The sequence below is a fragment of the Corallococcus exercitus genome (assembly GCF_042231735.1).
Classification (GTDB): Bacteria; Myxococcota; Myxococcia; order Myxococcales; family Myxococcaceae; genus Corallococcus; species Corallococcus exercitus_B.
In genome coordinates, this window is sequence record NZ_CP102577.1 from 8620403 (window position 1) to 8677247 (window position 56845).

47 protein-coding genes (2 of these 47 cut by a window edge) are annotated in these 56845 nt (G+C 70.4%); 24 read left to right on the plus strand and 23 right to left on the minus strand.

What is annotated here, in order from left to right:
* From NR792_RS34715 to NR792_RS34730, 4 genes are all read right to left on the minus strand, one after another.
* A protein-coding gene (locus NR792_RS34715) for a carboxypeptidase regulatory-like domain-containing protein (protein ID WP_375756996.1) crosses the window boundary here: on the minus strand, nucleotides 1–2062 show its 5' portion. The gene continues 770 nt to the left of window position 1, outside the view; 2062 of the gene's 2832 nt are visible here — the first part of the coding sequence; the start codon lies at nucleotides 2060–2062; the stop codon falls past the left edge of the window.
* Nucleotides 2063–2239: 177 nt separating this feature from the next.
* Nucleotides 2240–5500, minus strand: coding sequence for a carboxypeptidase regulatory-like domain-containing protein (locus tag NR792_RS34720; RefSeq protein ID WP_375756997.1), 3261 nt, complete (start codon nucleotides 5498–5500; stop codon nucleotides 2240–2242).
* 197 nt (nucleotides 5501–5697) lie between these two features.
* A complete protein-coding gene (locus NR792_RS34725; protein ID WP_375756998.1) occupies nucleotides 5698–6084 on the minus strand; it encodes a hypothetical protein in 387 nt (128 codons plus the stop codon).
* On the minus strand, nucleotides 6081–6953 hold the full coding sequence (locus tag NR792_RS34730) for a TIGR02587 family membrane protein (protein WP_375756999.1): 873 nt from the start codon (nucleotides 6951–6953) through the stop codon (nucleotides 6081–6083). The genes NR792_RS34725 and NR792_RS34730 overlap by 4 nt, the downstream gene beginning before the upstream one ends.
* Nucleotides 6954–7146: 193 nt before the next feature.
* Here NR792_RS34730 and purU point away from each other — a divergent pair, with 193 nt between their 5' ends.
* The gene (gene purU / locus NR792_RS34735) at nucleotides 7147–8010 is read left to right on the plus strand and encodes a formyltetrahydrofolate deformylase (RefSeq protein ID WP_375757000.1); all 864 of its coding nucleotides are present in this window, start codon (nucleotides 7147–7149) and stop codon (nucleotides 8008–8010) included.
* A 292-nt stretch (nucleotides 8011–8302) separates the two neighbouring features.
* Nucleotides 8303–9520, plus strand: a complete 1218-nt coding sequence (locus NR792_RS34740; protein ID WP_375761744.1) for a FadR/GntR family transcriptional regulator — start codon at nucleotides 8303–8305, stop codon at nucleotides 9518–9520.
* A 146-nt stretch (nucleotides 9521–9666) separates the two neighbouring features.
* Here NR792_RS34740 and NR792_RS34745 read toward each other — a convergent pair whose 3' ends face one another.
* From NR792_RS34745 to NR792_RS34760, 4 genes are all read right to left on the minus strand, one after another.
* Nucleotides 9667–10854 (minus strand): hypothetical protein, encoded by a 1188-nt coding sequence (locus NR792_RS34745; protein WP_375757001.1) that lies wholly within the window; start codon nucleotides 10852–10854, stop codon nucleotides 9667–9669.
* Between the two features lie 387 nt (nucleotides 10855–11241).
* Nucleotides 11242–12045, minus strand: coding sequence for a tol-pal system YbgF family protein (locus NR792_RS34750; protein ID WP_375757002.1), 804 nt, complete (start codon nucleotides 12043–12045; stop codon nucleotides 11242–11244).
* Entirely contained in the window at nucleotides 12042–12575 is a 534-nt protein-coding gene (locus NR792_RS34755) for an RNA polymerase sigma factor (RefSeq protein WP_375757003.1), read from the minus strand. The genes NR792_RS34750 and NR792_RS34755 overlap by 4 nt, the downstream gene beginning before the upstream one ends.
* A 101-nt stretch (nucleotides 12576–12676) precedes the next feature.
* On the minus strand, nucleotides 12677–14014 hold the full coding sequence (locus tag NR792_RS34760; protein ID WP_375757004.1) for a hypothetical protein: 1338 nt from the start codon (nucleotides 14012–14014) through the stop codon (nucleotides 12677–12679).
* A 182-nt stretch (nucleotides 14015–14196) separates the two neighbouring features.
* Between NR792_RS34760 and NR792_RS34765 the strand changes: the two genes are divergently transcribed.
* Complete coding sequence (locus NR792_RS34765; protein WP_375757005.1) at nucleotides 14197–15465, plus strand: MFS transporter; 1269 nt, start codon at nucleotides 14197–14199, stop codon at nucleotides 15463–15465.
* A 4-nt stretch (nucleotides 15466–15469) separates the two neighbouring features.
* On the opposite strand, the gene NR792_RS34770 is transcribed toward NR792_RS34765, so the two are convergent.
* Nucleotides 15470–16534 (minus strand): PQQ-binding-like beta-propeller repeat protein, encoded by a 1065-nt coding sequence (locus tag NR792_RS34770; protein ID WP_375757006.1) that lies wholly within the window; start codon nucleotides 16532–16534, stop codon nucleotides 15470–15472.
* 101 nt (nucleotides 16535–16635) lie between these two features.
* Here NR792_RS34770 and add point away from each other — a divergent pair, with 101 nt between their 5' ends.
* Together add and NR792_RS34780 are read left to right on the plus strand one after the other, a co-directional pair.
* The gene (gene add, locus NR792_RS34775; protein WP_338266630.1) at nucleotides 16636–17799 is read left to right on the plus strand and encodes an adenosine deaminase; all 1164 of its coding nucleotides are present in this window, start codon (nucleotides 16636–16638) and stop codon (nucleotides 17797–17799) included.
* 9 nt (nucleotides 17800–17808) lie between these two features.
* Nucleotides 17809–18291, plus strand: a complete 483-nt coding sequence (locus tag NR792_RS34780) for a hypothetical protein (protein ID WP_375757007.1) — start codon at nucleotides 17809–17811, stop codon at nucleotides 18289–18291.
* A 57-nt stretch (nucleotides 18292–18348) separates the two neighbouring features.
* On the opposite strand, the gene glgC is transcribed toward NR792_RS34780, so the two are convergent.
* Nucleotides 18349–19578 (minus strand): glucose-1-phosphate adenylyltransferase, encoded by a 1230-nt coding sequence (gene glgC, locus NR792_RS34785; protein ID WP_375757008.1) that lies wholly within the window; start codon nucleotides 19576–19578, stop codon nucleotides 18349–18351.
* Between the two features lie 208 nt (nucleotides 19579–19786).
* Here glgC and NR792_RS34790 point away from each other — a divergent pair, with 208 nt between their 5' ends.
* Complete coding sequence (locus NR792_RS34790) at nucleotides 19787–20668, plus strand: GGDEF domain-containing protein (protein WP_171438227.1); 882 nt, start codon at nucleotides 19787–19789, stop codon at nucleotides 20666–20668.
* A gap of 5 nt (nucleotides 20669–20673) precedes the next feature.
* Entirely contained in the window at nucleotides 20674–20850 is a 177-nt protein-coding gene (locus NR792_RS34795; protein WP_375757009.1) for a hypothetical protein, read from the plus strand.
* A 28-nt stretch (nucleotides 20851–20878) separates the two neighbouring features.
* On the opposite strand, the gene NR792_RS34800 is transcribed toward NR792_RS34795, so the two are convergent.
* The 5 genes from NR792_RS34800 to NR792_RS34820 form a co-directional block, all read right to left on the minus strand.
* Nucleotides 20879–21907 (minus strand): NAD-dependent epimerase/dehydratase family protein, encoded by a 1029-nt coding sequence (locus NR792_RS34800; protein WP_375757010.1) that lies wholly within the window; start codon nucleotides 21905–21907, stop codon nucleotides 20879–20881.
* The gene (locus tag NR792_RS34805) at nucleotides 21904–26313 is read right to left on the minus strand and encodes an AMP-binding protein (protein ID WP_375757011.1); all 4410 of its coding nucleotides are present in this window, start codon (nucleotides 26311–26313) and stop codon (nucleotides 21904–21906) included. Before NR792_RS34805 ends, NR792_RS34800 begins: the two co-directional genes overlap by 4 nt.
* Before the next feature lie 17 nt (nucleotides 26314–26330).
* Nucleotides 26331–27941 (minus strand): lactate racemase domain-containing protein, encoded by a 1611-nt coding sequence (locus tag NR792_RS34810; RefSeq protein ID WP_120527700.1) that lies wholly within the window; start codon nucleotides 27939–27941, stop codon nucleotides 26331–26333.
* Nucleotides 27942–27971: 30 nt separating this feature from the next.
* A complete protein-coding gene (locus NR792_RS34815; RefSeq protein ID WP_223646549.1) occupies nucleotides 27972–28637 on the minus strand; it encodes an HAD family phosphatase in 666 nt (221 codons plus the stop codon).
* 103 nt (nucleotides 28638–28740) lie between these two features.
* On the minus strand, nucleotides 28741–29733 hold the full coding sequence (locus tag NR792_RS34820; RefSeq protein WP_375757012.1) for an NAD-dependent epimerase/dehydratase family protein: 993 nt from the start codon (nucleotides 29731–29733) through the stop codon (nucleotides 28741–28743).
* Nucleotides 29734–30113: 380 nt separating this feature from the next.
* On the opposite strand from NR792_RS34820, the gene NR792_RS34825 reads away from it, so the two are divergent.
* From NR792_RS34825 to hemH, 6 genes are all read left to right on the plus strand, one after another.
* Complete coding sequence (locus NR792_RS34825; RefSeq protein WP_375757013.1) at nucleotides 30114–30443, plus strand: SWIB/MDM2 domain-containing protein; 330 nt, start codon at nucleotides 30114–30116, stop codon at nucleotides 30441–30443.
* Between the two features lie 187 nt (nucleotides 30444–30630).
* Nucleotides 30631–33750 (plus strand): malto-oligosyltrehalose synthase, encoded by a 3120-nt coding sequence (treY, locus tag NR792_RS34830; RefSeq protein ID WP_375757014.1) that lies wholly within the window; start codon nucleotides 30631–30633, stop codon nucleotides 33748–33750.
* On the plus strand, nucleotides 33747–35891 hold the full coding sequence (gene glgX / locus NR792_RS34835) for a glycogen debranching protein GlgX (protein WP_375757015.1): 2145 nt from the start codon (nucleotides 33747–33749) through the stop codon (nucleotides 35889–35891). The genes treY and glgX overlap by 4 nt, the downstream gene beginning before the upstream one ends.
* 35 nt (nucleotides 35892–35926) lie before the next feature.
* Nucleotides 35927–36919, plus strand: a complete 993-nt coding sequence (locus tag NR792_RS34840) for a TerC family protein (protein WP_375757016.1) — start codon at nucleotides 35927–35929, stop codon at nucleotides 36917–36919.
* Between the two features lie 51 nt (nucleotides 36920–36970).
* Nucleotides 36971–37354 (plus strand): Co2+/Mg2+ efflux protein ApaG, encoded by a 384-nt coding sequence (apaG, locus tag NR792_RS34845; RefSeq protein ID WP_375757017.1) that lies wholly within the window; start codon nucleotides 36971–36973, stop codon nucleotides 37352–37354.
* Nucleotides 37355–37373: 19 nt separating this feature from the next.
* Complete coding sequence (hemH, locus tag NR792_RS34850; protein ID WP_375757018.1) at nucleotides 37374–38441, plus strand: ferrochelatase; 1068 nt, start codon at nucleotides 37374–37376, stop codon at nucleotides 38439–38441.
* On the opposite strand, the gene NR792_RS34855 is transcribed toward hemH, so the two are convergent.
* On the minus strand, nucleotides 38416–39501 hold the full coding sequence (locus NR792_RS34855) for a hypothetical protein (protein ID WP_375757019.1): 1086 nt from the start codon (nucleotides 39499–39501) through the stop codon (nucleotides 38416–38418). The two genes, hemH and NR792_RS34855, sit on opposite strands and share 26 nt — an antisense overlap.
* 303 nt (nucleotides 39502–39804) lie before the next feature.
* Here NR792_RS34855 and NR792_RS34860 point away from each other — a divergent pair, with 303 nt between their 5' ends.
* On the plus strand, nucleotides 39805–40512 hold the full coding sequence (locus tag NR792_RS34860; RefSeq protein WP_375757020.1) for a hypothetical protein: 708 nt from the start codon (nucleotides 39805–39807) through the stop codon (nucleotides 40510–40512).
* A 120-nt stretch (nucleotides 40513–40632) separates the two neighbouring features.
* Here the strand turns inward: NR792_RS34860 and NR792_RS34865 are convergent, their stop codons facing one another.
* On the minus strand, nucleotides 40633–41592 hold the full coding sequence (locus tag NR792_RS34865) for an L-threonylcarbamoyladenylate synthase (protein WP_375757021.1): 960 nt from the start codon (nucleotides 41590–41592) through the stop codon (nucleotides 40633–40635).
* Between the two features lie 32 nt (nucleotides 41593–41624).
* Here NR792_RS34865 and NR792_RS34870 point away from each other — a divergent pair, with 32 nt between their 5' ends.
* The 5 genes from NR792_RS34870 (at nucleotide 41625) to NR792_RS34890 (ending at nucleotide 47786) form a co-directional block, all read left to right on the plus strand.
* Nucleotides 41625–43040, plus strand: coding sequence for a TIGR01777 family oxidoreductase (locus NR792_RS34870; RefSeq protein ID WP_375757022.1), 1416 nt, complete (start codon nucleotides 41625–41627; stop codon nucleotides 43038–43040).
* 72 nt (nucleotides 43041–43112) lie between these two features.
* A complete protein-coding gene (locus NR792_RS34875; RefSeq protein WP_375757023.1) occupies nucleotides 43113–44039 on the plus strand; it encodes an ABC transporter ATP-binding protein in 927 nt (308 codons plus the stop codon).
* A complete protein-coding gene (locus NR792_RS34880) occupies nucleotides 44036–44758 on the plus strand; it encodes an ABC transporter permease (RefSeq protein ID WP_171414595.1) in 723 nt (240 codons plus the stop codon). Before NR792_RS34875 ends, NR792_RS34880 begins: the two co-directional genes overlap by 4 nt.
* Nucleotides 44755–46626, plus strand: coding sequence for a Gldg family protein (locus NR792_RS34885; RefSeq protein WP_375757024.1), 1872 nt, complete (start codon nucleotides 44755–44757; stop codon nucleotides 46624–46626). Before NR792_RS34880 ends, NR792_RS34885 begins: the two co-directional genes overlap by 4 nt.
* Nucleotides 46623–47786 (plus strand): hypothetical protein, encoded by a 1164-nt coding sequence (locus NR792_RS34890; RefSeq protein ID WP_375757025.1) that lies wholly within the window; start codon nucleotides 46623–46625, stop codon nucleotides 47784–47786. Before NR792_RS34885 ends, NR792_RS34890 begins: the two co-directional genes overlap by 4 nt.
* 3 nt (nucleotides 47787–47789) lie before the next feature.
* Here the strand turns inward: NR792_RS34890 and NR792_RS34895 are convergent, their stop codons facing one another.
* Genes NR792_RS34895 through NR792_RS34910 form a run of 4 tightly spaced genes read right to left on the minus strand, consistent with a single transcriptional unit; the run spans nucleotide 47790 to nucleotide 51336 of the window.
* On the minus strand, nucleotides 47790–48548 hold the full coding sequence (locus tag NR792_RS34895; RefSeq protein WP_375757026.1) for a GvpL/GvpF family gas vesicle protein: 759 nt from the start codon (nucleotides 48546–48548) through the stop codon (nucleotides 47790–47792).
* Between the two features lie 28 nt (nucleotides 48549–48576).
* Nucleotides 48577–48987, minus strand: coding sequence for a response regulator (locus NR792_RS34900; protein WP_375757027.1), 411 nt, complete (start codon nucleotides 48985–48987; stop codon nucleotides 48577–48579).
* Complete coding sequence (locus NR792_RS34905) at nucleotides 48984–51113, minus strand: ATP-binding protein (RefSeq protein WP_375757028.1); 2130 nt, start codon at nucleotides 51111–51113, stop codon at nucleotides 48984–48986. Before NR792_RS34905 ends, NR792_RS34900 begins: the two co-directional genes overlap by 4 nt.
* Nucleotides 51114–51117: 4 nt before the next feature.
* A complete protein-coding gene (locus tag NR792_RS34910) occupies nucleotides 51118–51336 on the minus strand; it encodes a hypothetical protein (protein ID WP_375757029.1) in 219 nt (72 codons plus the stop codon).
* A gap of 225 nt (nucleotides 51337–51561) precedes the next feature.
* On the opposite strand from NR792_RS34910, the gene NR792_RS34915 reads away from it, so the two are divergent.
* The 5 genes from NR792_RS34915 (at nucleotide 51562) to NR792_RS34935 (ending at nucleotide 56134) form a co-directional block, all read left to right on the plus strand.
* Nucleotides 51562–53076 carry an FAD-dependent oxidoreductase gene (locus NR792_RS34915; protein WP_375757030.1) on the plus strand — a complete coding sequence of 505 codons (1515 nt, stop codon included), beginning with the start codon at nucleotides 51562–51564 and terminating at the stop codon, nucleotides 53074–53076.
* Between the two features lie 82 nt (nucleotides 53077–53158).
* Nucleotides 53159–53647 carry a hemerythrin domain-containing protein gene (locus NR792_RS34920; protein WP_375757031.1) on the plus strand — a complete coding sequence of 163 codons (489 nt, stop codon included), beginning with the start codon at nucleotides 53159–53161 and terminating at the stop codon, nucleotides 53645–53647.
* Nucleotides 53648–53710: 63 nt separating this feature from the next.
* On the plus strand, nucleotides 53711–54397 hold the full coding sequence (locus tag NR792_RS34925; protein ID WP_375757032.1) for a DNA-3-methyladenine glycosylase family protein: 687 nt from the start codon (nucleotides 53711–53713) through the stop codon (nucleotides 54395–54397).
* An 82-nt stretch (nucleotides 54398–54479) separates the two neighbouring features.
* On the plus strand, nucleotides 54480–55631 hold the full coding sequence (locus NR792_RS34930; RefSeq protein WP_375757033.1) for a zinc-dependent alcohol dehydrogenase: 1152 nt from the start codon (nucleotides 54480–54482) through the stop codon (nucleotides 55629–55631).
* Nucleotides 55632–55669: 38 nt separating this feature from the next.
* Entirely contained in the window at nucleotides 55670–56134 is a 465-nt protein-coding gene (locus NR792_RS34935) for a hypothetical protein (RefSeq protein ID WP_375757034.1), read from the plus strand.
* Between the two features lie 7 nt (nucleotides 56135–56141).
* On the opposite strand, the gene NR792_RS34940 is transcribed toward NR792_RS34935, so the two are convergent.
* Together NR792_RS34940 and NR792_RS34945 are read right to left on the minus strand one after the other, a co-directional pair.
* Nucleotides 56142–56501, minus strand: coding sequence for a GFA family protein (locus tag NR792_RS34940; RefSeq protein WP_375757035.1), 360 nt, complete (start codon nucleotides 56499–56501; stop codon nucleotides 56142–56144).
* Between the two features lie 146 nt (nucleotides 56502–56647).
* Nucleotides 56648–56845 carry the 3' end of a hypothetical protein gene (locus NR792_RS34945; protein WP_375757036.1) on the minus strand. It continues 555 nt past the right edge of the window, so 198 of the gene's 753 nt are visible here — the last part of the coding sequence; its start codon lies beyond the right edge, outside the window — the gene reads right to left on this strand; its stop codon occupies nucleotides 56648–56650.

A 56845-nucleotide genomic window follows, 5' to 3' on the forward strand; every position in this document is an offset into this window, starting at 1 on the left:
CGCGGCCCCGGATGCGTCCGTCACGCTCCAGCACCAGCCGGAGCGGCTCCGGGCCGGCGCCCACCCACAGGCCGCGTGGCTCCGCGATGGACTCGCCTCCCTGCGAGCGCTCGGGGCGGAAGGAATGGCCCGGTAGGTGGGCCCACAGCGCGTACTGGGGGGCCACGAGCTTGCGCAAGGTGAAGCGCCCGTCCGGTCCCGTGCGGATGCCGGAAGGGCCGTCCTCGTTCGAGCCCGCGCGCCACGGTGATTCCGTCCTGTCGGGAACCTCCGCGGTGATCACGACGTCCGCGAGTGGCTGGCCCGCGCCATCCACCGCGATGCCGGAGCGCTCGCCGCCTGCTTCCATGCGCAGGGACACGTCCCGGTGTTCGCGCGCCTGGAACGCGATGGACTGGGACACCGAGGTGTCCACCAGGTCCCCCGTGACGGTGGCCTCCAGGAGGTACGGGCCCGGGGCAATGCCTTGCAGGTGGAAGCGGCCCTGTTCATCCGTCGTGCAGTGCCGTGGCTCCTCGTCAGGCGCGTCCTCCGCGTCCTCCGTGTCCTTCGACAACGTCACGGTCGCGTCCCGCAGCGGCAGCCCCTGGGGATCGGTGACGGTGCCGGAGACGGAGGCGCCCCGGTCCAGCACCACCACGACGTCCCGCGAGGGGACGCGCACCTCGATGGAGAGACTCTGGAAGGAGGGGTCCTCCACGAGCAGCCGAGCCGTCCCCGCGCGCTGGACATCCAGGATGAAGCGCCCCGTGGCATCCGAGCGCTGGGAGCCGCTGGAGAGGAGGTCGTCCCCGGCTCCCAGGCTGCCGGAGAGCGCTAGGTGGATGCCCTCGAGCGGAGCGCCCGACGTGTCGACGACGCGGCCCTCCACGCTCTTCGCGCGAGGGAGCGTGAAGTCCAGCGGCGCCATGCCCTGCTGGAGCTTCTGGGCCGTGACCTCCAGGTCGAGGTGATGGGGCGCGAGGATCCGGAAGGTATGCGGCCCGGGACGCGTGGGCCCCATCCGGTAGCGGCCCGCGGTGTCCGTCACGGTGTCCGCTTCGGCGGCGAGCGGACCGCCGTCCTCCCGGTAGGTCTCCACGCGCGCGTTCGGGATGGGCTGCCCTGTGTCGTCGCGCACCGTGCCTTCCAGGAACACGCCCCGCTGGAGCCGCAGCTCCACGTGCTCCAGGGGCGGCGTCACGTCCAGCGTGGCGAACGCGCCCGCAGACTCCGCGGTGAGCTGGTGGGAGACGGCGGGCGCGGTGAACCGGAAGCGCCCCGCGTCATCCGTCGTGGTGCGCTGGGCGGAGGCCGTGGCGGTGTTCCCCTCGAGGAGGACCTGGACGCCCGGCGCCGGCGTGCCTTCCGCTGAGATGAGCTGACCCGTGATGGGGAGCGTGCGCGCGAGCACCACGGACGCGAGGTCGTCAGGTGAGTCCAGTTGCGGCTGGAACCACGAGGACCAGCCGTCCGCGGTGACGAAGGCGGCGTAGCGGCCCTGCGGCAGGGGCCCCGCGACGAAGTGACCGTCGGCATCGGTGGTCGCGTCGAAGAAGCGCGTGTGCCAGCGGGAGACGAGCGTCACCCGCGCATCAGGGATGGGTGTCTGGTCCGTGGCCGTGACGCACCCCTCGAAGAGGACGCCCTGCTCCAGCGTCAGCTCCACGTCGTCCGAGCCCACCGGCACGCCGCCCTGTGACACCGCGCCCGTGTCGCCCAGGGCCCAGAGCGTGACACTGCCCTCGGGCAGGCCGTCCAGCACGAAGCGGCCCTCCGCGTCCGTGGTCGCCTCCGCGAACACCGGCGCTTCGCCGTCGCGAGCCTCCACGGCCTCGCCCTGCATGCGTTCGGATTCGAAGCCGCAGGCGTCGCTCTTGAGCGCCAGCGCCCGCGCGTCGTCCTGGCCGGAGAGGGAGGGGCAGGGCCGCTCTGACAGCGTGAGCCCGGGCTCCACGCGGGAGGCGGAGACGCGCACGCCCACGGCCGCACCGTGGGTCCCCAGCACGCGGCCCGCGATGCGCGCGGTGCCCATGGGACGCGGTGGCGTCGTGAGCCGGGAGACGCGGGGTTTCGGTTTCACGGTGGCAGCTTGGGGGGACGACGGCGCGTCCTCCGCGGACGACGCGGGCCGGGTGTTCCACACGAGGAACGCGAGGAGCGCGAAGACGGCGAGCGCGCCTCCCCCCAGCCAGGGCTTCAGTCCCCCACGTCTCGCGTTCCCCATGCACGGCAGGATAGCGGGCCCCTGTGTCGTGCGTCAGCGCGCGAGGGGAATCCAGACAGGCCGCACGTCGCGGGACAGCGTGCCTTCGGCGGGCACGTCCAGCTCCTCGCGGTGGATCCGGTCCTTGTCGCGGTTGCTCGCGATGACGGTGTAGTGGCCCGCGGGAACGCGGCGGAACGTGACGGACGTGCCGGTCCATTCCTCCAGCGGGTGTTGCTGGAGGCCCAGGTGTACGAAGTCCCTGGCGCTGCCGGGCGCGAGCGCCTGGCCGGGCAGCAGGAACGCGCTGTCGACGTCCTCCGGCAGCCGGAGCGTGACGGTGGCGCCGGTGCCCAGCGCGTCGAAGTCGAGGGTGACGTCGCCACCAGGCGGAATCCGCACGCTGCGGGCAGGGAAGCGGGTTTCGTGCACCGCGTCCTCCACCCAGACATTCACCGTGTAGCGCCCGGGGGGCAGGCCGTTGAACGTGAAGTCTCCCGGGCCGAGATTGAGGTGCTGCGTCAGACCGTCCGAGCGCGTGAAGGTGAGCCGGGCCTTGAGCGGCTGGCCCTGCGCGTCGCGGATGTGGCCCGTCACCCGGGCGCCCGTGTCGAGCGAGAGGGTGATGCTCTCCTCCTCCGCGCCCACCCTCGCGCGCGACGGCAGGTGGAACTGGGTGTTCACCTCGAGCGTGAACGCCGTGAGGGGCATGTGCTCCAGCAGCAGCGAGCCATCCTTGAGAGGGCCCGTCCGGGTCGGAGGCAGGAAGGGCGGTCCGTCCGAGACGCCTTCGCCGTGGACCTGATAGCTGAGGGCCGCCGTCATCTCCCGCCCCGTGGTGTCGCGCATGCGTCCGTTGTACGGCGCGCCCGTCGAGGCTTCGCGCAGCAGCACCCGCACCGTCCTCCCTCGCGTCAGCGTGACGGTGCCCAGGTCCAGGTCGTTCTCCCCGTCCGGCGTGACCGTGCGATCCACCTGCGCGAAGCCCTTGGCGCGCACCAGGAACCGCTGGGCGCCGGTGGCTTCGAACATGCGCTGGTCGAAGCGCCCGTCCGGGTGGGTGTACCTCTGGCCGTTCACCTCGAAGAACTCCAGCGCCTCGCCGCCTTCCGCCACCACCCGGCCCCGCACGTGCGGGATGCGCCGCAACACCAGCCGGACCTCCGCCGTGTCGCGGCCCACCACGACGGAGTCGTCATCGCCGCCGGCAAGGACGCCCTGCGAGGCCGAGGCGACGACGACGTGCCCCGGCAGCTTCGCGGTGAGCACGTGGCGGGCCGCGCTGAGTGAGCGCAGGGTGAAGTGGCCTTCGGCATCCGTGCGGACGCCCTCGGGCTCCAATCCTGGCCGGGACAGCGCGCCCCGGTAGCGGGGCCGGTCCGCTTCCAGGACCTCCGCGCGGAGGGCGACACCGGGCAGGGGCCGCCCCTGGGGACTCACGACGGCGCCCCGCAGGGTCCGGCCTTCCTCCAGCCGCAGCGTGACGGACGGCGCCTCTCCCGCCCGGACCTCCACGGGTTGGGAGGCGTGCACGGCCACGGCCCGTCCAGGCACCATCGCCTCCGCCACGTAGCTGCCCGGGGGCACGCCCTGGAGGGTGGCCTGCCCGTGAGCATCCGTGACTTCCACCCGGTCGGCTTCGCCGCGCGCGTCGCGCTTCCAGAGCGTCACCTGGGCGCTGCGCACCGGCGCTTCCACCGCGCTCAGGACGGTGAGGGACACCTGGGTGCCCCGGCGCAGCACCATCCGCACGTTCTCCGACGGAAGCTCCACGGCGAGGCGCTGAAGGACGAAGGTCGCGTCGTCGACGTCCAGCCACGCGGGACCTGCCTCCGCCGCGTCCAGGACGAAGCGTCCGGCTTCGTCCGTCACGGCGTGGTCCGTGATGACGTCCAGTTCGGAGGGCGACACCGGGCCCGGATGGAGCTGGACCGTGCGGCCCGAGAGCGGCTGGCCCGCTTCGTCGACGAGGACGCCCGCCACGGAAGCGGCGTGCGGCAGGGTGAAGTCGAACGCCTCCTCCATCTCTCCAAGTTCCTGGTACTCCGGCTCCACGTCGACGTGGCGCGCGGCGCGGGCCGCCATGAAGTGCGGCAGCCGGAACAGGGGGCCCAGCCGGTAGTGCCCCTGCGCATCCGTGACGGCCTGTCCGCGCTGGGACGGCGTGCCCTCGTCATGGCGATGTGCCTGGACCCGGGCGCCTGGAATCGGGCTGCCGCTCTCGTCGCTGACGGTGCCCTGGATGATCATTCCGGGCCCGAGCGTGAGGACCACGTCCTCGCGGGGCTCCGTCTCGACGTACGCGAAGCCGTCATGCGCCGCCGTCTCCGCGAAGAGCTGGCCGGGTGGGCCTTCGACGGACCGGAAGGAGAAGTGTCCCCGAGCATCCGTGAGTGCCGTGCGCCACTCGGGCGTGATGCCAGGCGTGTACAGCCGGACGGAGACGCCGGGCGCGGGTGCTCCCTTCGCCGTCACCACCGTGCCCGCGTACTTCGCGGGGCGGTCCAGGATGAAGGTGGCCTCCTCCAGCGGATCCGCCCGCATGCGCAGCAGGGGGCCGCGGTCCCGGACCGTGACGAGGATGCCGTAGTCGGCCGGTGGCACGGGCCCGATGCGGAAGCGTCCGTCCGCGCCGCTGGTCGCGGGGAAGAAGCGCGTGTGTTCGTGGGAGAAGACGGTGATGCGCGCACCCACGACGGGCTCTCGTCCTGGAGGTTCGTTCGTGACGATGCCTTCGAAGAAGAGGCCCTCGTCGAGCTGCAAGACCACGCCCTCACGGCCCGTCGTCACGTCAGGGCGCATCGCGACGCTCTGGCCATGGGTGGCCTGGAGCGTGAGCTTTCCCTCGGGGAGTCCGTCCAGGATGAAGCTGCCATCCTCCGCGCTGAGGGTCTCCGCGACGGTGGGGGCTTCTCCTTCGCGCTGATCCACCTGCTCCACCAGCTCGTCGAAGGCTTCGTCCCAGCACCGCATCAACCGGGGCGGAGGCTCACCGGGAGCCAGAGACGCGCTGTCGGAAGGAGGGCAGGAGCGCTCCGACAGCGTGACCTCCGGCTCCACGCGCGAAGCGGACACGCGCACGCCCGCGACGGGGCCCTGCGCATCACGCACGACGCCGGTGATGCGCGGGCCTCCGGTGGAGTTGGACGAAGCCAGCCCCGTGCTGAAGCGGGAGAAGAATCCGGAGGCGGTGGTGGAACCCCGGGACGCAGGACCCGAAGTGCCTCCAGGCCCGCGCAGGACGAAGAAGGCCAGGAGCAGCAGTCCGACGACGGCCGCGACCGCGAAGCCGGCTGCCCGATATCCCCTGCGCATGCGCCGCGTCTCCTGGAGTGCGAAGGCGCAGGATAGCCGCTAGCGGGTCGGGTCGGGCAGCAGCACCGTGACGGTGTCCTGGTTCGCTTCGACGGTCACGTCCTGGACGATGGTGCTCCGCATCCTCCGGACGGAGTAATGGCCGCCCACCACCCCAGCCTCCTCGCGCGCATGCGCGGTCAGGATCGCAGCGTGCGTCAGGGCGCGGCGAAGCCCACCGCGTGAGCCTCCACGCCCGCGGGGGAGGGATCCTCGCGGAACGCGACCCAGGCCTCCCGCTGGGAGTGGCGCGGCACGTACGCCAGCACGAACTCCGCCTCCTCCCTGGGCTCGCGGCCGCCCCGCAGCGACACGCGCACGTGGACCTCTTCCGCCGCCGTGTCGCCGTGGTTCGTCACCGTGACGGGCACCCGCCACTCCCGCGCGTTCGCGGCCGCCACCGGCGTGCCCACCTGCACGGTCAGGTCCGGCGGGCCGCTACCCGTGGTCCACGCATCCACCGCCAGGTAGCCCAGCACCAGCGCCACGAGCACGCAGCTCGACACGAAGACGACGCCCTCCAGCCAGTTCCAGTTCGTCCTCATGATTGGATGAGCAGTCTCCCCGCTGAAGCCCCCAGCGTCGACGCCAGGCTCAGCACCACCACCTGGGCCATGCAGACGCTCAGGCCATTGCCGTTGAACCGGCCGAAGAACCACAACACGAGCGCGCTCGACAGCAGCGCGATGGCATACGTGACGAACGTGCCCGCCAGCACGTCCCGGCGCAGCCTGCGGCGCGTGAAGCGGTGCGCGCGAGTGAAGTCACTCTGGAAGAGGATGAGCCCGCCCAGCAGCAGCGACAGCACGGCGAGCCCCAGCAGGCACCAGGGCTGCGTCTCCACGGCGATCATCACGATCTCCTCCGTGGGGGCCACGTTGGCCGCGAACAGCACCGCGCCGCAGAACGAGATGACCAGCTGCCCGGGGATGTGATCCGCGGACTCCAGCCGCTTCTTGTCCTCCTCCTCGTCCTCCTCGCGGTGCTGGCCGCCCAGCTGCGCGGTGCCCACCGACACGCCGATGGCCACCGTGCCGGCCTCCACCACCACCATGCCCACCGCTTCCTGCAGTGACGTGCCCTGGCCGATGCGGCCAATGAGCACGAGCACGGCCACGGACACGAGCAGCCCCAGCCCCAGCTCCTCCAGGGAGTCCGTGAAGACGTCGAACCAGTTCACGTCCCGGCGGAAGCCGCCGTAGCGGTTGTACCCGAGCAGCAGCACGTACGTGGCCACCAGGTAGCCCAGCACGCTGCCCGGATGGGACGTGAAGCCCGCCCACCACACCTCCATCGTGTAGAGCAGCGGCAGGCTGAAGAGCAGGCCGCCCGCGATGCCCCGGCCGTATTCGCGCAGGGAGTCCGCCACCGGTCGTCGGCGGCTGGGCGCGTCGGATGGGAGGGCGTCGGCCATGACAGACCAGAGTCTAGGTTCGCTTCGCCGCGAAGGAAGTCTCCCGCGCACGGAATGCCACCCGGGAGGACGGTCCTGCCCACTCCAGCCCGCGGGGGCGTGGAAGGCAGATGGGCGCCCGCCAGACACCGGACACTCCTCGCCGTGCTCCGGGACGGGCGCTCACCCGGCGCGGCTATAGTCGCGGACGCCCATGACCGAGCGTCCCGCCCAGTACATCCTCACGCTGTCGTGCCCGGATCAGCGCGGCATCGTCCATGCCGTCTCCGGCTGGCTCGCCGAGCACGGCTGCAACATCCTCGACAGCGCCCAGTACGGAGACCCGCAGACGCGGCTGTTCTTCATGCGCGTGCACTTCGCGGATGAAGAGGGGAAGGTCGAGTCCGCGGCGTTGCGCGACGCCTTCGGGATGCTCGCGCAGCGCTTCTCCATGGACTGGCACCTGCACGACGCGGCGGAGAAGCCTCGGGTGCTGCTGATGGTCTCGAAGATCGGCCACTGCCTGAACGACCTGCTGTATCGCTACCGCAGCGGCATCCTGCCGGTGGAGATCCCGGCCATCGTGTCCAACCACCGGGACTTCTACCAACTGGCCGCGTCCCACGACATTCCGTTCCACCACCTGCCGGTGACGGCGGAGAACAAGGCACGGCAGGAGGCACGACTGCTGGAGCTGGTGCGCGAGCAGCGCGTGGACCTGGTGGTGCTCGCCCGGTACATGCAGATCCTCTCCCCGGAGACGTGCGATGCGCTGCGCGGGCGGCTCATCAACATCCACCACTCGTTCCTGCCCAGCTTCAAGGGCGCGAGGCCGTACCAGCAGGCCTACGACCGGGGCGTGAAGCTGATTGGCGCGACGGCCCACTTCGTCACGGGCGACCTGGACGAGGGACCCATCATCGAACAGGACGTGGAGCGCGTGGACCACACGCTGTCGCCCGAGGCCCTGACCGCGATAGGGCGCGACGTGGAGAGCGTGGTGTTGGGCCGCGCGGTGACGTGGTTCGTGCAGCACCGCATCCTGCTCAACGGTCACAAGACCGTCGTGTTCCGCTGAGCAAAGCAGGTCGCCAGAAGTTCGTGACCCGAAGGGGCCCGTGAAGACAGGAGTTTCGCGGAGCGCGGCATCGGGCCACGGCGGCGTGCATGCGTGGATGCAAAGGTGGGGCTACGGGTAGCGGCGCCCGCCGGGAGCGCTTCCGCCAAACCTGTCCGACAGTCGGACAGGTTCGTGCCGCCTGGGGCCCAGGCCGCCCTGTCCCGGCAACCAACGAGGACGGTGGGCCCACGCGTCCATGTCAGACCCCTCTGGTTGGATGGGCGAAGGTAGGGCGAGGAGGCGGACGGTGATGGTGAGGGTGGGGCTCGTGGCGTACGTGGAGGAGCAACTCGAGCGAGAGATTTCGCTCGGGAGGCTGCCGAGGAATGGCCAGATTGGCTCGGAGCAGGTGCTGGCGCGTCGCTACGGGGTGAGCCGAAGCACCGTGCGGGAGGCGCTGCGGCGGCTGGCGGCGCGAGGCCTGGTGGTGCAGCGTCCCGGCCGTGTGACGCGCGCGGTGGCGTTGGATGAGTCACTGACGCTGGAGAACCTGGGACTGGCGCTGCATGACAAGCGCTCCGAGGAATGCCGGCGGCTCCTGGAGGGCTTCTTCAGCCTCAAGCGGCAGGTGCTGGTGGAGCTGCTGGCCGACTGCTGCACGAGTGCCTCCGAGAGGGATGTTCGCCAACTGGAGAACCTCTGCTACGCCCTCGGGGACGCGGCGCACTGGCATCCTGGGGAGCGCTGCGCGCAGCTGGAATTCGAGTTGCTGAGGCTGGCGGCCCAGGCGGCGGCCCGTCCCGGGCACCTGCTCCTCATTCAGTCACTGCAACGGGCCCTGAGAGGCAACGCGGCCCGGCTGCTGTCCTTCATGGGCGGCGAATCCCTGCGCCAGTGGGCCCTGGGCGCGATGCACGCCCTGAGTGACCGCGACGCGCAGGCACTTCAGCACCAGCTGCCGGCGCTGCTGAAGGCGTGCGATGAGCGCGTGCTGGACGCCTTTGCTCCTGCCCCGCGGGAGCATGCGTCCCCCGAGGCCCACAGCGCTGAGGAGTGCCTTCTCGGAGACCCCGCGTCAGCCACCGCGCACGATGATGCGCTGGAGGCACGCCCCTGCAGTGAGGAGCATGAGCCTGGTTGCCTCGCGTCAGCCTCCGAGGACGCTGCGGCGCTCAACGGTTCCCCCCGCCCCCAGGTGCAGGACCTCCCCGTGGAGCCCGCTGACACGGCGCCGCTGTCCCCATCCGCCCTGGGGCTCGCCCCTTGCGAGCCCGTTGAGGCGCGATCCGAGGGGGACGTGACGGGGGCCGTCCTCGGAAACCTGTCCGACTGTCGGACAGGTTGGGACACTTCGTCTCTGGAAGGTGGACTCCAGCCAGAGGCTCCACCCACCGGCTTCCGCGAACAGACCAGCGTGACGGAGCACAAGGAGGGCGGATCGCTACACGGCACCGAGGGCCCTCTGGGCCGGTGGGCTGTGCGCTTCTGGCACTTCATTGCCCGCTCCCTGGGACTGCCTGTTTCGTGAGCGGCGACAGCCGTTCGCGGCCTTGTCGTCCATGAAGACGCCGCGCGCTTCACGGGTGGCAATGGCTGCGCCGATTGACCTGGCACGCATCCCCGCTTGGGCCGTGCTGCCGCGGCGGATGTATCAGCGGGCTTCTGGCTCACTGCTCAATCCGCGGGGCACGCGGCGCCCGCGTCGAGCACGTCCGCGTCGTGGTGCACCTGCACCGCGCCGGACGCCTCCAGGTGGCGCACGAACAGCGATCCGAAGACCTCCGCGTTGCCACTCAGGTTGAGCTGGGCCTGCGGCGCGTAGAGGTTGCCGGCGAGCGTGCTGCCCGCGGAGATGTCCAAGGGCTGCGTGCCCGCCACGTAGACACGCACCCGGGAGGGCAGGGCGGCGGAGCCCAGCGTGAGCTGGCCGGACACGACGAAGCCTCCCGCGAGGAAGAGGTCCAGTTCGCCCGGGGGCTGCACGTCCACGGTGAGCGCCTCGACCAGGTCCACTCCGCCGGGGATGAACAGCGCGGTGCGGCCCCGGATGCGCAGCGTGGCGTGGCCGGGCCCCGCGATGCGTGTCAGCAGGAAGCGGCCACAGGGCAGCTCCAGCACTCGCTCGCCGGTGACGTCTTCCAGCGTCGCAGGGTCCAGCCCGATGGTCGCGTTGTCGTTGTCCACGGTGTGGTGGGCGATGAGCGCTGCCGGGTCGAAGCGGGAGGTCTCGGCGCAGTCACAGGGCGTGACCGCGGGCACGGGCTCACGGCGCAGGTCCGACGCCTGGGCAGGGCCGGGGGAGAATTCCGGAGGAACCGTGAGAACGCCGCCCACGGTGAGCGCGGCGAGCGTCACGTCTCCATTCACCCTCGCGTCACCGGCCACGGTGGCGGACGTGCCCGGACCGGAAAGGGAGCCGTTGCTGTCCAGGCTTCCGCCCACCGTGAGAGGGCTGCTGAGCTGGACGCCGCCCACCTGGAGCGAGCCGCCCACCGTGACGCGGTCGTTCGCGGACAAGCCGGCATTCACGCCCACGTCGCCGCCCGTGCCACCGGGAGCGTAGGGGCCCACTGAACTCCGGAACGCATCCACGGCGAACGGAGCGCTGAGGGACAGGCCTTCGCAGGAACACGCCGCGCGGCGGAACAGCGTCTCCGCCAGTTGGCCGCTGCACAGCAGGGGCCCCGACGACGGATTGCCCAACAGGAGCGGAGGCCCGCTGTCCGCGCAGTGCTCCGCCCATTCATCCGGAATGTCGCTCCCGCCGTCAGGCGAATGCAGCGTGGCCACCGGGTCGCTCACCGTGCACGCGGCGCCCAACATCGCTGCCCATGGGATGAATCGCGTGATGCGGAGTTTCATGGGGCTGTCACCTTGCCGCGCCATGCGTGGAAGCGCCCGACGGCCAATCCCCACATCGCCGAGGGGATGCACCCCGCGCGTGGGGATAACGGCCCCCGGATGCCCCAAGCCCGGTCCATCCGTACGGTCCACCTCCCGCCCGACGCGGCCCGACCTGTCTGCTTGTCGGACAGGTTTTCGCTGCTCGGAGGAGGTGGAAGCCCCCAGCCATGGCGGGTGATGCGATTCTTCAAACCTGTCCGACTGTCGGACAGGTTCGTGCGGTGCGCCGCTGACGGGCAGTCTCCGCAGGGTTCTCGCTGCTCATCCTTGGGGCTTGCCTTCATGTCCGGCGGCCTGGGAGACAGCCCATGCCTCGACGCGCGGTGCTCCACGGTGGGCCGCGCCTCATGGCGGCGACAGCTCCCGGAGCCGCGCTCGGGACGCCGTGCTCAGTGGCGAGTCCGGATGCATCGTGAGGAACTCACCCAGCGCCCGGGCCTCCGCCGCCGTGTCGCCCAGGGCGCGGTGGGCTTCGGCGACTCCGTGGCGCGCTTCCGGATCCAGCATGCCACCGGGTTGCAGTCGCACCGCGTCCTGGAACTGGCGCAGGGCGCCGCGTGCGTCCCCCAGGTGCTCCAGCCGTAACGAGCCAGACGCCACGCGCGCGACGTACGCGGCCAGCGACGACGGCTCCGCCCGGATGACGCGCAGGTACAACTCTTCCGCTTCCTTCCACTTCCCCGCCGAACGGAACGCGTTGGCCTGCCGCAGCAGGTCCTCCGGCTTCGACGACTCCTTCACCGCGATGCTCGGACGCAGCGGCCGGGGGTGCTCGATGGTGAAGGGCTCGGGTGGTGGTGGGGTGCTGGGGAGGGGCACCGGCTCCAGCGTGGCCACCCGCGTCGGCTCCGGCACGGCCGGCGTCAGCACCACCGGGGGCGGTTGCGCGGGGCGCGAGTAACGCCACGCCGCGGCGGCCGCAGCCCCGGTGAAGACGAGCGCCGCGCCCGCCACCAACCACACGGGAGGCCGCTTGCGCCTTCGCGGAGGCTCCGGCGCCTGTTGGAGCGCCGCGTCCAGCGCCGCCTGGACGAGCGCGCTCGAGCGCTGCCGCGACAGCCGCCGCGCGGGCCCACTGCCGTCATCCAGGGGCCGCAGCAGCCCGTCCAGCGGCTCCGCGTCACCGTCGTCGGGAGGGCGGGAGCTCATGTCGACTCCCCCTCTGGCGTCTCGCCGTCCGAGGCCAGCGCGCGCAGGGCGGTGCGTCCCAGGCGCAGCCGGCTGCGCACGGTCTCGAAGGGGACGCCCAGCTCTGTGGAGATCTCCTGCACGCTCAATTCCAGGACGTGGTGCAGCACCAGCGCGTGCCGCTGCTCCGTCGACAGCCTGTCCAGCAACGCCACCAGGTGACGGCGATGCAGGTATTCGTCCGCCGGCGCTTCGTCGGACGGCACCGCCAACAACTCCACCGGATCCTCACTGTAACGGGCCTCGCGCCCGCGTGAACGCTTGATCCACGCGAAGGTCGTGCGCACCACCACCCGGTCTACCCAGCCGTGGAACCGCCCGTCACCGCGATAGGTGGGCAGGCCCCGCACCAGCGCGATGAGCGCCTCCTGGGCAATGTCCTCCACGTCCGAGTCCCCCCGCACCAGATAGCGCACCAGGTTGCGCACGCGGGGCAGCAGGTCCAGGAGGAGGGACTCGGTCGCGTCGCGCTGTCCGCGCATGGCCGCCATCAGCCGGGTGTCCTCACCCCGGGGCGCGACGGTCGCATGTGAGCCCGAGCTCCTCATGTCCTGTAGGGAGGAGGGACGGCGCGAAATCGGGTCATCGGTGCTCACGGAAAAATCACCATCCCCACTCCCAGTCGGGGACGCACGGACGCGCCGTCCTCCCGGAGCACGAAGCCGCCATCCACCGCGTAGCCCAGCCGGGGGCGTCCCAGGAGCACCTCGCCCGACAGCGCCGCCTCCAGCGCGAGCGCCGGCCCTGCCCGCCACGCCACTCGCACCACCGGCCCCATGACGAAGGCCGCGAGCAGCCGCGACGGTGCCGGTTCCACCTCCGCGGTCAGCGCCTCCGTGCGCCGCCAGAAGCCCGCGACGCCCGCGCCCAGGCCCACCGTGCCCTCCCATGCCCCCGCCTTCACGAAGGGCACGTCCACCCACGCCAGCGCTGAACCCTGCGCCAGGCGGAGGTCCGTGTACGCGTCCCGCAGGTGCACCGGCAGCGCCGCCAGCACCTGCGCGCGAAGCCGCAGCACCCGGCCCGCCCACCCCGCGCCCACGGACAGGCCCTGCTGTCCGGTGGGGTGATAGCCATCCAAAGCCGCGTGAAGGCCCACCTGCACGAAGGCCCCGTCCGCTGGATCCGCCGGGACCACTGGCGTTGCCTTGGCCACCGGGGCCGGCGCAGGCGGATCCGCCGGAACCACCGGCGGCGCCTCGGCCACCGAGGCCGGCGCAGGCGGATCCGCTGGGACCACCGGCGTTGCCTTGGCCACCGGGGCCGGCGCAGACGGATCCGCCGGGACCACTGGCGGTGTCTTGGCCACTGGGGCCGGCGCAGGCGGATCCGCCGGGGCCACCGGCGGTGTCTTGGCCACTGGGGCCGGCGCAGGTGGATCCGCCGGGACCACTGGCGTTGCCTTGGCCACCGGAGCCGGCGCGGGCGACGGAGACGCCACCACGGGAGGAGGGGGCACGACGACTTCGCCCAGCGGTTCGCCCGCCTCCACCGCGCGCAGCGCCGAACGCACCGCCAACGCCAGGGCCTCCGCGCCCACGGACCACGTCAGCGTCCCCGGCGCGCCCTCCACCCGAGCACTCCGCACGAACAGGTGGCCCGTGCGCGGAGCCGCTACCGACACCCGCAGCTCCGCCCCGGCCCGCGTGAACCACAGCACCGCCCGAGCGTCCTGACGCAAGGCCATCCGCTTCGCCTCACGCCACGCTCCGCCGGGACTCGCCTCCATGGACGCGCCCGCTTCCACCTCCAGCACCACCGGCAGGTCGCTGCTCTGCCCCCGCACCCGCTCCAGCAGCGCGCGGTCCTCGGCGGACGCCACGCGCGCGACCGCCCGCCACGGCCCGGCCGCCCACGCGGAGCCGCCGAGCACCAGCCACAAGGCCAGCCCCACCACGCGCTGCCACGCCACGGCCTCCAACACGGACATGCGGTAAAACCTACCTTCCAGGGAATTCTTCTGGAAGCACCACCCCGTGTGGATCGCCTGTCACGCTGGGGAGGGGAGGGCGGAAGGGCGGAGGCCGCCCGTGCCCGTCCTCCCGGGCCCGGAGGATGTCTGTGGTTGAAGAAGGGGCGGGCGCGGGGCAGGAAGCGGTAGTGTCGCGCGCCATGAACCGCCTCCGGGAACTGCGCTCGGTCCTGAACCTCACCGTCCTCGTGGCGGGGCTGGGCTACTTCGTGGACCTCTTCGACATCACGCTGTTCGGCGTGGTGCGTGTCGCGTCGCTGAAGGACCTGGGCCTCACGGACCCTTCCGACATCTTCCAGAAGGGGCTCTTCATCTACAACGCGCAGATGGCGGGGATGATGGTGGGCGGCCTCTTCTGGGGGCTGCTCGGGGACAAGCGCGGACGGCTGTCGGTGATGTTCGGCTCCATCCTGCTGTACTCTGCGGCGAACCTGCTCAACCCCTTCGTCTGGGACGTGAACAGCTACGCCGCCTGCCGGTTTCTCGGAGGACTGGGGCTCGCGGGCGAGCTGGGCGCGGCCATCACGCTGGTCGCGGAGTCGCTGCCCAAGGAGAAGCGCGGTCTGGGCACCACCGTCGTCGCCACGCTGGGCATGCTGGGGATCGTCGTCGCGGCGCTCGTCGCGCAGCACCTGCACTGGAAGGCGGCCTACGTGACGGGCGGCGTGCTGGGCCTCTTGCTCCTCTTCGCGCGCTTCAAGGTGTCCGAGTCCGCCCTCTTCACCCACAATGCCGGCCCCGCGAAGGGCAACCCGCTGCTGCTGCTCACGGGCGGCCGCTTTCCCAAGTACCTGGGCTGCATCCTCGTGGGCGTGCCCATCTACTTCACCACCGGCATCCTCTTCGTCTTCGCCCCGGAGCTGACGGCGGGCATGCACGTGCAGGGCACCGTGACGGCGGGCAACGCCATCCTCTTCGGCAGCGTGGGCCTGACCTTGGGGGACCTGATGTCCGGCTTGTTGAGCCAGTGGCTCAAGAGCCGCAAGCGCGCCGTGGGCTTCAGCCTGTGCGCGTGGTTCGCGTTGGTGCTCGTGTACGGGCTGGTGCCGGGCCTTACCCCCACGCTCATCTACGCGCTGACCTTCCTCATCGGCCTGAGCGTGGGCTACTGGGCGGTGCTCATCACCATGGCGGCCGAGCAGTTCGGCACCAACATCCGCGCCACCGTCGCGACGTCCGTGCCCAACTTCGTGCGCGGCTCCGCGGTGCTCGCCGCCACTGCCTTCGGTCAGCTCAAGGGCTCGCTGGGCGTGGCGCACGCGGCGCTCGCCGTGGGGGCGGTGTGCTTCCTCCTCGCGCTCGTGGCCCTGGCGCGGCTGGCGGAGACCTTCCACCGCGACCTGGACTTCGTGGAGTCCTCCGGCGCCGCGAACGCCAACGCGGACGTGCGCCCCAGCTCCGGCGCTTGAGACGTCAGGCCGGCGGCGGCACCCGCAGCCGCCACGCCAGCACGCGGCCGTCCAGCCCCAGCACGAACACCAGCGGCCCGCGCACCACCGGCCGCGTGCGCAGCGGCGTGTCCGCCCGCACCGTGAACGCGGGCGTCCAGCCCGGCGCCTTGAGCGCGACCAGGCGCCCCTCGCGCCCGGACGTGGGCACCAGCAGCAGGTCCTCCAACCCCACCTGCACCCGGCCCACGAGCGGCGAGGGCAGCGCCACCCGCGCCACCTCCCGGCCCTCCGCGGTGGACAGCCCCACCAGCGACGCCGGCCCCACGCCCACCCACAGCGCGCCCAGGGCGCGCGCGGGCGGCCCCGTCACCCCGTCCGCGAAGCGCTGCTCCCAGCGCGTGCTCCCGTCCTTCGCCGACAGCGCCAGCACCCGGCCCGGGCGCGTGGCCACGAAGACGGTGTCCCGCTCCGAGTCCAGCCCCACCACGTCCATCACCGGCTTCGACCAGCGCGGCTCACCGCTCTCCGCGTCCAGCGCCCACAGCCCGGACTCGAGCGGCACCAGCAGCACGCCCTCCAGCAGCACCGGCGCCGCCCGGAGTGCCGGGGCCACGGACACCTGCGGCTCCAAGGATTTCACCGGAGCGGAGTCCAGCGCCTGTGCCGGAGCCTTGGGGGCCGGCCGCTTCCATCTCGCCTGTCCGGAGTCCGTGGCCAGGGCGCGCACTGCTCCGTCGGGCGCCACCAGGAAGACGGTGCGTCCCGCGTCGTCCACCACGGGCGGTGTCAGCAGGGGGGGCTCGCCGCCCAGGCGCCAGCGCTCCTTGCCGTCCTGAAGCGACAGACAGGCCAGCTCCCCCACCACCGTCCCCACGATGACGCTGTCGCCGGCCAGGGCGGGGGGCACCGCCACCTCGCGGCCCAGTCGGGTGGTCCACACCGGCCTGCCCTCGCGGTCCAGGCGCACCACCGCGCCCGCCTCGTTGCCCAGGAGCACCCCGTCCGCCAGGCCCGTGAGCCCCGTCCGGGAGGACGCATCGCTGGAGTACTGGAAGGCCGGTTCCACCGGCGCCCGCTGGCACGCCATGACGGCCAGCGTCAACGTCAGGCAGGGCACCAGGAGCAGGCGTGGACAGGCGCGGGACGGCATGGTTTGGGGGAGGATGACGCAAGCGAGGAACTTCGACCATGCCCACGATTCGTGACGACGAAACCCCCAACGCCACCGGCATCCCTTCATCCGCCCGGCGTACGGACATCATCCCGCCCCCCACGCTGGCGGTGACGGAGGAGCTGCTCCACGCGCTCCCCAAGACGGACCTGCACTGCCACCTGGACGGGTCCATGCGCCTGAAGACCATCCTGGAGCTGGCCGAGCAGCAGAAGATCAAGCTCATGGCCGACACCGAGGACGGCCTGGCCAAGGCCATCCACATGGGCCAGGTGTGCAAGAGCCTGGAGGAGTACCTCGTCGCGTTCGACGTGACGCTCTCCGTGCTCCAGACCGCGGAGTCCCTCTACCGCGCCGCCTACGAGCTGGCCGTGGACGCCGCCGCGGAGAACGTGCGCTGGCTGGAGGTGCGCTACTCGCCCGCGCTGCACCTGCAGAAGGGCCTGAAGATGACCACGGTCATCGACTCCGTGCTGGAGGGCCTGCGCGCCGCCAAGCGCGAGACGGGCATCAAGTGCGCCGTCATCGTCTGCGGCATCCGCCACATCAACCCGCAGACGTCCATGCGGCTGGCGGAGCTGTCCGTGGCGTACAAGAACCGCGGCGTCGTCGGCTTCGACCTGGCGGGCGCGGAGGCCAGCTTCCCCGCCAAGGACCACCTGGACGCCTTCCGCCTCATCCTCAAGAACAACGTCAACTGCACCGCGCACGCGGGTGAGGCCTACGGCCCGGAGTCCATCTCCCAGGCCATCCACTCGCTGGGCGCGCACCGCATCGGCCACGGCACCCGGCTGCGCGAGGACGGCGACCTGCTCAACTACGTCAACGACCACCGCATCCCCATGGAGGTCTGCCCGTCCTCCAACGTCCAGACGGGCGCGGTGTCCTCGCTGGAGTCCCACCCGCTCAAGTTCTATTTCGACTACGGCCTGCGGGTGACCATCAACACCGACAACCGCCTCATCACGGACACCACCGTGACGAAGGAGCTGTGGCTCGCCCACCGCCAGCTGGGCCTGTCGCTGGAGGACCTCACCACCATCATCGTGTCCGGCTTCAAGAGTGCCTTCCTCCCGTTCCGGGAGAAGCAGGACATGCTGCGGCAGGTGAACCAGGAGATCGCCACCACGCTCGCCGCCTTCGAGAAGCGCCCCGTCGCGGCCATGCGCCAGCCGGCCTGACCCCGCGCCATGGACGAAACCCAGGGCATCCCGCCGGACGTCGACCCCGCGCGCGAGAAGGCGGCCCAGGCCCTCAAGGTTCCCGCCCTCCTGATGATGGGGATGGGCGGCCTGTGGGTCCTGTACACGCTCTTCGGGCTCTACCGGACGCTGTCCCCGGCGGGCATGGAGCAGATGCAGGCGGGCATCGAGAAGGCCCTGGCGGTGTACCCGCCGGAGCTCCGGGTGCAGGCGCGGGCCATCCTGGCCCCCTTCCTGACCCCGACCTTCCTCCTCTTCAGCGCCCTGCCCGGAGTCTGCCTCAACGGGCTGGTCGTCTTCGGGGCCTGGAAGATGAAGAACCTCCAGCTCCACGGGCTGTCCATGACGGTGGCCATCATCTGCTGCATCCCGTGCTGCGGCCCGGCGTGGGGCCTGGGGCTCATCCCGGGCATCTGGTCGCTCGTCGTGCTCAACCGCCCGGAGGTGAAGGCGGCGTTCCGCTCGAAGTGACCAAAAAACGGGCGCCCCGGAGTGCTTCCGGGAGCGCCCGTTCGTGCCCGCGTCCGCTCAGGTGACCTTCATCCCCTTGGGGATGACGACGACGCCGCCGGACGTGACGTGGAAGCGGCGCTTGTCCTCCGCCGGGTCGTAGCCAATGGTCATCCCGGGAGGAATCTCCACGTTCTTGTCGATGATGGCCCGCTTGATGCGGCAGCGGCGGCCGATGGTGACGTTCTCGAAGAGGATGGAGTCCTCCACCTCCGAATACGAGTTCACCCGCACCTTGGGCGACAGCACCGAGCGGTGCACGCTGCCACCTGAGATGATGCAGCCCTCCGCCACCAGCGAGTCCGTCGCCTTGCCCACGCGCCGGTTGTCCTGGTCCGCGAAGACGAACTTCGCGGGCGGGTAGTTGTTGGGCTGCGTGTGGATGGGCCAGCGGTCGTTGTAGAGGTTGAACGTCGGGTCCACCTCCACCAGGTCCATGTTGGACTGGTAGTACACGTCGATGTTGCCCACGTCCCGCCAGTAGCCGCGCTCCTTGTCCTCCTGGCCGGCCACCGTGTTCTGGGCGAAGTCATACACGTACACGGGCTCGTGCTTGTACAGCTCGCTGATGATGGACTTGCCGAAGTCGTGCGCGCTCGTCTCGTCCGCCGCGTCGCGCACCACCTCCTTCACCAGCGTGTCCGTGGTGAAGAGGTAGTTGCCCATGGAGGCCAGGCACATCTTCGGGTTGCCCGGCATGGGCGGCGGGTCCTTGGGCTTCTCCAGGAACTGGAGCATCCGCCCGTCCGGCCCCACGTCGATGATGCCGAACTCGCGCCCCTGCTCGATGGGCACCGGGATCGCGGCCACCGTGCACGCGGCCTTCTGCTGGATGTGGAAGTCCAGCATCTTGCGCACGTCCATCCGGTACACGTGGTCCGCGCCGAAGACGAAGATGTGGTCCGGCTCCTCGTCCGTGATGATGTTGAGGTTCTGGTAGATGGCGTCCGCGCTGCCCTTGTACCAGTCCACGCCGGTGCGCATCTGCGCGGGCACCGCCTCCACGTAGTGACCCAGGAACGCCGTCATGCGCCACGCGCGTGACAGGTGGTTGTTGAGCGAGTCGCTCTTGTACTGGGTCAGCACCTTCATCCGGTACACACCGGAGTTGGCGAAGTTGGAGAGGACGAAGTCGATGATGCGGTAGCGCCCGCCGAACGGAACCGCGGGCTTCGCGCGCTCACGGGTCAGGGGCTCCAGGCGCGTGCCCGCGCCTCCCGCCAGAATCATGGCCAGCAGCTTTGACATAGGTGCCGGCCACGTTAACCGCCGGCCGCCGTCCCACAATGCTCGTGCGGCCCGTGCAGGCCTTACCGTTGAGTGCCCAACCGGGCGGGGTGGATGGGAGAAAAGCGACCTCCCGTTTTCGCGGCATGTAGGAGGAGGGGCGCAACCCCGTGCGTCCTCCCGGCTTGCGTGGCTTCCCCGGACCTTGCGTGCTAGCGTGGCCGGCGCGATGTCTGGCGACCAAACGCGAGTCACCAAGATCTCCAGCCTCACCCCGGGTCCCGAGCGCGGCACCGAGTGCTGTCTCGTGCAGATCCACGGACCTGAGCTGGGCAAGAAGTACGTGCTGGAAGAGACCGAGTTCACCATCGGTCGCGACCAGCACAACCACATCGTGGTGGACCTGGACAACGTGTCCCGCCGCCACGCTCGCATCTGGGGCCGGCAGGGGAAGATGTTCGTGGAGGACCTCCAGTCCACCAACGGCACCTACCTCAACGACCGGGAGGTGCTCCAGGCGCAGCCCCTGCGCAGCGGGGACCTGGTGAAGGTGGGCGGCTCCATCTTCAAGTTCCTCGATGGCGACAACATCGAGACCCAGTACCACGAGACCATCTACACGCTGACCATCGCGGACGGTCTCACCGGCATCAACAACAAGCGCTACTTCCTGGAGTACCTGGAGCGGGAGATGGGCCGCTCGCACCGGTACCAGCGCACGCTGTCGTTGATGATGTTCGACATCGACCACTTCAAGCAGATCAACGACGTCCACGGCCACCTGGCCGGCGACTACGTGCTGCGGGAGATGGCCCAGTCCATCAAGCGGCTGGTGCGCCGCGAGCAGTGCTTCGCGCGCTACGGTGGCGAGGAGTTCGCCATCGTCATGCCGGAGGACGGCCCGGACAAGGCGCGCCTGTTCGCGGAGAAGATCCGCAAGCTGGTGGAGGACAAGCGCTTCGTCTTCGAGGACAAGGACATCCCCGTCACCATCTCCATTGGCGTGGCGGAGGTGGCCTCGGAGATGTCGGAGCCCGCCCAGTTCATCAAGGTGGCGGACGCGAACCTCTACAAGGCCAAGAAGACCGGCCGCAACCGCGTGGTGGGCTGAGGGCCATGGCGGACGCAGGCGGTGGTCCGTCCTTCCTGGCCCGGCTCCTCCTCGTCCTGTTGGGCGTGGCCTTCCTGGGCGCCGCCTGGGTGTGGCACCGCAAGGACAAGGACCCGAACGCCGCCCGGCTCGTGGAGCGCGTGAGCGGCGGCCGGGTGCAGGGCGGCGCGGCGAATCCGTAAGGGCCCGCCGCGCGCTCTTCCTGAAACGTCAGGTGCCTTCGCGCGACTCGGCCAGCCGGCCGCGGGTGCCGGGCAGGTTTCCGGGCGGCATCTTCCCGTAGAGGTACTGGACGGTGTCGAGCAGCGTCTCGTGCACGTCGCGCGCCTTGAAGCCCAGCTCGCGCTCGGCCTTGGCGGGCTCCAGGTAGAAGAAGTGCTCGCCAATCTCGACCTCCTGCGGGTCGAGCTTGGACACGGTGCCGCGCATCTTCGCGAACTGCTCCAGCAGCTTGCCGCCCCAGATGTTCAGCTCGCGCGGCAGCTTCATGCGCGGGGCGGGCACGCCGGTGAGGCGCTGGAGCCGGTCGAAGAAGTCCGACATGGCCATGTTCACGCCCATCAGGTGGCGGCCGTAGACCTCACCCTTGGTGAGCGCCTGCACGAAGGCGTCCGCCGCGTCGCGCGCGTCCACGAAGGAGATGCCGCCGCCGGGCATGGCCGGAATCTCGCGGTTGAGGAACTTCACCACCGTCCAGGTGGACGACAGCCGGTCATCCCCGGGCCCCATCAGCAGGCTGGGGTTGAGCACCACCAGCGGGACGGAGTGCTTGCGGCAGTACTCCAGCGCCAGCTTCTCCTCGTAGATTTTGGACAGGTAGTAGGGCCAGTTGGCGACGGTGGTGATGGGGTAGTCGTCGTCCTCCGTGCCCACGCGGTCCTCCTTCGACACCGCGATGGTGCCGGAGGTTGAGCCCAGGATGACGCGCTGGATTCCCGCTTCGCGCACGTCGCGCAAGAGCTCGCGCGTGCAGTCCACGTGCAGCTCGTACATCCGCCGCGCGTCCTTGTTCTGGAAGGAGACGAGCCCCGCCAGGTGGTAGACGGCGTCCACGCCCTCCAGCGCGCGGCGCACGGCGTCCCGGTCCTTGAGGTCGCCCTGGTGCACTTCCGTCTTCGCGAACGCGGGGCCTGACGGCTTCGAGCGCGCGATGAGGCGCACGTCGTGGCCCGCCTCCACCAGCTTGGGCACCAGGTGCGTGCCCAGGAACCCCGTGCCTCCGGTGACGAGCAGCTTCACGCGTCCTTCCCTTCCGGCAGGGCCCGGGCGGGCGGGGTGAAGTCCCGGTCCGCGCCCACCTGCTCCAGGTCCAGCACCTTGCCCGCCCTCAGCGCGCGCACCGCTTCCTCCGCGATGTGCGTCACGTAGCGGTAGCCCTCCGAGCGCGCCATGCCCTGCGCCCGGGCCTTCAGCGACGCGTACTCCAGCGCCGGGCCCACGTGGACTTCCAGCTCCTTCGTCTTCGGGAACATGGAGCCCTTGGGCAGCGCTTCGTACGCGCCGTGGATGTACAGCGGCAGCACGTCCACCCCGTAGGTGAGCGACAGGTAGCCCAGCGTCGGCTTGAACTCCATCAGCTCGCCCGTCTTGGAGCGCGTGCCCTCCGGGAAGATGAGGACGTTGAAGCCCTGCCGCAGCGCCTCGCCCGCCACGCGCAGCGACTCGCGCAGGGAGCCCTGCCGGTCGATGGGGATGAGGTTCGTGAAGTTCTCGAACCACGCGCGCTTGAGCGGCGTGTCGAAGAAGTAGTCGCGCGCGGCCAGCGACACCATGCGCTCGCCCTGGTCGCCCAGCACCACGCGCACCAGGCCCGCGTCCAGGTGGCTGGCGTGGTTGGCGATGACGAGGAAGTTGCGGTTCTGCGGGATGAACGTCTTGCCCGTCACCTTCACGTCGAAGACGCCGCCGTAGAGCACCTTCTGCCCGAAGGACATCAGCTGCCGGCCCAGCGCGGACACGGACTCCGGCACCGGAATCTCGGCCTCCTCCGCGCGCTCGGCCTGCTTCTTGATGTCGCGCGCCCGCGTCTCCTGCGACGGCCGGCGTCCGGAGGCCACCACCAGCTTGCGCAGGTCCTCCACCGTCTGCACCTGCGTCAGGTCTTCAATGGCGGGCAGCGGCACGCCCGCGCCCTCCAGCGCCACGGACATCTCCGTGAGCATCAGCGAGTCGAAGCCCAGGTCGCCAATGAGCTGCGCGTCCGGCCGCACGTCCGACGCCGGGCGGTGGCAGACCTCCGCGATGAGCGGGTAGAGCCAGTCCGACACGCCGCCCGTGGTGGGGGCCGCCTGCGCCTTCTCCTTCACGCGGCCCGCGCTGGCCGCCACGCGGTCCAGCCGCTGCAGCTCCTCCACCACGCGCTTGCGCTTCACCTTGCGCGTGGAGGTGCGCGGCAGCTCGCCGTCCCAGAAGCGCAGCACCTTCACGCGCCGGTAGAAGGGCATGCCCGCGCTCACCTTGCGGAAGTGCTCCTCCAGCTCGTGGCGGACCTCCTCACGCGGGCGGTCCTTGAAGTCCGGCACGCACAGGCACGCCACCTTCTCGCCGCCCGCGTCCTCCGGCAGGCCGACGATGGACAGCTCCTTGATGTGCTCGTGCTCCTGGTACAGCTCCTCCAGCTCGTCCGGGTAGACGTTCTTGCCGTTGGCGTCGACGATGACGTCCTTGGCGCGGCCCATGAGGTACAGGCGGCCCTCGTCGTCCATGCGGCCCAAATCACCCGTGTGCAGCCAGCCGTCCTTCACCACGGCCTCGGTGGCCTCGCGGTCCCCGAAGTAGCCCGCCATCACGTTGGGGCCCTTGGCCAGCACCTCGCCAATGCCGTCGTTGTCCGGGTTGAGAATCTTGAACTCGATGCCCGGCAGCGCCTTGCCCACCGTGCCCTTCACGCGCTTGTTGGTGGCCTCGGACACCGCCAGCACCGGCGCGGCCTCCGTGAGGCCGTAGCCCTCGCGCATGGTGAAGCCCAGCTCGTGGAAGGCCTGGTGAACTTCTTCCGACAGCGCGGAGCCGCCCGACACCAGCACCTTCACCCGGCCGCCGAACTTGCGGTGCACCGGCCAGAACAACAGCTTGCCCAGGTTGAGCGAGCTGCGGTTGCGCAGCTCCCCGTTGGCCGCCATCAGCGCCTTGAGCGCCTGCTCCACCACCGGCGGACGCGCGGCCATCTCCTGCGTGATTTTCCGGTGCAAGAGCTGCCAGAGCGCGGGCACGCCAATCATCGCCGTCACGCGGCCCGTCTCGAAGACGTCGCCCAGCCGGTCCGACGTGAGCTCGTCGATGTACGTGATTTCCGCGCCGCGCATGAACGGCGTGAGGAAGCCGGCGGAGAACTCGAAGGTGTGGTGCAGGGGCAGCACGGACAGCACGCCGTCGCCCACGCCCACGTCGAACGCGCCCGCCAGCTTCGCCACCAGCGACGCGAAGTTGCGGTGGGTGAGCATCACGCCCTTGGGCGTGCCGGTGGTGCCGGAGGTGAAGATGACGCTCGCCACGTCGTCGGCGCCAGCGGACTTCCTCACCGGGCCAATGCGGTCCGGGAACGCCGGGTCGCCCGTCATGGCCTCCGCGAGGCTCGCCACGCCCACGCCTTCACCCAGCGCGCTGAAGAGGCCGGGGAAGTCCTGGGCGGTTTGCTCGGACACGAGGCACTGCTTCGCGGCCGCGCGCTTCGCGATGTTGACGACCTCCGCTTCCGTGAGCGCGGGGTCCACGGGGACGGCGGTGCCGCCCGCGCGCAGGATGCCGAAGTAGCTGATGGCCCACTCCGGCCGGTTCTCCGACACCAGCAGCACGCGGTCGCCGCGCTTGATGCCCTGGGCCATGAGGTAGCTGCCCACGCGGGCCGCGTAGCGATGCACCTCTCCGAAGGTGAAGCGCTCCTCCTTCTCGCCCGCGGCCATGCGGAACGCCACCCGGTGGCGGTACGCGTGCACGGTGGCCTCGAACAGCTCCAAGAGGTCGCGGTGCGCGGGGATGGCGGTGCGCTTCTCGCGCTCCTCGTCCAGGCCCGGGAACACCCACTTCTCCAGGCCGGGCAGGTGCGTGCCCAGGAAGTACTCGCGCCAGTCGATGCGGTCCGGCGCCCAGTCAATCTTCGCGCGGTCCGCCGGCACCATGCGCTCGTAGACGGAGCGCGTGTTGTCGCAGCGGAAGACGTAGCGGTTCTCCCAGAGGAAGGGGAGGAACAGGTCGATGAGGCCGGAGAGGCTGCCCGCCTGGGTCTCCACCTCGTCCAGCGCGACGCGGGCCTTGTCCATCATCGCCTGCACGCGCGGCGCGCCCCACGCGGGCCGCACCTCGTCCATGGCCTTCTTGAGCAGCTTCGCGCCCTTCGCCAGCATGGGCGCGCTGAGCAGCTGGAACTCCTGCTTGCTGACCGGCTGCGGCTCGATGCGCGAGCGCAGCGCGTTGACCAGCGAGTTGCCCGTCTCGCGGTTGCGGTAGTAGCGGCGGCGGTACAGACCCACCAGCTCCACGGAGCGGCTGGCGAGGAACGGGTTCACGTCACCGGACGCCAGGTTGTAGACGCGGCGCTCCTCCACCTGCATCGCGTGCGCGGTGATGCCCAGCGTGGCGCCGGCCACCTGGTCCACCGGGATGATGTCCAGGATGGCGTGGTCGCCCGCGGGGATGCCGCGCTGGCCCTTGATGCCCGCGTACGCCAGCGGCGCGGACGTGGTGAAGCCCTCGTTCCAGCCGGGGAACGGGAAGTGCGCCGCGCTCTCCACGATGGAGGGCCGCACGATGGAGTAGCGAAGCCCCGGCGTCCCCGCCATCACCTGTTCGCCCAGGTGCTTGGCGTACGTGTACGTGTTGGGCCAGCCCCAGTGCTGCGCGCGCTCCATGCCCGCGCGGACCAGCTCGCCGGACAGCCACAGCTTGCGCTCGCGGCCCACGGCCAGCCGCAGCGTCTTCTCATCCGTGGCGTCGCGGCCTTCTTCCTCCAGGCGGTCCAGCGCCTTCTTCCGGAAGAGGGAGGTGAGCGCCTTGTCATCCGCCTGTTCGCGCAGGCGGGCGACAATCTTGTCCGCGTCCGCCAGCTCCTGCTCCAGGCTGAAGTCGCGCCCGTCCATCTCCCCCTGCTTGGGGAAGTAGCCCAGCACCGGCTCGTCCTCGAACACGAGCCCGCTGCGGTTGCCCACGACGAACGCGGTGGACATGTGGATGAGCGGCACGCTCCAGCGCAGCGCCAGCTCCACCGCGTTCTTCACGCCGTGGGTGTTGACGTTGAGGCCCACCTCCAGCGACGGGTTGAACGACACGAGGCCCGCGCAGTTGACGATGGCGTGCACCTGCCCGGTGAGGGAGGCGACCTGCGCCTCCTCCAGGCCCACCAGGGGGTCGGTGATGTCGCCATCCAGGATGGTGCACTTCTCCTGGATGAACGCCATGGCGCCTTCGTCGCCCAGGCGGTCGCGCAGCGGCTGGAAGGGCTCGCTGGGCGCCACCTTGTCGAAGAAGCGGCGCTCCGCGGACGCGGCGCTGCCCTTGCGCACGATGACGTAGACCCGGTCCAGCACGTCGCCGTAGTGGGAGAGCAGCATCGACAGCGTCACCTTGCCCACGAAGCCGGTGGTGCCGACGAAGACGATGCGCTTGCCGGTGAAGACCTGGGTGACGTCCAGCGAAGGAAGCGTGGCCATGTCCGTGTGCGACCCTTTCACTTCACGTCCACCATCACCGTGGGCGCGATGCGCAGCAGGCTGATGGACGCGGAGCGCCCCATGAAGCCGCGCGCCTCTTCAATCGCCTCGGAGAGGGTGTCGGTGCGATCCCAGCCGAGCAGGGCCGGGACGTGGTTGTTCTCCGCGCCCGCGACAATGACCTTGCCCACGTGCTGGCGGCCGTTCTCGCCCCAGTACCACATGTAGAAGGGGTGCACGCCGTGGTAGGCGTTGCCCTTGCGGTACAGGTGCACGTAGCTGGGGTTCTCCGCGAACTCCTTCTCGTACTTGTGCTCCAGCTTCATGGAGTCCCGCGTCTCCGGCAGCAGCCGGTGGAAGAACTCGATGTAGCTGGGGTGCTGCACGGGGTCGAACTCGTCGTAGGCCGGGTGCAGGAGGATGAGCACGCCCCCCTTCTTCACCAGCGGCACACCCCGGTTGAGGTTGTAGAAGTACCCCAGCCCCATCACCTGCACGAGCAGCGGGTTGAGGATGGAGTTGACGCTGTAGGGGCTGACGAACGGGATGGGGAAGATGACGATGTCGCTCTGCCCCTCCACCGGCACCACGTACTGCTTCCAGCTCTGCTCCAGCGTCTTCGCGTGCGTGGGCTCCGTGGCCCCCGCGAACACGCCCGTCACGTCATAGGGCGCGGGGATGGCGTTGAGCACCTTGCGCGCCGCCGCGCGCGGCAGCTTGGACAGCGTGAAGCGCAGGGCCTGGAACTTCAGCCGGTCCGCCTCCGTGTAGTCCTCCTCCTTCTTCGCGAGGAAGTCCGTGGGCGCGCCGAACATGCGGTTGTTCAGCGTGGTCTCGATGTGGAAGACCTTGAGCGTGTTGTCGATGACCGTGCCGATGCGCGAGTTCTTCGTGTAGAGCGCGCTCGCCTTCGGCTCCATGTAGGAGTCCGACTCGCGGATGGTCTTGGGGTTGTGGTGGTGCCGGAGCGACGCGTAGTTCGTCACGCCCGTGCCCATGGACTTGTGCCCGCCGTTCATGGGCACGAAGTTGATGTTCACGTAGACGATGAGGTCGCTCTCCGCGACGCGCCGGTTCACCGCCACCACTTCGTTGTGGCTGGTGCGCTCCAGCTCCGTCATCCCGTCCGGGTCTTCCGCGTCGTGGTTGTAGTAGCGGTCCGGGTAGTAGGCGTCGAAGATCTTCTCGCCCACCATGCGCTTCATCTCGCCTTCGGTCATCCGGCGGTGCAGCGCGTTGGCGATGACCAGGTGCACGTCATCCACGCCGGAGTCCGCGCACAGCTCCAGCACCACCTCCAGGATGGACTGGCGCACGTCCGGCGTGACCATGGGCGGCAAGGGCACGCTGATGTCGTCGATGACGCAGGTCAGCCGCATGCCGGGCTTGAGCAGCGCGTGCAGCGGGTCCATGCCCTCCGGGTGGTTGATGGCCCAGCGGATGGCGGCCTTCACGTTGGGCACGCCCTCCAGCGGGGGGCGGGGGAAGATGACCCGGGTGCCCACGGGCAGGTCTTCCTGGAGGAAGCCCTCGCCGTAGAAGAGCGCCCGCGGGGGGCTGCCCTTCTCCGTGATGACCACCTGGCTTTCCTCGTCGTACAGCTTCTGGAGCGTCTTGAGCGGGCGCATGGATTGAGGGACGGCGGAAGGGGTGGGGGGTTACTTCAGGTCCAGGATGGGCCAGTTGTACGCGCGCGCGAGCGAGCGCAGCCGCAGGTCCGGGTTCACCGCGGTGGGCCGTCCCACCACGGCGAGCATGGCGTAGTCGGAGGCGCTGTCCGAGTAGCCGTGGCACTGGTTGAGGGCCAGGCCCTCGCGCTCGCAGTAGGCGCGGATGGCGTTGGCCTTGTTGGCGCCTTCGATGATGGGCGGAATCACCTTGCCGGTGGCCTTGCCGCCCACGAACTGCATCTTGTTGGCGATGACGTCGTCGCAGCCCAGGTGCCGGGCCAGGGGGCGCATGGTGAAGTCCAGCGCGCCCGTCACCAACACGATGCGGCAGCCGGAACGACGCGCCTCGTCGATGAGGTCCTGCGTCTGTTCATACAGCGCGGGCTTGAGGACGTCCTCGAACATGTCCTCCGCGATGGTGACCAGCCGGTCCTCGCTGAGGCCCGAGTAGTAGCGGTAGAAGAACTCGTTGAAGGCCTTGCGGTTGACGGCATCCAGGATGCCGAACACCGGCAGCCCCAGGGCGGTCCCCAGGGTGCGGCCCGCGATGCCCCGGAGCGAGCCCCGGTTCGTCGCGTAGTAGGCGTAGACGTGGACGATGTTCGTCCGGACCAGCGTCCCGTCGACGTCGAAGAAGGCGGCTTTGGCGGGCACTTTGGGGGGCATGGGCGGTCGGGCTTCCTCCCATCCTGGGGGGGGTCCGGTCAACGAAAGCGGAAGGGCCAGCGTGGGCTGCCGGCCCTTTGGGGGCATGGGTCTATAACCAGCCCTGCGCGCGATACCATTCACCACTGCGAGTGATGCTCTCCGCCAGCCCACGGCGCGGCCGGAAGCCCAGCAGGCGTTCAGCCTTGGCCCCCGAGCACGTCCAGGCGGGCGCCAGCAGCTGCCGCGCCAGCTTCCGGTTCAGGGGGAGCTTCCGGCCGGTCAGCCGCGTCACGCCGTCCGCCGCGGTGGCCAGGGCCGTCAGCACGGCCGGGGACAGGCGCCAGGTGCGCGTCTGGAAGCCCAGGGCCTTCGCCCCCAGGTCCTGCATCTCCTCCAGGGTCAGCCGCTCCGGCCCCGCGCAGAAGAACGCCTCCCCCAGGGCCTCCGGCTTTTCCGCCAGGACCAGCAGGAGGTCCACCACGTCCTCCACGTCCACCAGGGACAGCGGCCGGGGGCCCCCGGCCAGCTCCAGCCGGATGCCCTTCTTGCCCAGCTTGAAGAACGTCAGGTTTTCCCGGTCTCCGGGCCCCAGGATGCGCGGCGGGCGGATCACCGTCACGGGCAGCCGGTCCTGGAAGGAGAACGCGATGCGCTCCCCCTCCGCCTTGCTCTCGCCGTACCACTCATGGGGATGGAAGGCGTCCTCCTCCACATGGGGCCGCTCCGGGGTGGAGGGGCCGTGGGAGGCCAGCGAGCCGCACATCACCAGCCGGGGGCGGGGGGCGGGGAGGGCGGCCAGGGCCTCGCAGACCAACCGGGTGCCCTCCGCGTTGACGCGCATGAACTCGTCGCGCTGCGCGGCGCGGCGGATGCCGGCCAGGTGGAAGACGACGTCCACGCCCTTCACCGCGCCGGCCAGCGAGGCGGGGTCCGTCACGTCGCCCACCACCCGCGTCCAGGGGTGGCCCTCCAGGGCCTTCTCCAGCTCGCGGGTGTCCGTGGTGGGGCGCAACAGGCATGAGACACGGTCGCCGCGAGCGGCCAGCGCCCGCGCGAGCCAGGTCCCCAGAAAGCCGCCGGCGCCAGTGATGAGGGCATTCATGGGTGCTGTTTCATCCGAAAAGCCACATCCCGTCCACCGCCGAAATGGGCACCGTCCGCCCAGAGGAGGAGCGTGCTCGCGGGGCCGACTTTCCGCCTCCGGATGCGTCGCGAGGCACAATCTCCGAGGGAAAACGGCCTCCGGAGCCGGTTTCTGGGCCTCCGGACGCGCTCCGAGGGTTCCATTCCCGAGGGAAGAATGCGCTGCGGGGCCGAGTTCTAGGCTCCGAATCCATTGCTCCGAGGGGGCCCAGAGGGAAAAAGCGAGCGATGGGCGCTGTTTTTCGCTCTAGGCCGTGCTACTACGCGCCATCGGCTCTAGCTTGAAGATGCAAGCACGCCGTGCAACGTCCCCTTCGGAGGGGAGGAGACACAAGACGAATGGCCGCCAAGAAAGCCGCTGCGAAGAAGACCCCTGCTGCCGCGAAGAAGGCCCCTGCCGCGAAGAAGGCCGCGGGCCGCAAGCCCAACGCCGCGTTCATGAAGGAGATGACGCCCTCCGCTGAGCTGGCGGCGATCGTCGGTTCCAAGGCGCTGCCCCGCACCGCGGTGGTCAGCAAGATCTGGGACTACATCAAGAAGAACAACCTCCAGGACGCGAAGAACAAGCGCCAGATCAACGCCGACGACAAGCTGAAGCCCATCTTCGGCGGCAAGAAGAACGTCACCATGTTCGAGATGACCGCGCTGGTGAACAAGCACCTGAGCTGAACGGTGCAGGGCCCATCGGGGCCGTCGCCGGTCGCCCGAAGGACCCTGGGGGCTCGTCACGCATCGCGCGGGACGGGCCCTCCGCTTTTTCCCCGTGTGTCAGGCGCCCGCCTGGAGCGTTGAAAAGGGGGCGAAGGCGCATCTGCCTGCTGGCGGACGCGCCGCGTCGGACCTACCTCTGGGGCCCATGTTCCACGACGGTTCCGAGGCAGGGGAGCGCTCCGCGCGGCAGGCGGACGCGGATGGCACGCACACGACGGTGGAAGCCCAGGCGGAAGGCCTGTTCGAGCAGGTCCGACGCGAGCTGCAATCGCGCCGCGTCACCCCGCTGTCCACCTACCGGATGCAGCTGCACAAGGACTTCACCTTCCAGCACGCGAAGGCCCTGGTGCCGTACCTGGCCCGCCTGGGGGTGAGCGACTTCTACGCGTCGCCCTACCTCAAGGCCACGCCCGGCAGCACCCACGGCTATGACTGCGTGGACCACCAACGGCTCAACCCGGAGGTGGGCACGCCGGAGGAGCACGCGGCCCTCTGTGACGCCCTGCGCGAGCACGGCCTGGGGCAGGTGCTGGACGTGGTGCCCAACCACATGGGCATCGAGCGCGACAACCGGCTGTGGCTGGACGTGCTGGAGAACGGCCCGTCGTCCGTCTACGCGAAGTTCTTCGACGTGGACTGGCGGCCGGTGAAGGACGAGCTGGCGGACAAGGTGCTGCTGCCCATCCTGGGAGACCAGTACGGCATCGTGCTGGAGCGCGGCGAGCTGAGGCTGTCCTACGAGTCCGGCGCCTTCCACCTGCACTACTACGACCACCGGCTGCCGGTGGCGCCCCGGCAGTACGCGAGCATCCTGCGCCACGGCCTGGAGCGGCTGCAGAAGCAGCTGGGCGCGGAGTCGCCGCACCTGGTGGAGCTGCTCTCCATCCTGACGGCCCTGGACCACCTGCCGGCGCGCACGGAGGTGGAGCCCGCGAAGGTGATCGAGCGGCACCGCGAGAAGGAGGTCATCAAGCGGCGGCTCGCCACGGTGGTGGCGGACAGCCCGGAGCTGGCTGCGTACGTGGAGGAGAACATCCGGGTGTTCAACGGCACGCCCGGCAACGTGCGCTCCTTCGACATGCTGGACGCGCTGCTGCAGAACTGCAGCTACCGGCTGGCGCACTGGCGCGTGGCGGGCGAGGAGATCAACTACCGCCGCTTCTTCGACATCAACGGCCTGGCCGCCATCCGCGTGGAGGACCCGGACGTCTTCCAGGAGGCCCACCAGCTCATCTTCGACTGGCTGCGCGAGGACCGCGTCACGGGCATCCGCATCGACCATCCGGACGGCCTCTTCGACCCCACCGCCTACTTCCTGGACCTGCAGGAGCGCTTCTTCGTGGAGCGCGCGCGGGCGCGGTTCAACGCACGGAAGCAGGAAGGGGGCCCAGGCGGCTCGGAAGGCCGGTGGCCGGAGGTGGAGTCGCTCCTGCGCGCCAGGTGGCGGCGCGAGGTGATGGACACGCCGGACAGCCCGCTGCGCAAGGCGCTCTTCGTGGCGGTGGAGAAGATTCAGGGCGGCCGCGAGCGCATCCCGGACGCGTGGGCGGTGCACGGCACCACGGGCTACCGCTTCGCCAACGCGGTGAGCGGCCTGTTCGTGCACCCGGCCGCGGAGGCGCACCTGACGGAGACGTACGAGCGCTTCGCGGGCGGCACGCAGGACTTCGCGGAGCTCGTGTACCAGAAGAAGCTGCTCATCATGCGCGTGAGCATGGCCAGTGAAATCAACGTGCTGGCGCACGAGCTCAACCGCATCTCGGAGATGAACCGCCGCACGCGCGACTTCACGCTCAACAGCCTCCGGCGCGCGCTGGTGGAGTTCATCGCGCTGTTCCCCGTCTACCGCACCTACGTGGACGGCTGGCGCGCGGAGCTGGACGTGCGCGACGTGCAGTACATCGAGTGGACCCTCCAGCGCGCCAAGGAGCGCAACCCCACCACCAACGCGTCCATCTTCGACTTCCTGCGCGACATCCTCCTGGGCCGCTACCCGGACCACGTGGGGGACGCGGAGAAGGCGGTGATGCTCCGCTTCGCGATGAAGCTCCAGCAGGTGACGGGCCCCGTCATGGCCAAGGGGCTGGAGGACACCGTCTTCTACATCTACAACCGGCTGGTGAGCCTCAACGAGGTGGGCGGCGAGCCGGAGCACTTCGGCATGCGCGCCACCACCTTCCACCTGCGCAACCAGGAGCGCGCGGAGCGCTGGCCGGCGAGCATGCTCACCTCCAGCACCCACGACACCAAGCGCAGCGAGGACGTGCGCGCGCGCATCAACGTCCTCACGGAGCTGCCGGAGGTCTGGCGGGAGCGGGCTCGCGCCTGGGCGGACCTCACGCAGCCCTTCGTCAGCCACCTGCCCTCCGGCCCCGCGCCGTCGTCCAACGACGTCTACCTCTTCTTCCAGACGGTGGTGGGCGCGTGGCCCATGGGCGAGCACGTGCCCGAGGCCGAGTTCAAGGAGTTCCACCGCCGCGTGCGCGAGTACATGGCCAAGGCCATCAAGGAGGCCAAGGTCCGCACGTCGTGGACCAACCCGGACGGCGCCTACGACGACGCGATGGCGCGCTTCGTGGACGCGTGCTTCGACCCGGCGAAGAGCCAGGCCTTCCTGGACGACGTGAAGGCCTTCAAGCGCCGCATCGAGCGCGCGGGCCAGCACAACGCGCTGGGGCAGCTGCTGCTGAAGCTGGCCTCGCCGGGCGTGGCGGACACGTACCAGGGCTGCGAGCTGTGGGACCTGTCGCTGGTGGACCCGGACAACCGCCGGCCGGTGGACTACGCCCTGCGCGAGCGGCTGCTCACGGAGCTGGACGCCGCGGCGGCGAAGGACCGGCCGGCCCTGTGCGCGCGGCTGGGCCAGCACATGGACGACGGGCAGGTGAAGCTCTTCGTCCTGGCGGAGTCGCTGCGGCTGCGCCAGAAGTACGCGGACCTCTTCCGCATGGGCGGCTACGAGGCGCTGGAGCTGTCCGGGCCGCGCTCCCCCGCGGCGGTCGGGTTCGCTCGCACGCACGGTGACAGCGTGCTGGTTGCCTGCGCGCCGCGTTACACCCTGGAGGCGCTGGAGTCCGGGGGGCTGGCGCAAGCGTACGACGGTACGTTCCTGAACCTTCCGGAGGCATATGCGGGCATGATGTTCCGCAATGTCTTCACCGGGCGCACCGTCCGTCCCCAGCAGGGGCCGGGGGGCGTGGGGCTGGCCCTGGGGCCGCTCCTCGCGGAGTTCCCGGTGGTGCTGCTGGAGAGGAGCACTGGATGAGAAGGGCCGAGGTGCTTCCAGGGAAGCCGTTTCCCCTGGGCGCCACGTACGACGGGAACGGCGTCAACTTCGCCGTCTTCAGTGAGCACGCGAAGAAGGTGGAGGTCTGTCTCTTCGACCCCTCCGACCCGAAGAAGGAGACGCGCCGCTTCCCGTTGCTGGAGACCTCGAACCACGTCTGGCATGGCTACATGCCGGGCGTGCACGCGGGCTGTCTGTACGGCCTGCGGGTTCACGGTCCGTATGAACCCAAGAAGGGCCTGCGCTTCAACCCGCACAAGCTGCTGGTGGACCCCTACGCCCGGGCGCTGCACGGCAAGGTGGACCCCAAGGCGCCCATCCACGCGTACGTGCACGGGGGCAAGGAGGAGGACCTCGTCATGGACACGCAGGACGACGCCTGGGGCGTGCCCAAGGCGGTCATCCTGTCGGACGGGTTCGACTGGGAGAACGACAAGCGGCCGGAGGTGCCCTGGCACAAGACGGTCCTCTACGAGCTGCACGTGAAGGGCTTCACGAAGCTCAACCCGCGCGTGCCGGAGCACCTGCGCGGCACGTACGCGGGCCTGGCGCACCCGGCCACCATCGAACACCTGAAGAAGGTGGGCGTGACGTCCGTGGAGCTGCTCCCCATCCACGCCTTCATGGACGAGCCGTTCCTCACCCAGAAGGGGCGCTCCAACTACTGGGGCTACAACACGCTGGGCTTCTTCGCTCCGGACGCGCGCTACTGCGCGTCAGGCTCGCTGGGCGAGCAGGTGGCGGAGTTCAAGGGGATGGTGAAGCTGCTGCACCGCGCGGGCATCGAGGTCATCCTCGACGTGGTCTACAACCACACCTGCGAGGGCAACCACCTGGGGCCCACGCTGTCCTTCAAGGGGCTGGACGCCGGCGCGTACTACCGGCTCAGCGAGAAGGACCCGCGCTACTTCATGGACTTCACCGGGTGCGGGAACTCGTGGAACGCCACGCACCCGTACGCGCTGAAGCTCATCGCGGACAGCTTGCGCTACTGGGTGGAGGTGATGCACGTGGACGGCTTCCGCTTCGACCTGGCGACGACGCTGGGCCGGGACCGGCACGGCTACGACACCCGCGCGGCCTTCTTTCAAATCCTCCACCAGGACCCGGTGCTCAGTCGGGTGAAGCTCATCGCGGAGCCCTGGGACGTGGGGGACTACGGCTACCAGGTGGGCAACTTCCCGGTGCTGTGGAGCGAGTGGAACGGCAAGTACCGCGACACCATGCGCCGCTACTGGAAGGGCGACGACCGGCAGGCGGCGGAGATTGGTTCGCGCCTCACGGGCAGCTCGGACCTGTTCGCGCTGTCCGGCCGCAAGCCCACGGCGAGCGTGAACTTCGTCACCGCGCACGACGGCTTCACGCTGCATGACCTGGTGACGTACAGCCAGAAGCACAACGAGGCCAACGGCGAGGAGAACCGCGACGGCGCCAATGACAACCACGCCTGGAACTGCGGCGTGGAGGGGGAGACGAACGACCCCAAGGTGAACGCGCTGCGCGAGCAGCAGAAGCGCAACTTCCTGGCGTCCCTCTTCCTGTCGCAGGGCGTGCCCATGCTGGTGGCGGGCGACGAGATGGGCCGCACGCAGAAGGGCAACAACAACGCCTACTGCCAGGACAACGAGCTGTCGTGGGTGAACTGGGAGCTCAACGAGAAGCAGCGCCAGCTGTTGGACTTCACCTCCCGCATCATCAAGCTGCGCCGCGAGCAGCCGGTGCTGTCCAAGCGCCGCTTCTTTCGCGGGGCCCACATCTGGGACAGCGAGCTGAAGGACCTGGCGTGGTTCCGGCCGGACGGCAAGGAGATGAAGCGCGAGGACTGGGAGAAGCCCTATGTGCGCTCCCTGGCCTTCCTGCTGGGCGGGGACGCCATCGCCACGCCGGACGACGAGGGCCACCGCATCGTCGGGGACACGCTGCTGGTGCTGCTCAACGCGCACCACGAACCCATCACCTTCCTGCTGCCCGCGCTGGAGTGGGGCGCGGACTGGGAGCTGGTGGTGGACACCGCGGCCACGGGGGAGTCCCTGCGCACGCACACCCCGGCGGGCGGCAAGGTCCAGGCGGTGGGGCGTTCCCTGGTCGTCTTGCGCAGGCCAGCGACGGAATGGGAGTAGCCGCCGGGGCCGTCCCGGAGTAGGCAGCGGGCGTGATGACCCACACACTGTGGCCCTGGGTGGCCTTCAACGTCTTCGTCCTGGCGATGCTCGCCATGGACCTGGGGCTGTTCCACCGCAAGGAGCACGCGGTGTCGCCGAAGGAGGCGACGCTGTGGACGCTCGTGTGGGTGAGCCTCAGCCTCGCGTTCTGTGGCGGCATCTGGCACTACGGCGGCCAGGGCCCGGCGCTGGAGTGGCTGACGGCGTACGTCGTGGAGTACGCGCTGTCGGTCGACAACCTCTTCGTCTTCCTGATGGTGTTCGGCTACTTCCGGGTGCCGCCGCAGCACCAGCACCGGGTGCTCTTCTGGGGCATCCTGGGCGCGTTCGTGATGCGCGCGGGGCTCATCATCGCGGGCACGGCGCTGGTGGCCCGCTTCGAGTGGCTCATCTTCCTGTTCGGCGCGTTCCTCGTCTACACGGCCTCCAAGATGCTCTGGGCCAAGGACGACGAGGACGTGGACCCGGAGGCGGGCTTCATCGTGAGGATGTCCCGGCGCCTGTTGCCGGTGGCGCGCCAGGGCGAGGGCAGCCGCTTCTTCGTCCTCGAGGACGGCCGGCGCAAGGTGACGCCGCTGTTCATCGTGCTGATGGTGGTGGAGGCCACGGACCTGCTCTTCGCCGTGGACTCCATCCCGGCGGTGCTGGGCATCAGCAAGGACCCGTTCATCATCTACACGTCCAACGTCTGCGCCATCCTGGGCCTGCGCTCGCTCTTCTTCGTCGTCTCCAGCCTGATGGAGAAGTTCCACCTGCTGAAGGTCGCGCTGGGCGTCATCCTGGCCTTCGTGGGCGTGAAGATGCTCATCGAGCACTGGTACAAGATTCCCATTGGCATCTCGCTGGCGGTGATTGGCGGGTGCCTCCTGGTGGCCATCGTCGCGTCGCTGGCGTTCCCCAAGCCTCCGGAAGGGGAGAAGCCCGCCCCGGTGGCGGAGGCGGACAGGGCGCCGGACGCGCCGGCCCGGGAGCAGGAGCGCGGCTGACGGCCTGCGTTTCGCTTGCATCAGGCGGGAGTCGCTGCCAAGTCTCCCGCCATGTCCACCGCCACCACTGATGGCATCCGCGTCACCGTGGAGCCGACCTACTGGCCGGAGCGCAGCACCCCCGAGTCCGGGCAGTTCGCCTTCATGTACAAGGTGGAGCTCCTCAACGAGGGCAGCGTCCCGGCGCAGCTGCGCGCGCGGCACTGGGTCATCACCGATGCCCAGGGGCACGTGGACGAGGTGAAGGGCGAGGGCGTGGTCGGCCGCCAGCCGCACCTCAAGCCGGGCGAGCGGTTCGAGTACACGAGCTGGGCGATGCTGCGCACGCCCTTTGGCACCATGCGCGGCACCTACGAGATGGAGCGTCCGGACGGCACGCGCTTCGAGGCGCGCATCGCCGAGTTCGCGCTCACGCTGCCGCACGCGCTGCACTGAAGGCCCGGGGACATCGCGCATGCCTGTGCCGACCACGAAGCGGGGACTGCTGCTCGTCAACCTGGGGACGCCGGACGCGCCCGAGTCCGGTCCGGTGCGCCGCTACCTGCGCGAGTTCCTCAACGACCCGCGCGTCATCGACGTCCACCCGGTGGGGCGCTGGTTCCTCCTGAACCTCTTCATCCTGCCCTTCCGTCCCGCGAAGAGCGCGGAGGCGTACCGCAAGGTGTGGATGAAGGAGGGCTCGCCGCTGCTCGTGTACAGCCGCGCGCTGGAGTCGGCGGTGCGGGAGCGGCTGGGAGGCGACTACGAGGTGGAGCTCGCCATGCGCTACGGCAACCCGTCGCTGCCGGACGCCATCGCGCGGCTGAAGGCGAGGGGCGTGTCGGAGTTCACGGTGCTGCCCCTGTACCCGCATGAGGCGGCGTCGTCCTCGGCGTCGTCGCTGGCGCGCACCTATGAAGTGCTGGCGGAGGGCTGGGACGTCCCCAACGTGCGCGCGGTGCCGGCGTTCTGGGACGACGCGGGCTTCCTGGATGCGTTCGCGGCGGTGGCGCGGCCGGTGATTGCCGACACGCGCGCGGACCACGTGCTGTTCAGCTTCCACGGGCTGCCGGAGCGCCACATGCGCAAGAGCGACCCGACGGGGCAGCACTGCCTGTCGTCCGCGGGGTGCTGCGACGCCATCACGGACGCGAACCGGCACTGCTACCGCGCGCAGTGCTTCGCGACGGCGCGGATGCTGGCCCAGCGGCTGGCGCTGCCGGAGGGCGGCTACACGGTGTCCTTCCAGTCGCGGCTGGGGCGCACGCCGTGGGTGAAGCCCTACACGGACCTGGTGCTACCGGAGCTGGCGGCGAAGGGCGTGAAGCGGCTGGCGGTGATGTGCCCGGCCTTCGTGGCGGACTGCCTGGAGACGCTGGAGGAGATTGGCCTCCGCGCGAAGGAGCAGTTCGTGGAGGCGGGCGGCGAGTCGCTGACGCTGGTGCCGTCCCTCAACGCCCACCCGGAGTGGGTGGACGCCGTGGTGCGGCTGGTGCGCGCTTCGGACGGCCCGGCCCCTACGGCGCGGGCGGGGTCGCGGTAGGCGCGGGCGCCGCGGGTGCGGCCGGAGCCTGGGGCGCGCTGACGGGCGTGAGGCGGGCCTGGTAGGTGCCCACGGGCAGGCTCACGGCGGGCTGGGCGGGGCCGGTGAGGGACGTGGACAGGGTGCCCTGCCAGGAGCGCCACTGACCGGCGTTCACCAGGAACTCGCCCTTGCCGGTGACCTTCACGGTGGCGCCCAGCTCGGTGCCTTCCGGCTGCGCGGCGGGGGCGGCGGGCGCGTCGTCCAGCGCGTCGGGGACTTCAATGGCCCCGCCTTCGGGGCTCAGCTGGCGCGGGCCCTTCTTGGCGCCGCCGGCCTGGGGGGCGCGCGGGGCGCTGAGGGTGCCGCCGAACTGCTCCACGATGTCGTACTCGAGCGTGGCCACCTGCTCGCCGTTGTCGCCCGGGGTGACGGAGACGAGCTTCACGCGGTTGTGGCGCTCGCCGCCGGGGGCGCGGCGGAACAGGGTGCCCAGGGCGTCCGGCGTGGTGAGCTCGGTACCCAGGGACCACGTCTCGCCGGGGCGCACGGGGTCGCGCGGCAGCTCCAGCACCAGCGTGGCCAGGTTGCGCGCGGGGCCCTGGAGCCCGTCGATGATGAAGCCTCGGTCGCTGAAGGTGGCGTCCTCCGGCGCGCCGCCACCGGGCGTCACGCGCAGGTGGCGCTCGCCGGATTTGTCCAGCTGGAGCACGTAGGTGTACTCGGTGGGGACGGCGGTGCTCGAGGCGGCCTTGGGGGCCGGGGCCGCGGCGGCCTTGGCGCCCTTCTTCTTCTTGTCGGCCTTGGTGGGCTTCTCCGCCGGCGCGGACTCGGGGACGGGCGCGTTGCGGTCCAGCGCGAGGTCCAGGCGGAAGGAGATGGGCGTGTCCTGGACGAGCTTCCAGCGCAGCACGACGGCGTCCTTGGGGACGGCGGGCGCGGCGGGGGCCGGGGCGGCCTCCTCGGGCGCCGGCGCGGTGGCACCCGGCGGGCGCGGGATGGGTTCCATCTTGCCCGGCGCCTCCTGCTTGCAGGCGGTGAACGCGAGGGCGACGAGCAGACCGGACAGACTTCGCTTCACGGGGACACTCCTGGGTGACCGTCGCGGGATAGCGGAGCGGACGGCGGTTGTAAAAGGGAGAACGGGCGATGACGCAGCCCGACGAAGTCGGCGCTCGGTGCCTGGTGGATGTCCCGTCCCCCTCTGCGAGGGGCAAGCCTGGGCGACCCGGCGCCCCGACCGCAAGCCCCCTGGGGCATCCAGGGACCCGGCTTCCCGAAGTCCACCGTGATCCTCTATGTCCGCTCCCCGCGCGCATCGCGAGCGATGCGTGCGATGGAGGGCTTCCCCTGAGAGGCCCGTGTCTTGGAATGGAGCAATGGGATGAAGCTTGGGGCTTTGGGTTTGTTGGGGGTGCTGGGGGTCGTGGCGGGTTGTGCGTCGTCGAGCCCGGACAAGCCTACCGCGCTGGAGCGGCGGCAGGCGATTCGCGACGCGTCGGACAAGACCTACCGGAGCACGGAAGGGTTCCAGACGGCCCGCTGGGGGATGTCGCCGGACGAGGTCCGCGCCGCGCTGCCCGAGGCAAGCGTGTCCCCGGATGGAACGCTGCGGATGAAGACCACCATCGCGGAGATACCGGCGGAGGTGTCGCTGGGCTTCCTGGACAACCGGCTCGCGGCGGTGGACGTCTTCTTCACGGAAGTCTCGGATGCGCGCACCTTCCACTCGCTGATGCGCGACCTGCTCACCCGCAAGTACGGGGACCCGAAGACGGCCCGCGAGGTGGCGCGGCAGGTGAAGTGGGGAGACGTCCCCGTGCGCTTCGCCGCGGACCTGGCCCCCTTGCAGGAGGCGGAAGCGGCGGCCTCCTCCGCGACCCTGGAAAACGCGCTGGCGGGGCAGGGGCAGTTCAAAGTGCTCAACCGGTGGACCACCTTCGAGAGCCACGTGAACCTGACGCAGTGGACGCTGCCGTCCCGGGGCATCATGGCCATCCAGTATGAGTCCGCGAAGTACGCGCCCAAACGTGCGGACCTCATCGGGCGCTACAGCACGAAGGCGCGGCAGGACCTGGTCAAGGACCTCTGAGCAACCCCAAGCCTTCGGACACGGAAGTCGTCCCCGTGAATGAGAAGGTGAGAACCCGGCTGGGGCTCTCTGTCAGCGGCGCACCCCACGAACCTGTCCGACAGTCGGACAGGTTTGGTCCTAGCGGGGTGCTGCCGCGCGGGACAGCCGGTCTCGCACGGCGATGCCCAGGCCGCTCGCGGCGGGCAGACAGGCCACGAGCACGTCGTGGCCCTGTTCGTCGGCTTCGCGCAGCCGCGCATAGAGGACCCGCGCGGCCTCCGCCGGTTCTCCCGGCACGTCGAAGCGCTGCACGTCCTTCGGCAATGACAGGGACGCGGGGCCCAGCACTCCGACTCGCAATCCCTTTGCACGCAGGGCTTCCACGCGCTGCACCGCTTCGTGCGGCTCCGCGAGCACCACGCCCGCCCTGGGCGCGTAGTGGGACTCCAGCGAACCGGATACGCGCACCGTGGTGGACGTGCGCACCGGGACCTGCCGCCCCAGCACCCGTTCCACGTCCTCGGTCGCCAGACCTCCGGGCCTGAGAATCGCGGGGGCTCCGGAGGACAGGTCCACGATGGTCGACTCCACTCCCACCGTGGACGGACCTCCGTCCAGCACCAGGTCCACGTCGCTGCCCAGGTCGCGCTGCACGTGCTCCGCTGTCGTTGGACTCACCCGGCCGAAGCGGTTGGCACTTGGCGCGGCCACGCCTCCGCCCAATCGCTGAAGCACCTCCATCGCCACGGAGTGGCCGGGCACTCGCAACGCGACCGTGTCCTGGCCTCCCGTCACCGCGTCCGTGGCCCTCGACGTGCGCGGCAGCACCAGCGTCAGGGGGCCCGGCCAGAAGGCCCTGGCCAATGCCTTCGCTTCGTCCGGCACCACGCGCGCCCACTCGGACAGGTGCTCCGCTCCCGGGATGTGGACGATGAGCGGGTGGGTCGCGGGCCGGCCCTTGATGGCGAAGACGCGGCGCACGGCCAGCTCGTCCTCGGCGTTGGCCGCGAGGCCGTAGACCGTCTCTGTTGGCAGGGCGATGACACCGCCGCGTCGCAGCAATTCGACTGCACGGTCGAGGAGGTCGGGAGTAAGCATGCTCGGGTCGCACTGTCTCCCCAGGAGAAACCATGGGCAAGTCGCACGTTTTCGATGCGCGCAGCCAGATGCCTGTCCCCGCCGCCGACCTCTTCTCCTGGCACACCCGCGAGGGAGCTTTCGAACGCCTGTCGCCTCCCTGGGAGACGGCGGAGGTCATCGACCGCACCGGCGACGGCATCCGCCCCGGCGCCCGCGTCGTCGTCAAACTCCACCTGGGCCCCATCCCCCAGCGCATGGTCGCCGAGCACACCGCCTACGTGGAGGGCTCCTCCTTCCAGGACACCCAGCGCGAAGGCCCCTTCACGAAGTGGATCCACGACCATCGCATGAGTCCCTCGGGCGCCCAGGCCTCCGTCCTGGAGGACGCCATCCAGTACGAGCTGCCCGTGGGGACGCTGGGGGACACCTTCGGCGGCGGCTATGCGCGCAAGCGCCTGGAGCGCATGTTCGCGTACCGCCACACGCTCACCCGCGCGGACCTGCGCCGCCATGCCGCGTTCACCTCCCAGGGCCCGCTCACCGTGGCCATCGGCGGCGCGTCTGGGATGCTGGGCTCCGCGCTGTCGTCGTTCCTCACCACCGGCGGCCACCGTGTGAAGCGGCTGGTGCGCGGCCGTGCGAACCCGGCGCGCGGGGACATCGCCTGGGCTCCCGACAAGGGCACCGTCGACGCGGCGGGCCTGGAGGGCGTGGACGCGGTGGTGCACCTGTCCGGCGCCAACGTGGGCGAGGGCCGGTGGACCGAGGAGCGCAAGCAGGAGATCCTCAAGAGCCGCACGGAGAGCACCCGGCTGCTGTGTGAGACGCTGGCCCGCGCCACCCACAAGCCTCGTGTGCTCATCTGCGCGTCCGCCACCGGCTACTACGGCAGCCGGGGCGATGAAGAGGTCACCGAGGCGTCCTCCTCCGGCGATGGCTTCCTCGCGGACGTCACGCGCCAGTGGGAGGCGTCCACCGCGCCGGCCCAGGACGCGGGCATCCGCGTGGTGCACCTGCGCATCGGCGTGGTGCTGGACGCGCGGGGCGGGGCGCTCGCGAAGCTGGCGCTCGCGACCCAGGCGGGCGGCGGCGGGCCCGTGGCCTCCGGACGCCAGTGGCTGAGCTGGGTGTCCCTGGAGGACGTGCTGGGCCTCATCCAGTTCGCCGTCTTCACCCCGTCCATCCAGGGGCCGCTCAATGCCGTGTCCCCGAACGCGGTGCGACAGGGGGAGCTGGCGAAGGTGCTCGGAAGGGTGCTCCACCGTCCGGCCGTGTTCCCGCTGCCCGCCACCGTGGTGAAGACCGTGTTCGGTCAGATGGGCGAGGAGACCCTGCTGTCCAGCACCCATGCGCTGCCCACGGTGGCGCAGGCGAACGGCTTCCCCTTCCTCCTGCCCGACCTGGAGGGGGCGCTGCGCTTCACGCTGGGCCGCACCACCGAGGGCGCGGAATACCGCCACGGGTGAGCCCGGTGCTTGACACTCCTCGGGAGGGGCGACAGAAGTGCGCCGCTTCCCCCCTCGCTTCGAGGAGTCCTGATGATCCAGGTCGAAGGGCTGACGAAGTTCTACGGCGAGCACGCGGCCATCCGGGACCTGGCCTTCACCATCGGCCAGGGTGAGGTCATCGGCTTCCTGGGCCTCAACGGCGCCGGCAAGTCGACGACGCTCAAGATTCTCGGGTGCGTGCTCTTGCCCACCTCGGGCCGCGTCGTCATCGACGGGCACGACGTGGTGAGCCAGTCCCATGAGGTGCGCCAGCGCATCGGCTACCTGCCGGACGTGCCCCCCGTCTACGAGGAGATGACGGTGGGCGAATACCTGGCCTACGTCGCCCGGCTGCGCGACGTGCCCGCGAAGGCCACCGCGTCCCACGTGGGCGAGGCCGAGGAGAAGACCGGCCTGCGCGACGTGCACGGCGAGGTCATCTCCACGCTGAGCCACGGCTACCGCCAGCGCGTGGGGCTGGCGCAGGCGCTGGTGCACAAGCCCGCGCTGCTCATCCTCGACGAGCCGACCAGCGGCCTGGATCCGCTTCAGATTGTCGAGATGCGCGACGTCATCCGCGGCCTCAAGGGCGCGCACACGGTGCTCGTGTCCAGTCACATCCTCCCGGAGATTTCCCAGACGTGTGACCGGCTGCTCATCATCCACAAGGGCACGCTGCTGGCGCAGGGCAGTGAAGAAGAGCTGTCGCGCGCGCTGGGCGGTCCGTCCATCGTGCTGGAGGTGCGGGGCGACCGGGCGCGGGCACGGGAGTCGTTGCAGGGCTTCGGCGCGGTGGAGGTGCGGGAAGGGGAGGGCGGGGTGCTGGCCATGAAGGTCGCGGCGGCGCCGGACCTGCGGCCCCAGGTGGCGCGGGCGGTGGTGGGCGCGGGCCTGGAGCTCTTGCGGCTGGACGCGAACGAGGGGCAGCTGGAGGCGCTGTTCCTGCGCCTGACGCACGGGCAGGAGGTGAAGGCGTGAAGGCGCTCCTGATTGCTCGCCGCGAGCTGGCCGGCTACCTGCGCACGCTCAGCGGCTACGTCATCCTGGCCATCATCCTCGCGGTGAACGGGCTGTTCTTCAACGCGTACGCCCTGGGCGGCGCGAGCAAGCGCTCCGCGGAGGTGCTGTCCGGGTTCTTCTACTACTCGAGCGGCTTCACCATCGTGGCGGCCATCCTCGTGTCCATGCGGCTGCTCGCGGAGGAGCGCCAGACGGGCACGCTGCCGCTCTTGTACGCGTCGCCGGTGCGGGACCGGGACATCGTGCTGGGCAAGTTCCTGGCGGGGCTCGCGTTCCTGGCGCTGTACCTGCTGCTCACGCTCTACATGCCGCTGCTGGTGCTGGTGAACGGCAAGGTGTCCTTCGGGCACGTGGCGGCGGGCTACCTGGGGTTGCTCCTCCTGGGCAGCGCGTCGCTGGCGGTGGGCACGTTCGGGTCGTCGCTCGCGAAGAACCAGCTGCTCGCGGCCATCTTCTCCGCGGTGATGCTGGTGGCGCTCATCCTGTGCTGGCTGCTGGCGCGCATCACCGAGCAGCCGCTGTCGGACGTCTTCAGCGCGATGTCGCTGTGGAACCAGCACTTCCCCCCGTTCCAGGCAGGGCTCATCCACGTGCGGGACGTCGTCTACTACCTGGTCGTCACCTACGTGGCGCTGTTCGCGGCGACACGGGTGCTGGAAGCGCGGAGGTGGCGATGAGCACGCCGGCCTCTTTTGGGACGGGGCTCGCCGCGACGGGTGCGTTCGTCGTGGGGCTCGTGGCCGTGTTCCTCGCGGAGCGCGTGCTGGGCGTGGGCTCCGGCCGCGTGGCGCTGGCCGCGCTGGGCACCGCCGGGGTGGTGGCCGCCACGGCGTGGAGAGCGGTGCGGATGATCGCCGCGCCCCCGGAGCGTCGCTCGCTGGAGCGGTGGGTGCTCACGCTGTACGTCGTGGGGCTGGCCGCGCTGGTGCTCTACTTCGTGAAGGGGGACGTGGGGACGGCGCTCTTCGGTGAGCCGCTGTCGCGTTCCTCGCCCCGGCTGTCGGGGGTGTTGGCGGTGCTGTTCCCGGCGCTGATGCTGTGCTCGCTCGTGCCGCTGGCGATGGTGGAGGCCGCGCTCGTGGCGATGGCTCGGGCGCCGGTGCCGGAGACGGGCCGGGTGAAGAGCGCGCTGTTCTCCGGCCTGGGCGTGGCGTTCGTCGTCGTGTTCGCGTTCGCGGCGACGTACGTGGCCACGCAGGCGGACGCGACCTGGGACCTGTCGTACTTCCGGACCGCGAAGGCGGGGGATGCCACGCGCAAGCTGGTGCGCGGCCTCAACGAGCCGCTCCAGGTGACGCTCTTCTTCCCGCCCGCCAACGAGGTGGGCGAGGCGGTGCGGCAGTACTTCCGCGACCTGGAGCCGGAGAGTCCGCAGCTGGGCGTGGAGGCGTTGGATCAGGCGGTGGAGCCCGCGCGAGGCAAGGCCCTGGGAGTCAGCAGCAACGGCTCCGTGGTGCTGGCGCGAGGGGACCGCAAGGAGATCCTCACGCTGGGGCTGGATCCGGAGCGGGCGCGCGGGCAGCTCCAGCGGCTGGACGCGGAGGTGCAGCGGCGGCTGCTGGCGGTGGCGAAGCCCCGGCGCATCGTCTACCTCACGGGCGGCCATGGGGAGCGCGCCGACACACGGCCCGTGCCGGGGGAAGCGGCCCGGCCTTCGGTGGCGCAGTTCAAGGAGCTGCTGCGCTCGCAGAACGTGGACGTGCGCACGCTCACGGTGGCGGAGGGGCTGGGCTCGGCGGTGCCGGGCGACGCGGCGATGGTGGCGGTGCTCGGGCCCACGCGGGAGCTCCTTCCGGAGGAGGCCACCGCGCTGCGCGAGTACTGGGAGCGGGGCGGACGGCTGTGGATTGCCATGGAGCCGGAGGGCGCGGCGCTGGAGCCGCTGCTCAAGCCGATGGGGCTCAAGTCGCTGCGCGTGCCGTTGGCGAACGACCGCGTGTACTTCCGCACCACGCGGCAGCAGAGCGACCGGGGCAACCTGGGCACGGCGAGCTTCTCCTCGCACCCGTCGGTGACGTCGCTGTCCGCGCTGGGGTCTCAGGGCGCGGTGGCGTTCGTGGGGGCGGTGGCGCTGGAGCCGGTGACGCCGCCAGTGCCCGGCGTGTCGCTGGACACGAGCGTGCGCGCGCATGGGGAGACGTTCGCAGACCGCAACGGCGACTTCGAGCCGGAGCCGGGTGCGGTGACGAAGGCGTGGCCGCTGGTGGTCGCGGTGGAGCGGCCGGCGGGGGAGGGGAAGCCCGCGCCGCGCGCGGTGGTGATGGCGGACGCGGATGCGCTGGGGGACGGCATCCTGGGCAACGTGGGCAATGCGTATCTCGCGGTGGATACGCTGCGGTGGCTCTCCGGCGAGGAGGCGCTCTCCGGCGTGACGACGAGCGAGGAGGACGTGCCGTTGCAGCACACGCGCTCGCAGGACGTCGCGTGGTTCTACGCGACGGTCTTCGGGATGCCGGTGGTGGTGCTGGCGGTGGGCTTCTTCGTGACGCGGCGGCGCGGACGGCGAGCCCCCCGAAGCGCCGCGGCGGTGGGAGGTGCGCGATGAAGGCGCGCGACGTGGCGGTGCAGGGAGTGCTGGCGACAGTGGCCCTGGTGGCCGCGTTCTTCGTGTGGCAGCGCGAGCCTGCCCGTGCACCCGGTGAGGTGACGGTGGAGGACGCGCAGGCGAGCGCGCTCGACCGCATCCGGTACGACGAGGAGACGCGCTTCGTGGAGCTGTTCCGCGACCCCCAGGACCGCGACACCGTCTGGGTCCGCCTGGGCGGCAAGCCCGCGAAGCCGGGCGCTGGATCCGACGGAGCCACGGCAGGAGCACTTGCCCATGCAGCCAATGACGGCGGAAGTGCCACGCTCGACGCAGGAGCCAATCCGCGCACCCACGCGGGCTCGCTCGCGACGGCTTCCGATGGCGGCTCCCCTCCGCACGCCGACGCGGGCGCGCTCGCGAGCGCTTCCTCCGACGCGGGGACACCCTCAAGCCCCGCCCCCGTGCCTCCGCCCCGCGAGCTGCGCGGCAACGACGTCGCGCTGAAGCTGTTCGCCCGCTTCGCTCCGCTGCGCGCGCAGCGGGACCTGGGCGTCCTGGACGCCACGAAGCTGGAGGAGATCGGCCTCGCGAAGACGGAGCGCGGCCTGACGCTCACGCTCGACGGGACGCCCAGGACGTTCCGCCTCGCCGCGCCCGCTTCGGGCTGGGGCGCCCCCTACCTCCAGCGCACGTCCGACGGCCACGTCTTCCTCCTCGGCCCCGCGCAGCTGACGGACCTGGAGGCCGCGGCCAGCCGGCTCGTGGACCGGCGCCTGCACACCTTCGACGTGGAGGGCTTCGACCGCGTCGTCATCTCCACCGGCACCGCGTCCCGCACCTTCGCCGCCAGCGGCAAGCCCCCGGGCGCCGTGCAGCTGTCGCCCGTGGACGCCCCCGGCACCCCGGATGACTTCGCCCGCAACTGGCATGACCGCCTGTGGCGCCTCACTCCGGTGGAGCTCCTGGGACGGGGCGAAGCCCCTCCGGGCCCCGCCCCCACGCCCGCCTTCCGCGTGGAGTACCAGCGCGCCGGCAAGACCGTGGGCGAGCTCTCCATGGCGAAGGCGTCCGACAACTCGTGGTACGCGCGCACGGAGTTCACCCCTGGCTGGGTGCGCATGGGCGGCGGCCTGGAGCTCCTGGCCGAGGATGCCGTGAAGCTCACCGCGCCGCGCTGAGGCTCACGGCGCGGCGGACGCCGTCTCCACGTCCAGCCGCACGTCCACGAAGCTGTAGGCCGGCCACGGCCCCGTGAACCGGAACGTGTACGCGTCCAGCCGCGCCACCAGCGACGTCACCCGCGCCTCGAACGCGGCCACCCGCGTGCGGTCCACCAGCCAGGCGGCGTTCAACATCATCCGCTCGCCCAGGGGCGGCGCCTCGTGCGTGGCCTCCGCCAGCGGACGCAGGCCCGCCCTCAAGCCGTCCAGGTCCTTCGTGGTGCAGTCGCGCAGCGCCACCTCCAGCCGCGCCTCGTGCTCCTCCTCGGGCTCGGAGGGGCCCCGCGCCAGCCCGGGCTGCTGCTCCACCAGCCGGCGCGTCAGCGCGTCGCCGTGGCAGTAGACCTTCAGCCCCAGCTCCACCCGCCCCTCCAGGTCGGACAGCGCGCGGGTCAGCGGGGCGCGCGCCACGCGCAAGAGCTCCCGCACACGCTCCTCCGACGGCAGCACCATCCCGAAGGCCACCGGCACCAGCGTGTGCTCGCGCACCACGGCCTCCGTGACGCGCTGGTGCATCAACAGGTGCTCGTGCGTGGGCACCACCCGTGTGCCCGTGACGTCGGACACCAGCGCCGCGAGGCCCTCCTCCCGCACCATGCGCACCGGGGCCGCGCCCAGCCCCGCGAGGTCCGGCTCCCAGCCGCCGTCCTCGCGCACGATGCCGTAGAGGTAGTGCGCCCGCGCCTCCCGCGACGACTCCACCGGGGTCTTCGCCGTCATGACGTGCCCACCTCCCTGCACGACCGGTTCAGCGCGCGGATGCCGCCTCGCGCCGGGCAATCATCTTCTTCACCTGGTCCACCAGCGCGTCCGGCAGGCACGGCTTGGTGACGTACGCGTCACACCCGGCCTCGTTCGCGTCGTCCGTGTGGCCCTTCAGCGCATGCCCCGTGAGCGCCACCACCGGGATGCCCTTCGTGCGCGCGTCGCCCTTCAGCCGGCGCGTCGCCTCCCAGCCGTCCATCACCGGCAGGGACAGGTCCATCAGGATGACGTCCGGCACCAGCTCGAAGGCCTTGTCCAACGCCTCCTGGCCGTTCTTCGCCTCCGCCACGCGGAAGCCGGAGAACTCCAGGTACTCCGCGTACATCTCCCGGGCATCCTGGTAGTCATCCACCACCAGGACGAGCGGCTTTGGGTTTTCCGGGGTGTTCGTCATGTCCGTCTCGCGCGTCTTGGAAAGTGCAGGGTGAAGGTCGAACCCTGGCCCGGAGCGCTCTGGAGGGAGACGCGTCCCCCCAGCATCGCGGCCAGGCGGCGGCAGATGGAGAGGCCCAGGCCGGTGCCCCCATAGGCCCGCGTGGGCGAGCTGTCCACCTGCTGGAAGTCCTCGAAGATCTTCTCCTGGTTCGACACGTCGATTCCAATCCCTGTGTCCTTCACCGAGATGGCCACGGTGCCGGTGGCGTTCTGATACTCCGCCGCGACGTGCACGCCGCCCTCGTGCGTGAACTTCAGCGCGTTGGACAACAGGTTGAGGACGATCTGCTTCACCTTCTGTCGGTCGCTCCACACCCCCGGCAGCCCTTCATCCAGCCGCGTCTCCACCGTCAGCTTGCTGCGCGCGATGATGGGGTCCATCTCCGCCATCACCTCCTGCAGCAGCTCCGGGATGCCGAAGTCCGACAGGTGCAGCGGCATCCGCCCCGCCTCGATGCGGGTGATGTCCAGGATCTCGTTGATGACCTCCAGCAGGTGCCGCCCGTTGGAGTCGATGCGCGTGAGGTTGCGGCGCTGCGGCGGCGTCATCTCCCCGGACACGCCCTGCAACAGCATGTTCGTGTAGCCGAGGATGGCGTTGAGCGGCGTGCGGAACTCGTGCGACATGTTGGCCAGGAACTGCGACTTGGCCGCGCTCGCCTGCTCCAGCTGGATGGCCTGCCGGCGCAGCTTCTCGTTCTGCTCCGCCAGCTCCGCGGTGGCGGACTGCACGCGCGCCTCCAGCTCGCTGGAGACCTCCTTCACGCGCTCCAGGAGCCGCGCCCGCTCCAGCACCTCCGTGCGGTCGTGGAAGACGGTGACGATGCCCGTCAACTCGCCCCCGTCGCCCAGCACCTTGTTGGCCATGGCCTCCATGGGCACGGGTGAGCCGGTGGCCGGGTCATCCAGGGTCAGCTGGCTCTTCCAGCGCGACACGCCCGCGTTCACCGGCCCCAGCAGGTTGGCGAGGAAGGACGCGAAGAGGGCGGCGTTGGCGCGCACCCGCCGCGGGGTGGACTCGTCCGGCGCGTCCTCGCCCGGGGTGCCCTGGGCCTGGGGCCACGTGAAGAGGCGCTCGGCCGGGTCGTTCATCATCACCATGCCGCCCGCCGGGTCGGTCAGGATGATGGGGTCCGCCACCGAGTCCAGCACCCGGTCCAGGCGGTGGCGCTCGCTGCGGGCCTCGCGCTCCGTGGCGCGCAGCTGCCGGTAGCTCTCTCCCAAGGCCTGCGTGGCGCGGCCCAGGTCCGTGAGGTTGCGCAGCACGCTCACCACCACGGAGGGTCCGTCCGGCGCCAGTACCGGCGTGGTCACCAGCTCGAAGAGCAGGTCCATGCCCTCCAGCGGATCCACCAGCGGCACCTCGCGCCGGTGCACCGTGGTGCCGCCCTGCGCGAGCGTCTCCCGGAACAGGCGCTGGTTGAGCTCCACCGCCCGCGTGCGCCCGGGGCTCGCGTCCGGGCCCGCCACCAGCAGCGCTTCCGCGCGGCCGTTGGCGAAGAGCAGCGTGCCGTCCGTGTCCGTCAGCAGCACGGGGTCCGACACCGCGTTGATGACCCGGCGCAACAGCCGGTCCGGCTCCGGGCGGCGCGGCGCCCGCGCGTCCGAGGCCAGCTGGCGGGCCAGGTGCGGCCCCGCCGAGGACGCCACCCACGCCACGTCCTCCGGCACGGCCGGGCCGGGCAGCCCCACCATCAGCAGCGCGGCGGCCGTGGCTCCGGGCCGGCCCAGCGGCACCGCGAGGAACCCGCCCGGCATCGCCGCGCCCTCCAGCGCGTCCGCCGCCAGCCACCGCGCCCCGGGCCGCGTGCGGAAGGTCGCGAGCGGCGAGCCCGGCGCATCCCACGCCCGAGCCAGCGCGGTCTGCTGCGCGCCGGTCAGCCCTTCGCTGGCCAGGCACACGGATGCGCCCGTGCCATCCCCGGGACCGACACAGGCGGCCGGCGCGCCATGCCTGCGCGCGAGCCACTCCACGACCGCTCGCGCACAGGCGACGGCGGACTCGCAGGCGAGCAGGTGCTCGGCGAGCACGAGGCGCGCCCCTGGGTCGACTTCTGCGGGGGGCAGCGGGGCTGGGGACGCCACGACCTTACGCTCCGGGTGAAGAGGGACGCGGGGAACGACCGCGCTCGGCCGAGTCTGCGGTGCGGACCTCCGAAAATGCCACCACGATGCGCGCCTCCCCCTCACGGGGCGAGGCGCGACCCAGGACTTCCAGGGCCGGAGGCTCGAAGCGCACGCCCCTGTCCAGCAGGCGGTCCAGCACGTCCACCAGGCTGGCCCCACCAGCCACGCGTTCCACGGGCATTCGGCGCATGCTCCTTGGGTCCGCCCGGCGCGGACCTTCGGGTCCAGGGGCGTTCTAACGCGCTGGCGTCCCCGGACCCCAGCCCTGTCCACGCCCGGCCCCTGACTGACCAACACCCGGGGCGGGGCTCTGTTGGGTCGCATACACCCGGCGCTGGGCAACCGGCCGGGCGGGGCACGGCAGGCGTGGCTTATGCCCTGGGAGGCGGATTCCTAGCCTTCCAGCATGAACGACGAGCGCCAGCACAAATCCCTCTGGACCGTGACGACGCTGCCCCGGGACTTCCCCTCCCTGCCAGGCGACCTGGACGTGGACGTGGCCATCATTGGCGGCGGCATCGCGGGCCTGACGACCGCCTGGCTGCTGAAGCGTGCCGGCAAGAAGGTGGCGGTGCTGGAGATGCACCGCATCCTCTCCGGTCAGACGGGCCAGACGACGGCGCACCTCACGGAGCTGCTGGACACCCCGTACACCACCCTCTTGAAGGACTTTGGAGAGAAGGGCGCCCACCTGGCCGCGTCCTCCAGCCGGGCCGCCATCGAACAGATTGCGTCGCTGGTGGAGTCGCTCTCCATCGAGTGCGGCTTCACCCGCGTGCCCGGCTTCCGCTACGCGGAGACGGAGACCGAGCTGCGCGAGCTGCTCCATGAGGTCTCCGCGGCGCGGCAGGTGGGGCTGCTGGCGTCGTTCACCAAGGAGGTGCCGCTGCCGTTCCCCATCAAGGGCGCGCTGCGCGTGGAGGATCAGGCGGTGTTCCACCCGCGCCAGTACCTGCTCTCGCTCGCGGACCGCATCCCGGGTGACGGCTGCCACCTCTTCGAGGACACCAAGGTCCTGGACATCCACGACGGCACGCCCTGCCGCGTCCTCACGGAGAAGGGCACCGTGACGGCCAGGGCCGTGGTGGAGGCCACCACCACGCCGCTCAACCGCGTGGCCATGCACACCAAGCTCTACCCCTACCGCACCTACGCGGTGGCGGCGCCGCTGGAGGGCCCGCTGGAGCCGGGCCAGTACTACGACAGCCGCGACCCGTATCACTACATCCGCACGCAGCAGGTGGACAGCGTGCCCTACGTCATCGTGGGCGGTGAGGACCACAAGGTCGGAAGCGAGGAGGACACCGCCTCGTGCTTCGCCGAGCTGGAGGCGTACACGCGGGAGCGCTTCCCCGTGAAGCGCATCACCCACCGCTGGTCCGGCCAGGTCATCGAGCCCGCGGACGGCCTGCCCTATATCGGCCGCAACGTGGGCAGCCGCCACGTGTACGTGGCCACGGGCTTCTCCGGCACGGGCATGACCTTCGGCACGCTGGCGGGCATGGTGGTGTCGGACCTCATCCTCGGCAACCAGAACCCCTACGCCGCGCTGTACGAACCCGGCCGCGTGAAGCCCAAGGCGGGCGCCAGGGACTTCATCCAGGAGAACGCCGAGGTAGCCTTCCGCTTCGTCGCGGACCGGCTGTCCAAGCCGGACGGACACCAGCTGGCGGACGTGGCGCCGGGCGAGGCGAAGATATTGGAGGTGGAGGGCCGCAAGGTGGCCGTGTACCGCGAGGAGGACGGCACGGCGCACGCGGTGTCCCCGGTATGCACGCACCTGGGCTGCCACGTGCACTGGAACAACGCCGAGCGCACCTGGGACTGCCCCTGCCACGGCGGCCGCTTCAGCCCCACCGGCCGCGTGCTCAACGGCCCCGCCGTGAAGGACCTGTCGTCCGTCAAACTTCCGGTGAAGTGAAAAGTGCGCGGGGGTGGGGCTTCCCTTCGGGCGAGCCCACCCCCATCTATCCCCACGTCCAAGTCATTCACCGGGGGCACGAATGAACGCGCTGGAACTCATCAAGCAGCAGCATGAAGAGGTGTCCAAGCTCTTCAAGAAGTACGAGAAGCTGGCCGACGACGACGACAGCGAGCGCCAGGAGCTGTTCGAGCAGATCGCCGACCGGCTGGGCGCGCACGCGAAGATCGAGGAGCTGTACCTCTATCCGGCGATCAAGAAGGAGGACACGGAGGACGACCTTCGCGAGGCCGTGGAGGAGCACCTCTCCGTCAAGCGCCTCATCGCGGACCTGCTGGAGATGGACGCCTCCGACGAGGAGTTCGACGCGAAGATGAAGGTCCTCCAGGAGCAGGTGGAGCACCACGTCGAGGAGGAGGAGAAGGACCTCTTCAAGGCGGCGCGGAAGATCCTCACCAAGGATCAGCTCGACGACCTGGGCATCCAGCTGGAGGAGGAATACGACGCGCTGATGGACGGCGAGCCGCGCAACGACGTGCCCGAGGAGACGGAGCAGGCCGCGCCCATCTAGCGCGCCGCGTTCGCGAGCAAGACGGGGGTTGCGCGTGGCGTGGGGCCGGGCAGCATGCGGCCCATGCCGCGCGCTCCTGTCTCCGTCCCCGTCCTGCTGCCGGATGCCTTCACGCCCGCCGTGCGCCGCGCCCTCGTGCGCGCGGACCCCGTGCTGGGAAGGCTCTTCAAGACGGTGGGCCCGTTCCGCTTCGAGCGGAGCCCCTTGCACAGCCCCTTCGAGGCGCTGGCGCACTCCATCGTCTACCAGCAGCTGCACGGCCGCGCGGCGGCGACCATCTTCGGCCGCGTCTGCGAGCGCGTGGGCAAGGGCAAGGCCTTCACCCCGGAGAAGCTGCTCGCGCTGCCGGACGCCACGCTGCGCGAGGCCGGGCTGTCCGCGAACAAGCTGCTGGCCATCCAGGACCTGGCGCGCAAGACGGTGGACGGCACCGTGCCGTCGCTTGCGCGCGTGCGCCGCATGTCCGACGCGGACCTCATTGAACACCTCACGCAGGTGCGCGGCATTGGCCAGTGGACCGTGGAGATGCTGCTCATCTTCCGCCTGGGCCGGCCGGACATCCTCCCCGTGGACGACTTCGGCGTGCGCAAGGGCTTCATGGTGCTGCACGGCCTGAAGGAACAGCCCAAGCCCAAGGCGCTGCTCGCGTATGGCGAGCGCTGGCGCCCCTACCGCAGCGTGGTGAGCTGGTACCTGTGGCGGGCGGCGGACCTGCCCGTGGGCACCTTCGCACCGCCGGAGGACAGCTAGCCGACCCAGGGCCGGGAGCGCACCGTCCCTTGTCTTACCGCGCGTGCGTCCTCACCCGTAAGGGAACGGAGGAATCCCGCGCATGCGTGCACTCACCTATCAAGGTCCCTATCGCGTCCAGGTGGAGCAGAAGCCGGACCCCCGCATCGAGCACCCCCAGGACGTCGTGTTGAAGGTGACCCGCGCCGCCATCTGCGGCTCGGACCTGCACCTGCTGCACGGGCTGGTGCCGGACACGCGCGTGGGCTGCACCTTCGGCCATGAGTTCACCGGCGTGGTGGAGGAGGTGGGCAAGGAGGTCGCGCAGCTGAAGAAGGGCGACCGCGTGGTGGTGCCCTTCAACATCTCCTGCGGCACCTGCTTCTACTGCCAGCGCGGCCTCACCGGGAACTGCGAGAACAGCAACCCCGGCAGCGACGTGGCCTCCGGCGTCTACGGGTACTCGCACACCACGGGCGGCTTCGACGGCGGGCAGGCCGAGTACGTGCGCGTGCCCTTCGCGGACGTGGGGCCCATGAAGATTCCGGACGACATGGACGACGAGTCCGTCCTCTTCCTGAGTGACATCCTGCCCACCGGCTACCAGGCCGCGGAGATGGGCGAAATCAAGGGCGGCGAGACGGTGGTGGTGTTCGGCGCGGGCCCGGTGGGCCTCTTCGCGATGAAGTCCGCGTGGCTGATGGGCGCGGGCCGCGTGGTGGCGGTGGACCACGTGCCGTACCGCCTGGAGTTCGCGCGTAGGTTCGCCCACGTGGAGACGGTGAACTTCAAGGAGGTGGGCGACATCGTCCTGCACCTGAAGGACATGTTCGACGGCCGCGGCCCGGACGTCTGCATCGACGCGGTGGGCATGGAGGCGGAAGGCTCGCGCGCGCACCGCGTGCTGGGCCTGGGGCTGAAGCTGGAGGCCGGCGCGCCCACCGTCATCGAGTGGTGCATCAACACCGTGCGCAAGGGCGGCAACGTCTCCATCATTGGCGTGTACGGGCCGCCGTGGAACTTCGTGCCCATTGGCACCGCGATGAACAAGGGCCTGACGCTGCGCATGAACCAGGCGAACACGCGCCGGTACATGCCGCACCTCTTGGAGCACATCCAGCAGGGCCGCATCGACGCCAAGGGCATCATCACCCACCGCTTCCCGCTGGAGCAGGCGCCGGACGCCTACCACCTGTTCGCGCAGAAGCGCGACGGGTGCGTGAAGTGCGTGCTCATGCCGCACGGCCACGCGTGAACGACGGACTTCATCCGCTTGGGAACAGGAGGCACGCCATGCCCCAGAAGACGACGCAGAGACAGAGCCGCGCGAAGAAGAACGGCGCCCCGAGGACGCGGGCGAAGGCGAAGCCCGCCCAGGCGGTGGAGAAGCAGGCCCAGGCCGTGGACCTGGACCCCGCCAACCGCCCGGGCGTCCCCATGGAGACGGCGCCCCAGCCGCTGGCGGGGGCGCGCGTGCCCATCGCGCTCCAGCACGCGGACGTGCCGGTGTTCAAGCACGCGGGCCGCAAGGTGATGCCGCCGGTGTTCGGCACCGCCCAGCCTCCGAAGGGGCTGAGCGGCCTCTTGCGCAAGGCTGCCTACGCCAAACCGGACCACAAGCCCGGCCACTGGATGCTGCTGCTCCTGGCGGACCGCGTGGACGTCTGGGAGCACCGGCTGCGGAGGTCCCTTCCATGGGCTGCTCCTTCCGCGGCGGTCCTCTTCGCCGGCCTGATGTGGCGCGCGCGCAGAGCGTAGGTGCGGCTCAGGCGTCCCGGCCGTTGTACTGGAAGGGCTTGAGCGTGGACAGGTCCACGCCGTCCACGCAGCGCAGGTTGACGGCGAACATGTCCTTGCCGTCCGGGCCCTTGCCGGTGGAGTAGGACTGCACGCCGCAGGTGGGGCAGTGCAGGTGGTTGATGACCTTCTTGTTGAACTGGTAGGCCTTCACCACGTCCGCACCGGCGAGGGACTTGAACTGCTCCGGCGGGACGAACGTCAGCACCACGCCCAGCCTGTGGCAGATGGAACAGTTGCAGGTCACCACCTGCTGCAGGTCCGTGGTCACCTCGTAGCGGACCTGTCCACAGTGGCAACTGCCCGTATACGTCTTCATCTCCGCCATGGTGTTTCCTCCCGTTGCTGCGTGAAGCCCGGGCCGGAGCGAGCGCTCCGCCCACCCGGAGCGTGTGGCGCGCATCAATGAACGGAGGCGGCGGGAACCGCAAGCGACCCGGTGCGTGTCCAGGTCGCTTGCGGCGGCGCGTCATTTCAGTCCGCGTACGTCGTCACGGACATCATCCGCACGAAGCGGCGGTCCGAGCTGACCGCCGCGATGGCGAAGCCCTGCGTGTAGCCCGGCGCGCCGCACCCGCGGCAGCTCCAGCCCGTCCTGTAGAGCCGGTTGCTGTTGCGCGAAATCTGCGTGATGTAGGCCACCGCGCCCTCCACCTCGTCCACGTTGTAGCT

Excerpts from the sequence above, each read along its gene's own strand:
- NR792_RS34720 (WP_375756997.1), bottom strand. The coding sequence starts at position 5,500 with ATGCGCAGGGGATATCGGGCAGCCGGCTTCGCGGTCGCGGCCGTCGTC.
- NR792_RS34725 (WP_375756998.1), bottom strand. The coding sequence starts at position 6,084 with ATGAGGACGAACTGGAACTGGCTGGAGGGCGTCGTCTTCGTGTCGAGC.
- NR792_RS34730 (WP_375756999.1), bottom strand. The coding sequence starts at position 6,953 with ATGGCCGACGCCCTCCCATCCGACGCGCCCAGCCGCCGACGACCGGTG.
- purU (WP_375757000.1), top strand. The coding sequence starts at position 7,147 with ATGACCGAGCGTCCCGCCCAGTACATCCTCACGCTGTCGTGCCCGGAT.
- NR792_RS34740 (WP_375761744.1), top strand. The coding sequence starts at position 8,303 with ATGGTGAGGGTGGGGCTCGTGGCGTACGTGGAGGAGCAACTCGAGCGA.
- NR792_RS34745 (WP_375757001.1), bottom strand. The coding sequence starts at position 10,854 with ATGAAACTCCGCATCACGCGATTCATCCCATGGGCAGCGATGTTGGGC.
- NR792_RS34750 (WP_375757002.1), bottom strand. The coding sequence starts at position 12,045 with ATGAGCTCCCGCCCTCCCGACGACGGTGACGCGGAGCCGCTGGACGGG.
- NR792_RS34755 (WP_375757003.1), bottom strand. The coding sequence starts at position 12,575 with ATGGCGGCCATGCGCGGACAGCGCGACGCGACCGAGTCCCTCCTCCTG.
- NR792_RS34760 (WP_375757004.1), bottom strand. The coding sequence starts at position 14,014 with ATGTCCGTGTTGGAGGCCGTGGCGTGGCAGCGCGTGGTGGGGCTGGCC.
- NR792_RS34765 (WP_375757005.1), top strand. The coding sequence starts at position 14,197 with ATGAACCGCCTCCGGGAACTGCGCTCGGTCCTGAACCTCACCGTCCTC.
- NR792_RS34770 (WP_375757006.1), bottom strand. The coding sequence starts at position 16,534 with ATGGCGTGCCAGCGGGCGCCGGTGGAACCGGCCTTCCAGTACTCCAGC.
- add (WP_338266630.1), top strand. The coding sequence starts at position 16,636 with ATGCCCACGATTCGTGACGACGAAACCCCCAACGCCACCGGCATCCCT.
- NR792_RS34780 (WP_375757007.1), top strand. The coding sequence starts at position 17,809 with ATGGACGAAACCCAGGGCATCCCGCCGGACGTCGACCCCGCGCGCGAG.
- glgC (WP_375757008.1), bottom strand. The coding sequence starts at position 19,578 with ATGTCAAAGCTGCTGGCCATGATTCTGGCGGGAGGCGCGGGCACGCGC.
- NR792_RS34790 (WP_171438227.1), top strand. The coding sequence starts at position 19,787 with ATGTCTGGCGACCAAACGCGAGTCACCAAGATCTCCAGCCTCACCCCG.
- NR792_RS34795 (WP_375757009.1), top strand. The coding sequence starts at position 20,674 with ATGGCGGACGCAGGCGGTGGTCCGTCCTTCCTGGCCCGGCTCCTCCTC.
- NR792_RS34805 (WP_375757011.1), bottom strand. The coding sequence starts at position 26,313 with ATGGCCACGCTTCCTTCGCTGGACGTCACCCAGGTCTTCACCGGCAAG.
- NR792_RS34810 (WP_120527700.1), bottom strand. The coding sequence starts at position 27,941 with ATGCGCCCGCTCAAGACGCTCCAGAAGCTGTACGACGAGGAAAGCCAG.
- NR792_RS34820 (WP_375757012.1), bottom strand. The coding sequence starts at position 29,733 with ATGAATGCCCTCATCACTGGCGCCGGCGGCTTTCTGGGGACCTGGCTC.
- NR792_RS34825 (WP_375757013.1), top strand. The coding sequence starts at position 30,114 with ATGGCCGCCAAGAAAGCCGCTGCGAAGAAGACCCCTGCTGCCGCGAAG.
- treY (WP_375757014.1), top strand. The coding sequence starts at position 30,631 with ATGTTCCACGACGGTTCCGAGGCAGGGGAGCGCTCCGCGCGGCAGGCG.
- glgX (WP_375757015.1), top strand. The coding sequence starts at position 33,747 with ATGAGAAGGGCCGAGGTGCTTCCAGGGAAGCCGTTTCCCCTGGGCGCC.
- NR792_RS34840 (WP_375757016.1), top strand. The coding sequence starts at position 35,927 with ATGACCCACACACTGTGGCCCTGGGTGGCCTTCAACGTCTTCGTCCTG.
- apaG (WP_375757017.1), top strand. The coding sequence starts at position 36,971 with ATGTCCACCGCCACCACTGATGGCATCCGCGTCACCGTGGAGCCGACC.
- hemH (WP_375757018.1), top strand. The coding sequence starts at position 37,374 with ATGCCTGTGCCGACCACGAAGCGGGGACTGCTGCTCGTCAACCTGGGG.
- NR792_RS34860 (WP_375757020.1), top strand. The coding sequence starts at position 39,805 with ATGAAGCTTGGGGCTTTGGGTTTGTTGGGGGTGCTGGGGGTCGTGGCG.
- NR792_RS34865 (WP_375757021.1), bottom strand. The coding sequence starts at position 41,592 with ATGCTTACTCCCGACCTCCTCGACCGTGCAGTCGAATTGCTGCGACGC.
- NR792_RS34870 (WP_375757022.1), top strand. The coding sequence starts at position 41,625 with ATGGGCAAGTCGCACGTTTTCGATGCGCGCAGCCAGATGCCTGTCCCC.
- NR792_RS34875 (WP_375757023.1), top strand. The coding sequence starts at position 43,113 with ATGATCCAGGTCGAAGGGCTGACGAAGTTCTACGGCGAGCACGCGGCC.
- NR792_RS34885 (WP_375757024.1), top strand. The coding sequence starts at position 44,755 with ATGAGCACGCCGGCCTCTTTTGGGACGGGGCTCGCCGCGACGGGTGCG.
- NR792_RS34890 (WP_375757025.1), top strand. The coding sequence starts at position 46,623 with ATGAAGGCGCGCGACGTGGCGGTGCAGGGAGTGCTGGCGACAGTGGCC.
- NR792_RS34895 (WP_375757026.1), bottom strand. The coding sequence starts at position 48,548 with ATGACGGCGAAGACCCCGGTGGAGTCGTCGCGGGAGGCGCGGGCGCAC.
- NR792_RS34900 (WP_375757027.1), bottom strand. The coding sequence starts at position 48,987 with ATGACGAACACCCCGGAAAACCCAAAGCCGCTCGTCCTGGTGGTGGAT.
- NR792_RS34910 (WP_375757029.1), bottom strand. The coding sequence starts at position 51,336 with ATGCCCGTGGAACGCGTGGCTGGTGGGGCCAGCCTGGTGGACGTGCTG.
- NR792_RS34915 (WP_375757030.1), top strand. The coding sequence starts at position 51,562 with ATGAACGACGAGCGCCAGCACAAATCCCTCTGGACCGTGACGACGCTG.
- NR792_RS34920 (WP_375757031.1), top strand. The coding sequence starts at position 53,159 with ATGAACGCGCTGGAACTCATCAAGCAGCAGCATGAAGAGGTGTCCAAG.
- NR792_RS34925 (WP_375757032.1), top strand. The coding sequence starts at position 53,711 with ATGCCGCGCGCTCCTGTCTCCGTCCCCGTCCTGCTGCCGGATGCCTTC.
- NR792_RS34930 (WP_375757033.1), top strand. The coding sequence starts at position 54,480 with ATGCGTGCACTCACCTATCAAGGTCCCTATCGCGTCCAGGTGGAGCAG.
- NR792_RS34935 (WP_375757034.1), top strand. The coding sequence starts at position 55,670 with ATGCCCCAGAAGACGACGCAGAGACAGAGCCGCGCGAAGAAGAACGGC.
- NR792_RS34940 (WP_375757035.1), bottom strand. The coding sequence starts at position 56,501 with ATGGCGGAGATGAAGACGTATACGGGCAGTTGCCACTGTGGACAGGTC.